This window comes from Bacillus sp. SIMBA_008, assembly GCF_046535495.1.
Taxonomy (GTDB): Bacteria; Bacillota; Bacilli; order Bacillales; family Bacillaceae; genus Bacillus; species Bacillus subtilis.
On record NZ_JAWRWL010000004.1, the window covers coordinates 287469 to 344735 of the forward strand.

A 57267-nucleotide genomic window follows, 5' to 3' on the forward strand; every position below is an offset into this window, starting at 1 on the left:
AGCTGCGCAGCGGCAAAGAATATGAAAACCTGTACCATTCTGCCGTCGCCAGAGCGGAAGCGGATTGGATTGTGGGGATCAACGCCACCCGTGCACTTACCACAAAATTCAATGCCCAGCTCTCATGCGGGCGTGTGCAGACTCCGACGCTTGCCATGATTGCAAAGCGCGAGGCAGACATTCAGGCGTTTACGCCCGTTTCGTATTACGGCATTCGTGCTGCAGTCGACGGCATGACGCTGACGTGGCAGGATAAGAAATCAAAGCAGACGAGAACGTTCAATCAAGATGTAACAAGCCGTTTGCTAAAAAACCTCGAAGGAAAGCAAGCGGTCGTAGCTGAGCTGAAAAAAACAGCGAAAAAAAGCTTTGCGCCTGCGCTTTATGATTTAACGGAGCTGCAGCGTGACGCCCACAAGCGCTTCGGTTTTTCTGCTAAAGAAACGCTTTCTGTCCTGCAGAAGCTATATGAGCAGCATAAGCTCGTCACATATCCGCGGACTGACTCTAGATTTTTATCCAGTGACATCGTCCCAACGTTAAAAGACCGTCTGGAAGGCATGGAAGTAAAACCGTATGCCCAATATGTCAGCCAAATTAAAAAACGCGGCATTAAATCTCATAAAGGATATGTCAATGACGCGAAGGTGTCAGACCACCACGCGATTATCCCGACCGAAGAGCCGCTCGTTCTCAGCAGCCTGAGTGATAAAGAACGAAAGCTGTATGACCTGATTGCGAAACGTTTCCTTGCTGTATTAATGCCTGCATTCGAATATGAGGAAACAAAGGTCATCGCAGAAATCGGCGGAGAAACCTTTACGGCGAAAGGCAAAACCGTGCAGTCGCAAGGGTGGAAAGCCGTTTATGATATGGCGGATGAGGATGATGAGCAGGAGGATGACAGAGACCAGACACTTCCTGCGCTTCAAAAAGGCGACACACTTGCCGTCCGCACGTTAACGGAAACAAGCGGCCAAACGAAGCCGCCTGCCCGCTTTAATGAAGGGACCTTGCTGTCAGCGATGGAAAACCCAAGCGCGTTTATGCAGGGAGAAGAAAAAGGCCTCGTCAAAACTCTTGGAGAAACAGGCGGCCTCGGCACGGTGGCAACGCGTGCCGACATTATTGAAAAACTGTTCAACAGCTTTTTAATCGAGAAAAAAGGCCAAGATATTTTTATCACATCTAAAGGAAAACAGCTCCTGCAGCTTGTTCCGGAGGATCTGAAATCACCGGCCTTAACAGCAGAATGGGAGCAAAAGCTGTCTGCGATCGCGGCCGGCAAATTGAAATCGGCTGTTTTTATTAAAGATATGAAGGCTTACGCTCACCAAACGGTAAAAGAAATCAAAAACAGCAGCCAAACCTTCCGACATGACAACATCACGGGAACGGCATGTCCGGAATGCGGCAAAATGATGCTGAAAGTAAACGGCAAACGCGGGACGATGCTCGTGTGCCAAGATCGTGAATGCGGAAGCAGAAAAACGATTGCCCGAAAAACAAACGCACGCTGCCCGAATTGCCATAAAAGAATGGAGCTTCGCGGCCAAGGCGAGGGCCAAACCTTTGCGTGTGTGTGCGGTCACCGTGAAAAGCTCTCTGTATTTGAAAAACGAAAAAACAAAGACAAAGCGCGTGCTACCAAACGGGACGTATCCTCTTATATGAAAAAACAAAATAAAGATGAGCCGATTAACAACGCGCTGGCAGAACAGCTGAAAAAACTCGGTTTGGATAAATAATAAAAAAACCTGTGCCTATCGCACAGGTTTTTTTAGTGGACTTAGGTCCTGTTTTCTTAATGTTCAAAAAGGGGAAAAAAAGCTAGCAATCTGCATTTTTTTCTTTTATAGTAAATGTACTTTGTAACATGGCAGTCATATTTTCGTCTATAACTATTTGTGAGCGTCTGATTTGCTTCAGGCGACAAAGGGGGATTTGCCTGTGAGGCATGTACTAATTGCTGTCATCTTATTCTTCTTATCTATCGGACTTTCTGCAGGGTGTGCTGAAGCTGGAAACAAGACCCAAAATCAGTCGGCGACAGAAGTGAATGCCAGCCCGCTCCAGCCGGCGGAATATTTCATCTATCACAATTTAATGAATGACAAAGGGCTGATCAAAACCGATTTTTCAGACCAGCCTTCTTACTTGTCGGAATCTCTCGGCCTGTGGATGGAGTTTCTGCTCAGCAAAAATGACGCACCGCATTTCCAGGATCAATATCAGCATCTGACTGATTCATTTCTGATGAGCAATCACTTGGTGACGTGGAAGATTCAAAATGGCCAAGCGAGCGGGACGAATGCGCTGATAGATGATATGAGAATTATGCTGTCTCTTGACCAAGCCGCCGCAAAATGGGGCCGCAGCGACTACGCGCAAACGGCTAGGGATATCGGCACGTCTTTGAAGACATACAATATGAACAATGGGTTATTTACAGACTATTACGACTCACAGGCCGCTTCAAAGGATGTGACGCTTTCATACGTCATGCCTGACGCCTTAGCTGTCTTAAAGAAGAATGGAATCATAGACGAAGACACAGAACAGCGGAATGCCAATGTTCTCTATTCAGCTCCTTTAAAAAATGGCTTTCTGCCGAAGACATACAGCTCGGAGACGAAGGAATACACATATGATAGTGAAATCAACCTGATTGATCAGCTTTACTCTGCTTGGCATTTGCCGGAAGGGGATGAAAAAGCATCTGTTTTAGCGGACTGGATCAAGCAGGAATTTCAGAAAAACGGAAAGCTGTACGGGCGGTATTCGGCAGATACGAAGGAGCCTGCCGTCCAATATGAGTCTCCATCCGTATATGCCTTAGCCGTATTGTTTTTGACAAAACAGCATGAAAACAGTTCTGTCATCAAAGCCATATATGACAGAATGAATGACTTTGAAATTCATGATCCGGTGAAATCGTATTATGGAGGCTATATGAGCGGCACTCAGACGCATTCATTTGACAATCTGCTGCCGCTGTTAGCCGAAAGGAAGCTTTTTAATGAAAATATCATTCAGTGAATCACAAAAATTATTTGCTTATTTTTCAGGGCTCATCGCGGCCCTGTCTTTGTTTATTTATTATGTGTCAGCCCAGCAATCAGAAGGTGCTCTGATCCTTTGCATCACATTTGGCGTCATCGCCGCAGGCATCTGGTTCGGCCCGATTTACGCGCTGGCAGTGACCTTAATCGTACTCTTTGTTCTCGGCACCTTAATGATGTTTTTCCAGACTGGACAGACATCGCTCTTTCCGGCTGAGGAAGGGCTGCGAATGCTTGTCGTGTGGGGAATCGCGCTTTTGCTGTTTTCTTTTATTTCTGGAAGAATCCACGATATTACAGCAGAGCTTCGGCGCTCAATAACACGGCTTCAATCCGAAATCAAAAGCTATGTTGCTGTTGACAGAGTGACTGGTTTTGATAACAAGCAAAGGATGAAGCTGGAACTTTCAGAAGAAATCAAGCGGGCGGAGCGCTACGGCAATTCTTTTGTGTTTTTGCTGCTCCATATGCATTATTTCAAAGAGTTTAAGTCTTTGTACGGTGAAAAAGAAACGGACCGCCTCTTCCAATATGTCGGTCAGCAAATCAGGACAAGCGTTCGGGAAACGGATAAGAAATTCCGTCCCTCTGACGAGCGTATCGGGATCGTGCTGACGCACACGCCTGCTGAACATATGCCGGCCGTTCTGACTAAGCTGAAGAAACAATTGGATACATATCAGCTGGAAAATGGAAAGTATGTGTCGCTTACGTTCCACGTTTGCTATTTGCCCTACCGCAACGATATCAAAACAGCTGATCAATTTTTAGAAGAACTGGAAAACGAGATGATGATGAATGAACTATAAAGGAATCACATTGCTATGCGTCATGATGCTTCTTTTTTTAGCTATTGCGTCTTTTCCCGTTTCTGCGCAAGCGAAAGATCAGGATGCCGGCATTCTCATCATCTACTCAACCTTGGACGGCAAAGAGTCGTCACAAGTCAAAATGCTCGATTTGCTTGCGGGCCACTTTACATCCCATGTGACAGTCAAAAAAGATTCAGACGTTGAAGCATCGGATTTCAAAGGGAAAGACCATGTGATTTATTTCGGCCAAACGAAAAGAAAGCTCAGCAAAAAATTGCTGTCTCTTATCAGCGGCGTAAAAAACCGGTTGTCGCCATTGGCTATAACGCAGGCCAGATCAACCAATTTTCTGGGCTTTCATTAGCCCGCAAAGAAAATGTGTTTCAGGTTCACAGCAGGTCGGAAAAGGCCAATGTGTCTCTGGAAAGCGGGCTTAACGTGCTGAGTGTATCAGGCCTGAAAGGAACGGCGCTTTACACCTTCAAAGCCGATGACGGCACAATACATTCTTTTATATGGAAAACAAAAAAAGGGAATGTGTACATTGGATTAACAAATTTGTTAAATGACAATTTGATCGTGGCAAAACAGCTCAGAGAAGCTTTCGGAGAGAAGGCGGGGACGACGTTATTGTATTTGCGTCTCGAGGATATCAGCCCGATGTCTGATGAAAAATTGCTGCTTCAAGCCGGTATATACCTGCATAAGCGGCATATTCCTTTTATCCTGGCGGTCATTCCGGTTTATTTGAATCCGGAAACAGGCGACAAAGTGTATTTGTCTGATCAACCGAAGATGGTCAAGGTGCTGAAGAAGCTGCAAAGCATGGGCGGCAGTATCATTGTTCACGGCTATACTCACGCTTATCGCTACAGTGAAACAGGAGAGGGCTTTGAATTTTGGGATGCAAAGGCGGATCAGCCGATTACATCCGGAAATGCCGAAGACCCCCCGTCCATTTTGGAGAAAGAACAGGACTTCCCGAACGAACAAGCCTATCACAGCTATCTCGAACCATTTCGGGAAAAGGAAGAAACGTATACAAAACAAAAACTGACGCGTGCCATTGAGGATTTGACATCATCGGGTCTTTACCCGCTGGCGTTTGAAGCGCCGCATTACACGATGTCCGAATATGGCTATCAAATCGCCTCGCAGTATTTTACAAGCATTTTCGGCCAGGTCCAGCTCAGCAGCACAACATGGAAAACATCCGGTGCACCTCCGTTTGTGACTGCTCCTTCGATGCTGCACGGAATGACGCTTTATCCGGAAACGATCGGCTTTGTCGACACATCAAAGCAAAACCCGATCGGTGAGATGGAGGAGCACATCTCCCAGATGATTGATTTTGAAGGCGGAGTAGCCGGAGGATTTTATCACCCGTACCTTGGGATGAAATATCTGCCGGAGCTGGTTGATCAGATGGAACGCATTCCAGACAGTGAATGGCTTGATTTAAAGAAAACGAAACAAACCGTCAAAACAGATAAAGTGGAAATTCATACAAGCGGTGACGGAACGATTCAGGTGAAAAACGGCGTAAGCGCCATTGACGAGTTTTTCGATCATCACCGGCAAACCCCTCTTGAAAAGGCGTTATGGATTCTCTCCGCTGTTGTGCTCTTATTTGTCATCATGTTTGTCAGTTATACGTTTTACTTGAGAGCCACATTGAAAAAACGAATTTTTAAGGAGAGAAGAAGCCTTGGGTAATACGCTGTTCTTTATCTCGCTAAGTTTAATATGGGTTATGCTTCTCTACCACATGTTCCTCATGCAGGGCGGGTTTCGCCACTATATGACCTTCGAACGGAATATCCCGAAGTGGAGAGAAAATATGAAGGAACTGCCGAAGGTCAGCGTCCTCATCCCGGCGCATAACGAAGAGGTTGTGATTCGGCAGACGCTGAAGGCCATGGTCAACCTTTATTATCCGAAGGACCGGCTGGAGATTATCGTCGTTAATGATAATTCATCAGACCGGACGGGTGATATCGTCAATGAATTTTCCGAGAAATACGATTTCATCAAAATGGTGATTACGAAGCCGCCAAATGCAGGAAAAGGAAAATCCTCTGCACTTAACTCGGGTTTTGCCGAATCGAACGGCGATGTGATCTGTGTGTATGACGCCGACAACACGCCTGAGAAAATGGCCGTGTATTACCTCGTGCTCGGCCTGATGAATGACGAAAAGGCAGGCGCCGTGGTAGGGAAATTCCGCGTCATCAATGCGGCAAAGACGCTGCTGACGAGGTTTATTAATATCGAAACGATCTGTTTTCAGTGGATGGCCCAGGGAGGCAGATGGAAGTGGTTCAAAATCGCCACGATCCCAGGCACCAACTTCGCGATCCGCAGAAGCATTATCGAAAAGCTCGGAGGCTGGGATGACAAAGCGCTCGCTGAGGATACTGAGCTGACCATCCGGGTATATAATCTCGGCTATCACATCCGCTTTTTCCCTGCCGCCATCACGTGGGAGCAGGAACCGGAAACATGGAAGGTATGGTGGCGCCAGCGCACCCGATGGGCGCGCGGCAATCAATATGTCGTGCTCAAATTTTTGGCGCAGTTTTTTAAGCTGAAACGAAAACGGATTATCTTTGATTTGTTTTATTTTTTCTTTACGTACTTCCTGTTTTTCTTTGGCGTGATCATGTCAAATGCGATTTTTGTAGTGAATTTGTTTTATGATTTGCATTTGTCTGTTGGATTTTTGGCAATGATTCTCTGGATTTTGGCGTTTTTCTTATTTATGACAGAGGTCATGATTACGTTGAGCATTGAAAAAACAGAAATGAACAAGCAAAACTTTTTTATCGTATTTCTCATGTACTTCACATACTCGCAGGCATGGATTGTGCTTGTTATCTACTCTTTATTCGTAGAAATCAAGCACCGTTTATTCAAGCAAGAGGTCAAATGGTACAAGACAGAACGATACAATCAACATAAAAGCGGGTGACCTTTTTGAAACAAATAATGATTTTTCTCACAAGCTTCATGCTGCTGGCGATGACTGGACAAACGGCTCTTGCCAAAGACGTACAGGTCAGTGGTTCGCTCCTCGGGAAAAGCAGCCAAGAACAAGCCAAACAGCAGGTGCTGACAAGCGAGTTGATTACACTGTATGGATCAAAAGACAGCGCAGAGCTGACGTATCAGATCCCGGCAGGCGCCTCTTCGGGCAATCAGCAATTGGTAATCGAATACGAGGCATCAAATCTTTTAATTTCTCCATCATCGTTAACGGCTGTCATTGATGATGAACCGGTCAAGACGTTAAAGCTTGATGGTGATTCCAAACGGAAAACAGTGAAGCTGAATCTGAATAAAAGCCAGTCTGCGCAAGGCTATCACAACGTATCGCTGAAATTCTACGGCGTAATGAAAGAGGGCGTGTGCGTCAGACAGGATACATCAGGCAACTGGATCAAAATTTATCCGGACAGCCGGCTGACACTTGCTGACAGCAGTGAAGCGAAGGGAACGTCGCTGGACCATTATCCGTATCCTTTCGCCCAATCTGGAAATACAGCTGAAGAAACAGCTATCGTCATTCCGGATAACCCAAGTTCAGCAGAAATAGAAGCTGCTGTTAAAACAGAAGGCTATTTGAAAACGGTGGACAGCAGTGTCAGTATTGCGTATGTCACGGAATCTGAACTGAAAAAAATCGATAAGCCGACGATTGTTATCGGCGTGGACAAGCATTGGAACGGCAAAGTGAAAAAACTGTTGAAACAAGCTGGGCTACAGGCAAAAGGAGAAAACCTTCTGCTTGCGGAGCGGGTGCTGAAAGCAGAGGGCAAGCAGCAGTCGGTTTTGTTTGCGCAAGCTGCGTCCGAGGACGCGCTCACTAAAAAAATCAGCGTGATAACAGATCAGACATATACAGGCCAGCTCAGCGGCGATACACTTTCAATCAGCAAGCTTCAGCAGACTGAAAAAAAAGAAAGCGATAAGCTGACCCTTGAGAATTTTGGAGCGGGCGATATCACAATTGGAGCTGACAAAACATCTTCAGCACATTATTTTTATCCGGCTTCGGCTGTTTTAGATGAAAACCAATCGGCGAAGCTGTCGCTTAAACTGAAAAAGTCTGAAACGATTCAAGCCTCAACGGCTGAAAACGAGTCAGCCTCTCAGGCTGCAGAACTGAAAGTGATGATCAACGGCCAGCCGCACTCGGTCCGGCTTGATGAATTAGGAAAAGAAGATAAAAACGGATTCTATCATGTCACAGTGAAAGTGGACCCTAAGCTGCTGCAAAAAAACCGCTACATTGATATTCAGTTTGTCACGATCGGTTTAAAGGAAAACAACCCTTGTAATACGACTGATGAAGAAAAGTGGGTTTTTATCGATAAAAACAGTACATTATCATACGCTATCAAAGGCATGTCTCCTTCAGCGGATTTTCAAGAGTGGCCGCTTCCTTACGCCGGAAACCAGGATCAAACAACGTTAATCGTGCTTCCTGACACCGTAAGCCAATCGAAGCTTGAGGAGCTTTCTCTCGTGACGGAATCCTTTGGCAGCGAAGCACAGCATTCATATACGGTAAAGAAATCATCTGACGTTACAGCAAATGATGCGAAAGGACGAAACCTCATTTTCATAGGAGGGATCAATCAATTTTCTCTTCTGAAGGAGAAATCATCAGATCTGCTTGTGCCGCAGGAAAAGAACGGCTCGTTTGATGTATCTGGTTTCGAGATGCTGAATGAGACGACAAAACAAGTGGTATTTACCCAAGCATCGGTTTGGGATTCACGCTATACAATGGCTGTCTTTGCACCGTCAAAAGGAGATGGCACGGCTGTCACAAAAGAGATCATCAGTTATCTGAACAGCAACGATGAGTCGGCAACCGTCCTTAATGAAACAAACAGCCAGCAGGTGTTTACAAACCACCAGCAGCTCAAATCGGAAACAAACAGTTCCGATGCAGAACAACCAACACAGGATCATAGCCAGAAATGGATGTATATTGGTGTGCTGGCACTCATTATGGTGGTTGCGGCAGTGTTCATTTGGATTGCCGTAAGACGCAGAAAAAGAAAGACAGATACAGAATAAAACAGAGGCGATTTTAGCCTCTGTTTTTTTATTTTTGGTAAGTAAATTCCATTTGTGGAACCTGTCATTTTATTTTTTTCTCTCAGCCAATAAGCCTCTTTACAACGTGCGGGAACGGGAGTATGATCTCTTTTAGAAAACAAATCGCTTAATCTGAAATCAGAGCGGGGGACCCAATAGAACGGCTTTTTGCCGTTGGGGTGAATCCTTTTTAGGTAGGGCTAACTCTCATATGCCCGAATCCGTCAGCTAACCTCGTAAGCGTTCGTGAGAGGAGATGAATGAAACCTGTGTTCGATGTTATGGCACAGGGGCATCCGTTTGCCTCTGTGTTTTTTGTTGTTCATTTTTGAATGCAAATCGCATACAGAGACATCATAGCAGAAAGGACTATCATCAACATGTGAGAGCAAGACACTGATGTTTTATTGTTTTAATTGAAAAATGAGAAATTAAAAGGGGAAGACATCGATGTATCATTCAATCAAACGTTTTTTGATTGGGAAACCACTAAAATCCCAAGCAGCTGGAGAGCAAAAACTGACGAAATTAAAAGCCTTGGCTATGCTTTCCTCAGATGCGCTGTCATCTGTTGCATATGGGACAGAACAAATTCTAATCATTTTGGCAACAATCAGTGCTGCCGCATTTTGGTACTCCATTCCGATTGCGGTTGGCGTTCTCATATTACTGCTCGCACTGATTCTTTCATACAGGCAAATTATTTACGCTTATCCGCAGGGCGGCGGGGCGTATGTCGTTTCTAAAGAAAATCTCGGTGAAAAACCGGGATTGATTGCGGGCGGTTCATTGCTTGTTGATTATATTTTAACAGTAGCGGTAAGTATTTCCGCCGGCACGGACGCCATCACGTCAGCCTTTCCTGCATTGCATGATTATCATGTGCCGATCGCTATTTTTCTCGTGTTAGTGATTATGATTTTGAACCTGCGCGGTCTTTCGGAATCGGCATCCATTCTTGCCTACCCGGTTTATCTGTTTGTGGTGGCGCTTTTGGTTCTCATTGCAGTCGGGTTGTTTAAACTCATGACAGGACAAATAGACCAGCCAGCCCATCATACACCGCTAGGCACACCTGTAGCCGGCATTACGCTGTTTTTGCTGCTTAAGGCTTTTTCCTCCGGATGCTCAGCGTTGACCGGGGTTGAGGCCATTTCTAATGCGATTCCTGCATTCAAAAACCCGCCTGCGCGAAACGCGGCAAGAACGCTTGCGATGATGGGGATTTTGCTGGCGATCTTGTTTTCCGGCATCACGGTGCTCGCGTACGGGTATGGTACGGCGCCGAAGCCTGATGAAACAGTGGTTTCACAAATTGCGTCCGAAACCTTCGGGCGGAATGTGTTCTATTATGTCATCCAAGGTGTCACATCGCTTATTTTGGTCCTTGCGGCAAATACGGGATTTTCAGCCTTCCCGCAGCTTGCCTTCAACCTGGCGAGAGACCAGTATATGCCGCGAATGTTTACTGTCAGGGGCGACCGCTTAGGCTTCTCAAATGGGATTATCTTTTTAGGCTTTGCGTCCATTGTTCTCATTATCTTATTCGGAGGACAGACGGAGCACTTAATCCCGTTATATGCTGTGGGCGTATTTATTCCATTTACGCTTTCACAAACCGGCATGTGCATGAAATGGATCAAGCAAAAACCAAAAGGCTGGATCGGAAAAATGCTGATCAACTCCTGCGGTGCTCTGATATCGTTTATGGTTCTATCCATTCTGTTTGTGACGAAGTTTAATGTCGTATGGCCTGTGTTAATCTTTATGCCTATCGTCGTTTTGCTGTTTTTTGCGATTAAAAATCACTATACAGCGGTTGGTGAACAGCTTCGCATCGTAGACAAAGAGCCGGAAGAAATCAAAGGCACCGTTGTGATTGTGCCTGTGGCCGGTGTCACCACCGTCGTGCAAAAATCGATTCACTATGCGAAATCACTGTCCGATCAAGTGATCGCCGTTCACGTGTCATTTGACAGAGAACAGGAAAAGAAATTCGAAAAACGCTGGGAAGAGCTTAATAACGGCGTGCGTCTCGTTACGCTTCACTCCTCGTACAGAAGCCTTGTCCATCCGTTTGATAAGTTTTTGGAAACAGTTGAGGCAAAAGCGAAGAAGGAGCAGTTTTCCGTTATGGTGCTGTTTCCGCAATTTATAACGAAAAAACGCTGGCACACCATCCTTCACAACCAATCGGCCTTTCTCCTCAGAGTCCGGCTGTTCTGGAAAAAGGACATAATGGTTGCCACACTGCCATATCATTTTAAAAAGTAAAGCTCTAGGACCAAGGGAATCACCTTGGTCCTTTTTTGCGGGAAAAGGAGGTATGGCGGTGTATACACAAGGTGCTTTTGTGATCGTATTGAACGAAAGTCAGCAAATTCTGCTGGTGAAACGAAAAGATGTCCCTCTATGGGATTTGCCGGGCGGCAGGGTTGATCCCGGGGAATCGGCTGAGGAAGCGGCAGTGCGGGAGGTATTGGAAGAAACGGGATACAATGCAGCGCTTTCTGCGAAAATAGGTGTTTACCAAAGGCCAAAGTTTCAAGATGAACAGCATCTGTTTTTCGGAAGCATAACAGGCGGACAAGCAGTGGCTGACGGCACAGAGACAGCGGGATTAAAGTGGGTTTCCCCGGGGCGTTTGCCGCTTTTTATGGTGCCGAATCGAAAAAGGCAGATCAATGATTTCAAGAACGGCGCTCAAGATGTAAATGTCACCGTTAAGGATAGAGGGTTGCTCGCGGCGATCGACCTGTTGAAAAGAAGACTTGGCAAGTGATTCAGGTCTCCGGGTTTTAAAGCCTTTCTCCTGTGGTATTGAAAAAAGGAAAAAGGAGGATACGTTATGGCACATAAAACTGCAGGACAAGTAATGACAGAGCTGCTTGAGCAATGGGGAGTTGATCATGTATACGGCATCCCCGGAGACAGTATAAATGAGTTTATTGAAGAATTAAGACACGAAAGAAATCAACTGAAGTTCATTCAAACCCGCCACGAAGAGGTAGCGGCACTGGCAGCCGCAGCTGAAGCAAAACTCACCGGCAAGATCGGAGTCTGTCTGTCAATCGCAGGGCCGGGAGCGGTGCACTTATTAAATGGTTTATATGATGCAAAAGCGGACGGCGCCCCTGTGCTGGCGATTGCAGGACAGGTTTCTTCTGGCGAAGTCGGACGGGACTATTTCCAGGAGATTAAGCTGGAGCAAATGTTTGAGGACGTGGCTGTGTTCAACAGAGAGGTACATAGCGCAGAATCACTTCCGGATCTCTTAAATCAGGCGATCAGGACCGCCTACAGCAAAAAAGGCGTTGCGGTATTGAGCGTGTCAGATGATTTGTTTGCGGAGAAAATCAAACGGGAGCCCTTGTATACTTCACCAGTGTATATTGAAGGGAACCTTGAACCGAAAAAAGAACAGCTCGTCACCTGCGCCCAATATATTAATAACGCTAAGAAGCCGATTATCCTGGCAGGGCAGGGAATGAAAAAGGCGAAACGGGAGCTCTTAGAATTTGCGGACAAAGCCGCCGCTCCGATCGTTGTTACACTCCCGGCAAAGGGTGTTGTTCCCGATAAGCACCCGCATTTTCTCGGCAACCTCGGTCAGATTGGAACAAAGCCGGCTTACGAGGCAATGGAGGAATGTGATTTATTAATCATGCTCGGAACGTCATTCCCGTATCGTGATTATTTGCCTGATGACACACCGGCGATACAGCTCGATTCAGACCCGGCAAAAATCGGAAAAAGGTATCCGGTGACAGCGGGCCTTGTCTGCGATTCGGCTCTCGGTCTGCGCGAATTGACAGAGTATATTGAACGCAAGGAAGACAGAAGATTCCTGAATGCCTGCACAGAACATATGCAGCATTGGTGGAACGAAATTGAAAAAGATGAGACAGAGGCAACAACACCGCTTAAACCTCAGCAGGTCGTGGCCCGTCTTCAGGAAGCGGCAGCCGATGATGCGGTGCTCTCTGTAGATGTCGGAACTGTGACAGTCTGGATGGCGCGTCATTTCAAAATGAACGCGAACCAGGATTTCATCGTCTCCAGCTGGCTTGCGACAATGGGCTGCGGCCTGCCGGGAGCGATTGCAGCAAGCTTGTCCGAACCGGAACGCCAGGCGATCGCCGTCTGCGGTGACGGGGGATTTTCTATGGTCATGCAGGACCTTCCGACCGCCGTCAAATATAAGCTCCCGATCACAGTCGTCATTTTAAACAACGAAAATCTCGGCATGATTGAGTACGAGCAGCAGGTCAAAGGCAATATCGACTATGTCACAAAACTTCAAAATGTCGACTATGCCGCATTTGCAGAAAGCTGCGGAGCAAAGGGCATCAAAGTGACCAAAGCGGAAGAGCTTGCGCCGGCTTTCCATGAGGCGCTGCACTCTGACCAACCGGTCGTAGTGGATGTCATGATTGGAAACGAACCGCCGCTGCCTGGCAAAATCACCTACGGGCAGGCGAAAGGTTTTAGCAAGTACATGCTGAAAAACTTCTTCGAAAACCAAAAATTTGAAATGCCGTCACTGAAGAAAAGTTTGAAACGGTTATTCTAAAAAAACAGAGGCCCCAAAAGGCCTCTGTTTTTTGTTGGAAACAAACGTATTTTCAGCTATAACATGTTTGAATTCATAAAATGATCGGTGTATGTATTAGGAACTGATTTCGCCATTCTCGAAACAGACAAAAGGACAAATGCATCTTGTTTCAAAGCAATGAGATGCATTTGTCCTTGTATGTTTATTCTTATCAAATCTTACAGAACTCTTCTCATAATAGGGTTATTTCTCTTTTTTCTTCAGCCCGAAGAAGAAAGGAAAAGCAGAACCGACCAAGAAGGTGCCGAATAAAAACATGCCGCCGATAAACACGTGGAAATTTGTGTGTCCGGCCGTAAACGCCGTGATTAGGGAAATAATACTGAGCACGATCATGGCAATGCCGGGCGCGACTCTCATTTTTCCCTTGGATCTATGGGCAGCAACAGAACATAAAATGCCGATAACAATAGGAACAATCCACAAATAAAACAGAATAAATACTGACATCATCAAAACTCCGATTTTTCTTCTATCATAACAAATTTCTGTCAAAAAGGGTATCAATGAGCTTTTGCGAAAAAATAAAAACCGGCTTTAGAAGCCGGTTTTTTTATCGAAACGTATCTACAATTAAAAACACATTCAAAGCAACGATCAATACAGCAATCAGCCAAGACACCACTGTGATCCATTTGGCGTTGATCAGAGATCCCATGATCCGTTTATTGCTTGTAAACATAATAAGCGGAATGAGGGCAAAGGCGATCCCGAAGGACAGCACGACCTGGCTCAGTACGAGAGCGGTCGTCGGATTAACACCTGACGCGATGATCAAGATCGGCGGAATGATCGTGATAAAACGCCGTACATACAGCGGAATGCGGTAGTTGATAAATCCTTGCATAATCACGTCGCCTGAAAGTGTGCCGACAGACGAACTGGATAGACCGGCAACGAGCAGCCCGATCCCGAATAAAGCCGCAGACATAGGGCTGACAAGATGTCCGAATTGCTGAAATGCGACGTCGAGATCCTCAACAAACAGGCCGTTTTTGAAGAATAATGCGGCAGCCACAATCAGCATACTTGCATTAATAGCCCCTGCAATCAGCATCGCTATTAAAATATCAATAAATTCAAACCTAAAGATTTTCTTCCGTTCTGCATCAGTTTTGCCAACCACCCGCCGCTGTGTAAGGGCAGAGTGTAAATAAATGGCGTGCGGCATAACAGTTGCGCCAAGAATACCCGCTGCAAGAAGCACACTGTCGGTGCCATGAAACGCCGGGACAAAAAGGCCCTTCATCACTGACACGGCATCAGGCTTTGCGAAAAAGGTCTGCAGCGCAAAGGCGATCACGACCACAAACAGCATACCGGCAATACCGGCTTCAAGTGAGCGATAACCGCGGCGCTGAAGCTCCAATATCGCGAAAGAACCGATCGCCGCAATAATAGACGCTTCAAGCATCGGAATGCCGAACAGCAAATACAGTCCCAGAGCCGCTCCGATAAATTCCGCCAGATCAGTTGCGATAATGACCAGCTCGCCCTGAATCCATAATCCGATCGAGACAGGCTTCGGGAATTCTTCACGGGCAACCTCAGGCAGGTTTTTGCCTGTCGCAATACCGAGTTTGGCGGATAGGGATTGAATTAAAAGGGCCATGATATTGGAAAATAAGATCACCCATAAGAGCATATATCCGTATTTAGAACCCGCCGAAATATTCGTTGCGAAGTTGCCGGGATCAATATAGGCAATGGCTGCTATAAATGCAGGGCCGAGAAAAGGGAGCAGCCCTCTGAATCCTCTGATTTTCCCGTCAAGCGCATCTTGGACGGCTTTGGAACGGGGAGATTGTGCTGTGATGTCCTTGTTCATCATGTCTCACCTGAATTCTGTTTGTTTTTGCCGTACAACAAAGAGTTTCCTTAAGGCAAATTATTTTATCTACATCATATGACCATCCCGGTTTCTTGTCAACCGAAAATGTTCAAAATACACTTCTGAATTTTTCCCTGTTATGTAACATGATATGTAGGGATTCGGGATAAGGTCCCATATAAAAAGACATCGTTTCAGTTCGAAACGATGCCTTCTGTATCTAATGAGTCTAGGCTTCCTTCCGCAGCCCGCGGAATATAAGGCCCAGCAAGAATACGAAGATGGCTGCCCCGATGATGGCAGGGAAAATAGCAAAGCCGGCGAGGCTCGGTCCCCATGTGCCAAGAAGTCCGTGCCCGATCCAAGCGCCGATCAGCCCGGCAATCATAGAGCCGAAAATTCCTCCCGGCAGCCGGTTTCCTACAATGGCGCTCCCAATTAATCCGATAACAATAGCAACAACTAATGAAACCAAAAAGCTAAGCATCATGATCACCTCTCATAAATGATTTACCAATCAATAACCGCTCCTGATCATTTCGAAACACTTGAAAGCATATTCCTTTATGATCCTGTTTTAATCTTTCTCTGCACACTGCCGTCAGCTAAATGAACAATGACCTCAGTGCCTTTATGCGCCGCGATTTCCTTTGCCCGTTCAATCGCTTCTTTCTTTGTATCCTTGATTTCAGACACACGTTTGGCGCCCTCGGCTTTGACTGCCCAGCCTTTTTTATGCTTAATAACATGCTCTGCTTTATTCATGAGCTCGGGGCCGCTGCCGCTGCTTGGATCAGCATCGCGTTCTGTCTCATCATCATGCGTCAGGAAATCATCAATTTCATCTGTAGAGGCGTTTTCCGCCCATTCCTTCGCTTTGCTTGTCGCAATTGGAATCGCGCGCCCTTCCTCATAGCCTTCATCAATCATCGCATTCGCAATGTCTATCGCCTTTTTTCTCACCGGCTTCTCAAGATTTTTTAATGAAGCAGGATAATCCTTCATCGACCAAGGCATGTCCATCACTCCTTTTCCTTTTATAAAAATGGTACCCGCAGGTGAAAAATAAAAACGCATCCGAAAAAATGAAGGTATACTATATAGTAGAAAAAACGGAAGGGAAGTGCGGATTGGGTGCCAACAGAACGAAAAGAAGACTTACATCAGCAATTAAAAGAGATAGAGAAATGGGAAAAAGATCAGCAAAAAGTCTGGTTTTGGGAAAAGCTCAGCCGTCTCCCGTTTCAACTCCTGGACAAGCTGACACCGGAATTCATCCAGAAAAAGATCGGCAAGCTCTTGGATGAGGTCGGCAGCTTTGTTCAAACAGGCGGACAGTACCTGACATCTGAAAAACAGATTATCAGGATATTTCAAAAGAAACTGCCGGAGGAGATCTTTGAATCGCTGGAGGACATCCGGAAAGCGCCTCTTCCTGTCATGGATGAAATTGCGGAAGGAATGGGCAAAAACAGAACCAACGCAGCAACCGTTCAAGGCGCGACAACCGGTGTGGGCGGCGTGTTTACGCTGGCGGCAGACATTCCGGCAGTGCTTGGCTTATCACTAAAAACATTACAGGATATCGCAGTCGCATACGGCTATGACCCAAAGGAGAAAAAAGAACGCGTCTTCATTGTGAAATGCCTGCAGCTGACGTCGGCTGATGTTGTCGGCAAAAGATCGATTTTGCAGGAATTAAAACACTACGATCAAGACCGTACATATAAGAATGTCGCTTCTCAAATCCAAGGCTGGCGAGAAGTCGTTTTGGGCTATCGAGACACGTTTGGCTGGAAAAAACTTTTCCAGATGGTGCCGGTTGCCGGAATGGTTTTTGGCGCCGCTGCCAATCGCTCAACATTAAACGACATTACCGAGACAGGCATGATGCTGTACAAAAAGAGGCGCATTCTTGAACGACTGAAAGAAACAGAACGAGAGATGGAATAGTAGAAAGCAGACGGACACCGCGATCCGCCTGCTTTTTTTAGTGGAAACATACCCAATGTGTTTTGTTTGTTTAAAAGAATTGTGAGCGGGAATACAACAACCAACACCAATTAAAGGAGGAATTCAAAATGGCAGACGATAACAAAATGAGCAGAGAAGAAGCAGGTAGAAAAGGCGGAGAAACAACAAGCAAGAACCATGACAAAGAATTCTATCAAGAGATTGGGAAAAAAGGCGGAGAAGCCACAAGCAAAAATCATGACAAAGAATTCTATCAAGAAATCGGTGAAAAAGGCGGAGAAGCCACAAGCGAAAATCATGACAAAGAGTTCTATCAAGAAATCGGTGAAAAAGGCGGAGAAGCCACTAGCGAAAACCATGACAAAGAATTCTATCAAGAAATCGGCCGAAAAGGCGGAGAGGCAACAAGCAAAAATCATGATAAAGAATTCTACCAAGAAATTGGCTCAAAAGGCGGAAACGCCCGCAACAACGACTAATCAAAAGCATAAAGGCAGACAACCTGTAAATAAAAAAGCGATCCGGCACATCAGCTGGATCGCTTTTTTTTGGAATCTTCTCAATTTATGCCGCTATTGAGATACAATAAGTGAAAAAGGGGTTTTCGCTAATGTCCAAGATGCAAAACTTGCTCGCCATCGCAAATGAAGTCAAAGAAAAGCACGCCAATTTTTCAATCTCAGAGGTCAACGACCACTGCGTGCGCCTTGCGGTGTTTACGGGAGAATATGACTGGCACCATCACCCTGACTCAGACGGATTGTTTATTGTTCTTGAAGGGGAGCTGCTGATCGATTTTAAGGACAAAGAAACCGCGGTGCTCAAAGCAAATGACAGCCTGCTGATCCCTAAAGGCACGGTTCACCGCACACGCTCTTACGTCAGAACGGTAAATCTCTGTGTGGAGCATAAACAAGCCGAAACCGTCATCATAGAGGAGCAGCCATGCTAATCAAAAAGATGATATGTGAAGTAGATGCTGCAAACGCTGAAGCATTTGCAAAAGCGCAGTCACAGTGGGAAGCGTTATCGCATATAAGCGGCTTTATCAAACAGGCCGGCGGCTGGCGAAAAACGATAGACGAGCCGCTCACCGCAGAAATCATCAGTGTATGGGAAAACAGAGAAGCCTATGATCATTTTATGGAGAACGAACATGACAGCATATACGAGGAAAACGATCAGAAGGCTGTAATTCTTTCGATAGAGGTGACGGTGTACGAAGAGGATAAACCGTTCGTTCACGATCTGTTACATAACCCCGATATCCGGTACGAACCAAACTGGACGGTTCTGAAGGCATAATCAAAGCCCAAAACATCATGTTTTGGGCTTGTCTCTTTACTCGCGTCCCGGAAGTGTATTATGAACAAAAGGCGGTGCTGGTTTTAACTCCGGTTTTTCTCCAAACGTTTTTGCTTCTTTCACATATTCAAAGGCTTCTCCGTCCGGCGCTTTTTCATTCAGCCAGTTTTGCTCGGCGCTTACTTCGCCTTCAGAGAAATTGATAAGCTGATGTGAGAACTCTTGTTTTTCGAGCGCTTTCGGGAATGTACCCGGCACAACCGGACCTTCCTGTGCTTCTAATTCTTTAATGGCGGCGAGCCATTGGTTCTGGTGCATCGTGTCACGCGCCAGCAGGAAGCTGAGCATATCTTTGACGCCTTTGTCATCCGTCATTTCAAACAGGCGTGCGACCTGCAGACGGCCCTGAGATTCCGCATTCAGGTTGGCGCGGAAGTCTGCCAGCAGGTTTCCGCTTGCTACGATATAACCGCCGCTCCAAGGTACGCCTGTACTGCTTTCCGGCATGGCGCCAAGTCCTGATACAATCGCATGGTGAGGGTTCATGCCGCCTAGGATGGAGCCGATGACCGGATCTTCAGCAGCTTTTTCCTGCTGATCAAGAGGGGCATCCTCAAGAAGTCTGGCAATCATCGTTGCGATCATTTCAACATGCCCGAGCTCCTCAGTTGCCGTATCCATCAGCAAGTCCTTGTATTTTTCATTTCCTCTTGTGTTCCAGCCTTGAAATAAGTACTGCATGGCAACTGAAATTTCTCCGAATTGCCCGCCTAAAATTTCTTGCATTTTTTTAGCGAATAATGGATCTGGACGATCTGGTTTAGCAGGATGCTGCAGCATTTTTGTGTGCTTAAACATGTACCCATCTCCTTTTTCGTTTATCTCTTTTTATATTTCCGATCGATAGAAAGATAAACGAAAAACAGCGTATCGAGATGGGAACTATGAATCTTTTCGCAGCTCCAACAGTTCCCGGATCAGCTCCCGGCCAAAGATGGGCTCATACTGCCGGTAAACAGGGTCAAGACGCTTCATCCATTCTTGTTTCTCTTTATCTGACAGCTCATAAATATGTATAGCAGAATTCTTTTTGATTTCTTCCAGCTGCTCCTTGTTCATTTGTTCGGCATACGTTTCATTCCACTCCGTTGTCTCCTTCATCGCTTCAGTCAAAATGCGTCTTGTTTCTGGTGTTTGCGCCTTCCAGAAGTGTTCATCAGTCATGACAGCGTAGCCGAGATAACCGTGGCTGCTTATTGTCAAATAGTCCTGAACATTATAAAATTTTTTAGAATAGATGTTTGAAATTGTATTTTCTTCGCCATCGACTACATTGTTTTCTAACAGCTGAAAGGTAGAATTGAAGGATTCCTGATGAGGTGTTGCGCCAAGCAGCTTGAACTGATCCTCAATCACATCGCTTTGCATAATGCGCAGATCCTGCCCTTTTAAGTCATCCGGTGTTTTGACCGGCCCTTGATTTGTTGTGATTTGCTTAAAGCCGTTCGTCCAATAGGCCAATCCTTTCAATTGGTTTTTCTTTAGAGAATCAAACAGCTGTGTGCCGATGCTTCCGTTCAGCCCTTTTTTGACGGCGTTGTAATCTGTAAATGCATACGGCAGATCCAGCACTCCCCATTCAGGCGAGAGCATGCCGAGCTTCGATGTGGAGGGGGCGATAAATTGAACATCGCCGTTTTGCAATGCTTCAATTTCTTCAATGTCCGAGTACAGGCTTCCATTCGGAAATACTTCTATTTTTATTTTTCCGCCTGATTTTTCGTTCACCAGATCAGCGAATTTATTGGCGGCCAGCCCTTTTGGCGTATTTTCAGCAACCACGTGGCTGAATTTAAACACGATTTGATCCTGCAGGCCTTCCTGGTCGTCATCATAAACAATCTTTTTATTGCCGGTATGATCATGGAATCCGATAAATAAAGCGGTTGCAATTCCAGCGATCATCAGTGCGAGACATGCAAGCAAACTCTTCATGAAAAGCCCTCCCCTATGTTAAGGATAATGGGGGCTATGACATTCGTAAAGACCTGAAAGGAGAAGCTGATGAACAAAAAGAAGCTCTCAATCCGTTGGAAAATCACGATCTTATCCTATATACTCGTCATTTTCTCCTTTTTGATCGGCGGCATTGTGCTCATCGGCAACATTCAGCATACAGAGGAGCGGGAGCTGAAAAAGCGGCTGATGAATACGGCCCGGACGGTGTCAGAGATGACAGAAGTGAAAGAAGCCTTGGCGCGAAAAAAACAAACAGAAGCGGTTCGCCATGCGGTTGAAGAAATCAGGATGATTAATGAAGCAGACTATATTGTCGTCATGGATATGAATCACATCCGATATACGCATCCTGTCAGCACAAGCATTGGCAAGAAATCAGAAGGTGCAGACGAGGAGGCAGCTTTTGCGGAGCACATTTATTTCTCTGAAGCAAAGGGCGAGATCGGCACGGCGGTTCGCGCTTTTTATCCGGTAAAGGATCAAGACCTGAACCAAATAGGCGTGGTGCTTGTCGGAAAAACGCTGCCGGGGATCGCTGACATCCTGCTTCATTTAAAGCGTGATATCGCCTTCATCGTTGTGCTGACACTCGGCTTTGGCCTTGCTGGTTCCTTTTTGCTGGCCCGCCATATCAAAAAACAAATGTTTCAGCTTGAACCCCATGAGATTGTCCGAATGTATGAAGAACGGACAGCGACGTTTCACTCGATGAATGAAGGGGTGATCGCTATTGACAATCGTCTCGTCATTACGATCTTCAATGAAAAAGCGAAACAGATCTTTGAAGTGCAGGGGGATCTAATCGGCAAGGTGATTTGGGAGGTTCTCAAGGATTCGCGCCTGCCCGAAATCGTGGAGCGGAACAAAGCGGTTTATAATGAAGAAATTCGTGTCAGCGGTAAGGTGATCATGAGCAGCAGAATTCCGATCGTCATGAAGAAAAAAGTGATCGGCGCCGTTGCGATTTTTCAGGACAGAACGGAAGCGGCCAAGATGGCAGAGGAATTGACTGGTGTCAGAAACTTTGTGGAGGCGCTCCGTGTCCAAAACCATGAGCATATGAATAAGCTGCACACGATCGCCGGTCTCATCCAGCTGGGGAAATCTGAAAAAGCCTTGCAGCTTGCATTCCAGGCGTCAACTGAGCAGGAAAATGTGACTGAATTTCTGCACCGCTCGATTCAAAATGACGCTGCGGCAGGCCTTCTATTAAGTAAAATCAGAAGGGGAAGAGAGCTCGGCATTGCTGTTCATATAGATGAAAACAGCAGTCTTCAGCAATTTCCCGAGCATGTTGATCAGCATGATATTGTCGTGCTTTTGGGGAATCTGATTGAAAATGCCTTCGGCTCATTTGAAACCGTTCAATCTGAAGACAAACGAATTGACATTAGTATCGAACAAACAGATGATATCCTTGCTATTTTAATAGAAGATAACGGCTGCGGAATTGAACCGACACATATGCCTCGCCTTTATGACAAAGGTTTTACGGTCAATAAAACTGGCGGCACAGGCTATGGCCTGTATCTAGTGAAACAAATCATAGACAAAGGATCGGGCACGATAGAAGTTGATTCACATGCGGGGCAGGGGACATCTTTTTCTATCGTTTTTCCAATGAAGGGGGAGGAAGCACAGCATGGCTCGTAAAGAATGGAAGGTTCTGCTCATTGAAGACGATCCGATGGTTCAAGAGGTCAATAAGGATTTCATTACAACTGTTAAAGGCGTTACTGTCTGTGCAACGGCAGGAAACGGAGAGGAAGGCATGAAGCTGATTAAAGAAGAACAGCCAGATCTCGTCATTCTCGATGTGTACATGCCGAAAAAAGACGGCATCAAGACCTTGCAGGAGATCAGAAAGCAAAAGCTTGAAGTGGATGTCATTGTCGTCTCCGCTGCAAAAGACAAGGAAACGATCTCACTCATGCTGCAAAACGGGGCGGTTGACTATATCTTAAAGCCGTTTAAGCTTGAGCGAATGAGACAGGCACTCGAAAAGTACAAGCAATATAAACAAAAAATCGAAGCGAATGATACGCTGTCCCAGGAACAGCTCGATGCGATCCTGAATATTCCGCAGCAGGCCGTACAGGATCTGCCGAAAGGGTTGAATCACTTCACGATGAATGAAGTCACTGCTTTTTTGAAACAGCAAACCGCATCCCTTTCTGCTGAAGAGGTTGCCAAGGCGCTCGGCATCGCCAGAGTGACAGCCAGACGATATCTTGATTACTTAGAAAAAACCGGGATCATCAAATTGGACGTTCAATACGGCGGAGTCGGCCGGCCGGTCAACCGCTACGTGTTAAAAGGATAAACCTGAGACCAAAAAGACCAAAATGTCCGTTATGATCATAAACTTCCCCAGACTGTATGAAAACGCTATCATTCTAGTAAGAAAGACACAAAAGGCGAATAGGACAGGGGGATGAAGGATATGAAACTGTTTAAAAATTTAACAGTTCAGGTCATAACCGCGGTCATCATCGGGGTCATTGTCGGGCTGGTCTGGCCGGATGTCGGCAAAGAAATGAAACCGCTTGGTGATACATTTATCAACGCTGTTAAAATGGTGATCGCACCAATCATTTTCTTCACAATCGTTCTCGGGATTGCAAAAATGGGCGATATGAAGAAGGTTGGAAAAGTAGGGGGAAAAGCGTTTATCTATTTCGAGGTTGTCACCACCCTCGCACTCATTATCGGTTTATTTGTCGTCAATATTATGAAGCCGGGTGCGGGTCTTGATTACAGCAAGCTTGAAAAAGGAGATGTATCACAATACACGCAAAATGGCGGTCAGGGAATCGACTGGATTGAATTTGTTACACACATTGTTCCATCCAACATGGTTGATGCCTTCGCAAAAGGGGACATTTTGCAGGTCTTATTCTTTTCTATTCTTTTCGGAGTGGGTCTTGCGGCATTAGGCGAAAAAGGAAAAAGCGTCATTGATTTCTTCGACAAGGTTTCTCACGTTTTTTTCAAAATTATCGGCTACATTATGCGTGCCGCGCCAATCGGGGCATTCGGGGCGATGGCGTATACAATCGGACACTTCGGGCTCGATTCCATCAAACCGCTGGCAAGCTTAATGATGTCTGTTTATATTACGATGTTCCTGTTCGTATTTGTTGCTTTAAATATCATCTGCAAGCTTTACGGATTCAGCCTGTGGAATTACCTTCGCTTCATTAAGGATGAGCTTTTGATCGTGCTTGGCACAAGCTCTTCCGAATCGGTGCTTCCGCGTATGATGGATAAAATGGAGCGCTACGGCTGTTCCAAATCCGTTGTCGGGCTTGTTATTCCGACGGGCTATTCGTTTAACCTCGACGGCACATCCATTTATTTATCAATGGCGACTGTCTTTCTGGCACAGGTGTTTGGAGTAGACCTCAGCATCGGCCAGCAAATTACGATTATCCTCGTTCTGATGCTGACATCGAAGGGAGCGGCAGGTGTGACGGGAAGCGGATTTATCGTCCTTGCCTCAACGCTGTCAGCGCTGCAGGTCATTCCGCTGGAGGGTCTTGCACTCCTGCTCGGGGTCGACCGTTTCATGAGTGAAGGAAGAGCCATTGTGAACCTGATCGGAAACGGAATCGCCACGATCATTGTTGCCAAAAGCGAAAATGAATTTGATGAAGCAAAAAGCGTAGAGGCTGTGGAAGGCATGAAAAAAATGAAAACAGCAGTCTGAAAAAAGAACGGCCCATCCATGGGGCCGTTTTTTTAATTGTTTAAGAATTATTAAGGTAAGGACAGAGACCTCAGCATTTTTTTGTTATATAATTTACAAATGGATACTATATTGAATGAAGGACGTTTGTCCTAACAGGAGTGTATAAATGGCCGCTTTAGTTAAATTTTTTCAGCACCCGGGAGTAAGGCGTTTCTCCATCTTTGTCGTGTTAACTGGTGTGTTATATCTATTTAAGAGCATGATCAACTTAATATTGCTTACCTTCATTTTCACATTTCTAATGGATCGTTTGGAACTTGTCGTGCGGCAGTTTGTAAGCCAGTTCTTCCGCGTGAGCCAGCGGGTTGTCATTACGTTTCTTTACATGTTGCTGGCTGTGCTGCTTACAGTCGGGGGCTTTGTGTTTTATCCGGTCGTCGCGGCACAGATCCAGCAGCTGGTAAAGCAGATTAAACATATTGCGTATCATCCTGACAGCATCCCTTTCTTTGATGAGATCACCAGTGTCTTCGGAGATATTAACATCAGTTCATATGTCAAAGAGGGTTTCAATGTAGTGTATACGTATCTGGCCGATATCAGCACATTCGGCTTGCAGGTCGTGATGGCGCTCATTCTTAGCATGTTTTTCTTATTTGAGAAAAAACGGCTTTCTGAATTCATGGCGAAATTTAAAACGAGCAAACTGAGGGTCTTTTATGAGGAGATTGCTTTTTTCGGAAGCAAATTTGCAAGAACGTTCGGCAAGGTGCTCGAGGCTCAATTTATCATTGCGCTCGTCAACTGTATTCTGACGTTTATCGCGCTTTGGATTATGCATTTTCCGCAGCTGTTTGGGCTTTCGATTATGGTGTTCTTCCTTGGATTGATCCCTGTAGCAGGCGTCGTCATTTCCCTGATTCCGCTCAGCATTATCGCCTACAGCACTGGCGGCGGGATGTATGTGCTCTACATTGTCCTTGTCATATTCGCCATTCATGCGATCGAAACATATTTCTTAAATCCGAAGCTGATGTCGGCGAAAACAGAGCTGCCAATCTTTTTCACCTTCACAGTACTCATTTTCTCTGAACACTTCTTCGGCATTTGGGGTTTAATTATCGGGATTCCGATCTTTGTGTTTCTCCTTGATATTCTGGATGTCACCAACAAGGAAGATAGGTCTAAAGGACCCCGAGAGAATAGCGATAAAATGTAGTTTAAAATCGAATAATGAGTGTGCCTCGATCTGCCGGCCTGCCTGTTCAAGGCATGGAATTAAGACTCGGAATCGGAGCTTGGCATTGCTTCGCACAGTGGTGAACACAACAGGTGACAATGCCTGTCATCATTACAGAAACTGAAAAGAACAAACAGTCGGAGTAAACGCTCATCATCGGTTTAACCAAACATTTGGAAGCAACAAATGCTATAATACAAACAGTGCCTAATGTTAGGCACTGTTTATTTTTTGTCGAAAAAGGAGGAAGGCTTTATGGCTGAGCCGATTTTACATATTGAAGGCCTCGATAAAAAGATTGGGTCTAAACAGATTTTAAAACAGATCAGCATGGACGTCATGGAGGGTGAAATCATCGGCCTGCTCGGTCCGAATGGTTCCGGAAAAACAACACTCATCCGTATCATCGTCGGGCTGCTGAAACAAAACAGCGGAAGCGTGACAATCAGCGGATTCCAGCATGATACAGAGTTTGAAAAAGCGATGGAAGCGGTTGGAGCGATTGTTGAGAACCCTGAGTTCTATCCGTACCTGACAGGCTGGGAAAACCTCAAGCACTTTGCGAATATGCACAAAAAAATAGCGGATGAACGGCTTGATGAAGTGGTGGAACGTGTCGGGCTGACGTCAGCGATTCATGATAAGGTGAAAACCTATTCTCTTGGGATGCGCCAGCGTCTGGGTATCGCCCAGGCAATTCTTCACCGGCCGAAGCTTCTCATTCTAGATGAACCGACAAACGGCCTCGATCCTGCGGGGATGAAGGATTTTCGCGATCATGTTAAGGAACTCGCAGAAATGGAAGGAACAGCTGTCCTGTTCGCCACTCATTTATTGCGCGAGGTTGAAGACTTGTGCGACCGTGTCATCATCATTCAAAAAGGTGAGATCAAAGCGGAAGTCAGCTTACAAGGAACTGATCAAACCACAGAAAAAGCGATTATAGAAGTGCAGCCGCAAGAAAAAGCGCTCAATTGGCTTACAGGCAATCAATATCAAGCTGAGAGCCAAGACGGGACGATTGTAGTTGAGGTGGCAAAAGAAAACATACCGGAGCTGAACCGATCACTTGTCGGACAAGATTTGAATGTATTTTCCATTACGCCTTACACGCAGTCACTGGAAGACGAATTTATAAAAGCGACAACAGCTCATCAAGAGGAGGGAGAAGAGCTTGTCTAAATTAATTTGGAATGAACATATGAAACTTTTTAATCGGAAGGTTACTTTGGTTTCCCTTATCCTGATGGCTGTCTTTCAATTCTTCATGGCATTGATCATTAAACGGATTGTCATCAGTGCCGGAACAGATGAAAACTTCATCGGCTATTTATCGTATACACCGAGCCTGAACATTTTGCTGCAGGCTTTAACGATCGTAATTGCAGCAACAATTGTTTCGATGGAATTTGATAAAAAGACGATCAAATTTTTGCTCATTCGTCCGGTTAAACGCCAAAAGGTCTTTTGGTCAAAATTAATCACAGTCGTGATGGTCAGCTTCTATTTGTATTTGGCATACTACATTCTGGCATTATTATTCGGTCTCTTGTTTTTTGGCACATCGGTGACTGCGGAATCAAAGACATTGCTGGTCAACACCTTGGCGCTGATCGGGTCAAACTGGCTTGAAGCTGTAATGATGGGATTATTCGGGCTGCTTTGTTCTTCGCTGTTCCGCAATAGCGCGGTAGCAGTTGTTGTTTCTTTTGTCGTTTTATACGGAGCGAGTACACTTGTTCAGCTCATGAAGTTGTTTGAAAACAAGTGGGGCAGCTTTTTGCTTTTTGCGAACACTGACTTTACGCAATACAGAAGCGGAGAGACAGCGTTGTTTTCAGGCATGACGCCATTGTTTTCAATTGGAATTCTCATCATACATGCCATATTCTTCATCGTTGTTGGCTGGTGGTGCTTCTGTAAACGGGATGTTCGGGTCTAAAGGCAAGGAATGACATTTTTGTGAAAAAGCTCACGTAAATCAATATCATTTGATATTTTGGTTTATACTAAAGGTACTGACGGAGGTGTCTCGATTGAGGAACTTTATTACCGCTTTACCGATCGTATTGCTGCTTGGATTCTCATTTGTGTCATTCATGTTTCAGTTTGAACATCTTGTTTATTTCAGGCTCGCGCTTGGGTTGTTTTCTCTCGTGGGACTGTACATGATATATAAAATGAAGACGGGCATCCGCTATTTTATCATCTATCTGTATGCCAGCTGGATTGTGTTGGCCGCAGTGACCGCTTTTGAAGAGCCGATTTTCTCAAGCTTTTTCTTTGGCGGCCTGGTGATGACGATGGGTTACCTGACATATATGCTGATTTATCTCGGCATGAAACAAGACCGGGATGCAAATCCTGTGTAATCGCGCTGTTCCCTTGGGGAACGGCGTGTTTTTCTATACTGGGCAAAAGGTTAACAGTTGCGGAAAAATGGCAGGAAATCTATAATACATATTAAATTTATCGGAATTAAAACTGGGGGGCTGCCGGATGTCATTATTTATACAAAACGATCAACAGCGGCAATGGATGGAGAAAATCGGACGGATTGCGGATGAATTTCAGCAAACAGCTGCTGAAGATGACGAACAGGGACGTTTTCCTGCAGAGAAAATACAAAAACTGCGTGATGCTGGGTATACAGCATTAACATTGCCGGCATCTCATGGCGGAGGGGGCATTTCTGTTTACGATATGCTCTTGTTTCAAGAACGGCTTGCACGGGGAGATGCTCCGACGGCTCTTAGCATCGGCTGGCATTTGAGCGTGATCGGGGAGCTTGGAGAAGGCAACAGCTGGGATGAAGACGTATTTGCATTTGTTGCCAAGGAAGTCCAAAACGGAGCCGTCATTAACAGGGCGGCGACTGAAGCGAAAACCGGAAGCCCGACAAGAGGAGGGCGTCCCGGTACACACGCCGTCAAAAAGGATGGCAAATGGGCAGTGAACGGGAGAAAAACCTTTACGACGATGTCACAAGCTCTGGATTATTTTTTAGTAACCGCATGGATTGAGGACAAACAAACAACAGGCGTGTTTCTCATTCATAAAGATGATCCCGGCTTGTCGATTGAAGAAACGTGGGATATGATGGCGATGCGGGCGACTGGGAGCCATGACCTTGTACTGAACGAAGTAATGCTTGATGAGAATAAGCTGGTGGAACTGCTTCAAGGGCCTCGTGGAGCTAAGCCGAATGGCTGGCTGCTTCACATTCCTGCGATTTATCTTGGTGTGGCTCAAGCTGCTCGTGACTATGCAGTGCAATTTGCATCTGAGTATTCTCCAAACAGCTTGAATGGACCGATCAAGAATGTCCCGGCCGTACAGCAAAGAACAGGCGAAATGGAGCTTGAACTGCTCAATGCCAGACACTTTCTTTTCCATATCGCTCAATTGTATGACGATCCGGTGCGGCGTCCACACTTGACCAGCGAGCTCGGTGCGGCGAAACATATCGTCACAAACGCTGCGCTGTCTGTTGTTGATAAAGCGATGAGAATTGTCGGGGCCAAAAGCCTGGAACGAACCAACCCGCTTCAGCGCTATTACCGTGATGTGCGCGCCGGTCTTCACAACCCGCCGATGGATGACGCCGTGATACACAAGCTGGCAGCTGAAGCGTTTGAGTCATAAAAAAAAGAGCCTTACCGGCTCTTTTTATGTATTGTTTTGCTCTTGCAGATTTTTTTGATGCTTGCGGTCGATCCTGTCATAAATAACGTTCATCAGCTTTGGATTGCCCATAATCGCCTCTTTGTTTTCCTGGATCAGCTGTTGGTAAGTTTTCACTTTACGCTTCGGCATGCTCCGGCGCCCTCCTGACATGTTTGTATTCACTTTCTAACTCCGTCAGCGACAATTCATACAGATGACGCTTTGACTTTTTGTATATACCATTCTGTATTAACAGATGAATGAGCTGTTTTTTTCTGATTTCTGCAGACTGAGGTGTCATTGTGTCACCAACCTCCAATCAAACGATATTGATAATCATTATCAATTAACTTCAGTATACAATGTCCGCAATAGCCTGTAAAGATGAAAAGAGTCCTACTCTTGGCCAATTTACAAACATTCAACAAATCGACAAAAAGTTTCCCGGGCAATAATTTGCTGTCGAAATATTCCGCTTCATTGAACGCACCCTGCTATTTTTCATGTTTTGAACCATACTATGTAATAGAATGGAGGCTGGTATTCAATGGAGCGGACAGAAAATCTGAAAAAGGGAGAAAAAGGGGCGCTCCTCAATATTTTTGCATATGTCATCCTTGCTGTTGTAAAGCTAGTTATCGGGATTCTATATCATTCTGAAGCGCTGAGAGCAGACGGGTTAAATAATGGAACAGATATTGTTGCGTCAGTAGCAGTGCTGATAGGATTGCGGATTTCTCAAAGACCGGCTGACAGCGATCATCCATACGGCCATTATCGGGCTGAAACAATTTCGTCTCTTGTTGCGTCTTTTATTATGATGGCAGTCGGCATTGAAGTGTTAATCGGCGGAGGAAAAGCGATTGCGGGCGGCACAACGGAAACGCCAAATCTTATCGCGGCATGGACGGCGTTAGGCAGTGCTGTGTTTATGTATGGCATCTATTTATATAACAAAAGGCTGGCAGCGTCCATTAAAAGCTCTGCCCTGATGGCAGCGGCAAAGGACAGCAGGTCAGACGCTTTTGTAAGTGCCGGCGCGTTTATCGGTGTTTTTTCGTCCCAGCTGAAGCTGCCGTGGGTTGATCCGGTAACGGCTTTTATCATCGGCATCATCATTTGCAAAACTGCGTGGGATATCTTTAAAGACGCTTCACATTCCTTAACAGACGGCTTCCATTTAAAAGATCTTGAGCCTTACAAACAGACCGTCGGCAGGATCGAAAATGTGCATCGCCTAAAGGATGTGAAAGCGAGGTATTTAGGCAGTACAGTTCATATCGAGATGGTGATTACGGTTGATCCGAAGCTTACAGTAGAAGAAGGCCATGGAGTGGCGGATGAAGTAGAAGACAAAATAAAACATGAACACGATGTCACTCATGTTCATGTTCATGTAGAGCCTGACGACATAAAATAAGGCTGTTTAACGAATTAGCTTATATGTTCAGATAAAAATTCAGTCACTTCTTCAGGCGTTTTGGCATTGGCGCTGTGAAGGTGAGCTGTTTTTTCACCGTTCTTGAAAATAAGCAGGCTGGGAATGCCCATTACTTGGTATTTTTCAGCCAGGTCAGGAAGCTCGTCCTTATTCAGCTCATACCAGTCGTTTTGGTTGTATTCTTCCAAAATATCGCCGATGAACATATTCATGCGTGTGCAGTCTGGGCACCAATCAGCATAAAACTTTACAATGATTTCTTTATCAGATTGAATCAGTTCATTAAATTGTTCGTTTGTTGTGATTTTTTTCATATGTCACATCTCCTTTTCAATGCCATTTTAATATAAAATAAAAAGGAATTACATACAAATGCATTCAACATCAGCATGCCCAAAAATAATTAGATCATTTTCCGGTGAAAATGATAAGATAGTAAAGATGAATTGTAGTGGGGGGAGTATCCATTGAAAACAAGTCTAGGATTAGTGTACGGAGGAAAGTCGGCAGAACATAATGTTTCCCTGCAGACAGCTCTGGCTGTAATCAAAGCGCTAAATACTGAGAAGTTTGATATACATCCGATTTATATAACAGAAAAAGGCGAATGGGTTAGAGGCGCCCGTTTAACTGAACCTGTTTCAAACGTGAAAATGCTTCAATTTGAGCAAGGAGGCAGTGCTTTTTCTCCAGCTGCCCTGAACCAGGAGATGTTTCCGCAGGAAGCGTCACAGCAAAATGAAGCCATCGACGTCGTATTCCCGCTCCTCCACGGACCGAACGGAGAAGACGGTACGATCCAGGGAATGCTCGAGCTGTTGAACATTCCTTATGTCGGCAACGGAGTGCTTGCTTCCTCAGCTGGCATGGATAAAGTTGTCATGAAACATTTATTTGCGCAGGTTGGCCTTGCTCAGGCTAAATACGCAGCTTTCCTTAAGAAAGACTGGACTCGTTCTCCGAAAGAAAGCTGTGAGGAGGTTGAACAGGAATTAGGCTACCCTTGCTTCGTAAAACCGGCGAACCTCGGCTCAAGTGTCGGAATCAGCAAATGCCGAAACCGTGAAGAACTGCAAAAAGCGTTTGAGCTTGCTTTCCAATATGACCGCAAAGTCGTCGTTGAAGAAGGAATTAACGGCCGCGAGATCGAAATCGGCGTTCTTGGAAATGATGATCCTAAATGCTCTGTTGTGGGAGAAATCGCACCGAAGACAGATTTCTACGATTACAAAGCGAAATATGAGGATGGAGATACTGATCTGATGATTCCGGCGATTGTGACTGATGAGGAATACGCAACAATCAGTGATATGGCGATCAAAGCGTTTAAAGCGATCGACGGTTCAGGACTCGTCAGAGCGGACTTTTTCCTGACAGCTGACGGCGAAGTTCTGATCAATGAAGTCAACACAATGCCTGGCTTTACACCTTTCAGCATGTTCCCGTTGCTCTGGAAAGAAGCCGGAGTGGAATATGCTGACCTGATTGAACAGCTTGTGGAGCTTGCAAAAGAACGCCACGCTGAAAAACAATTGATTAAGCATACATTCTAATGAAGAAGGACACTGCCGGTAAAAGGGCAGTGTTTTTTCCCGTATATACAAAAGAAAGAGAGGGACCTTACTTGATTAAGCGAACAGTAAAAAACATTGCCGAAATGGTTAAAGGCACACTAGCAAATCCGCAATATGAACAAACAGTCATTCATGGAGTGGCAACCGATACAAGAAAACTGGAACAACATCAGCTCTTTATTCCGCTGAAAGGGGAACGTTTTGACGGCCACTCTTTTGTGGAGCAGGCCTTTGAAGCTGGTGTAGCGGCTGTTCTTTGGGATCGGTCAGTACCAAATCCGCCCGAGAATCACGCCGTCATTTTAGTGGACGATACCCTTACTGCACTTCAGCAGCTTGCAAAAGCTTATTTGCAGGAGCTTGGCACGCGTGTCATCGGAGTAACCGGAAGCAATGGCAAAACGACAACAAAAGATATGATTCACGCCGTATTGGGGACCCAGTACCGTGTCCACAAAACTGGAGGAAACTTCAATAATCATATCGGTTTGCCGCTGACGGTTTTAGCGATGCCTGAAAATACGGAGATCGCCGTATTGGAGATGGGAATGAGCGCCAAAGGAGAAATTGACCTCTTGAGCCGACTGGCAAACCCGGATGCGGCAGTGATTACGAATATCGGCGAATCGCATATGCAAGACCTCGGCTCTAGAGAGGGCATCGCGGAGGCGAAGCTTGAAATCATAAACGGGCTTAAAGAAGACGGAGTGCTGATTTATATCGGGGACGAACCGCTTCTTCAAAATGCATACAGCTGCCAGACGAAAACGTACGGTACGGGAACGCATAATGATTATCAGCTTCAGGATGTCAGCCAGAGTGAGGAAGGAACCCATTTTACAATCAAAGGGATAGAAAACACGTTTTTTATTCCAATACTCGGCAAGCACAATGTGATGAACGCCATGGCTGCAATTGCTGCAGGGGCTTATTTTGGCATCGCGCCTGAGGATGCGGCAAAAGGACTGAGCGGCCTAAAGGTAACCGGGATGAGGCTTGAACTCATCAAAACAGACAGCGGCCTTTCGATAATCAATGACGCTTATAATGCGAGCCCGACTTCCATGAAAGCTGCAATTCAATTGACAGAAAGCCTTGAAGGCTACGGCAAAAAAATGCTCGTGCTCGGTGATATGCTTGAACTCGGCGATCTTGAAGAAACGTTCCATAAAGAGTGCGGCGCTGTGATCAGCCCTGATAAAATTGACCGCGTCTTTACGTACGGAAAACTGGGAGCTTTTATCGCGGAAGGCGCCCTGAAACACTTTGAGAAAGACCGCGTCAGCCATTACACTGAGAAAAAAGATCTCCTTCAAGCTGTGAAGGAAAACGCATCAAAAGGCGATTTGATTTTATTCAAAGCGTCCAGAGGTATGAAGCTTGAAGAAATCGTTAAAGATTTAATAGAGAGCCCGCTTTCATAAGAAAATATTTTGCGAAAAAACGCATATTGCATCATAAAATAACCTGATATGCAAACACTAATGTATGCCGGCCGAAAATTATGTATATCTGGCCGGCTGCGGCTATGATACAATATATATAGGTTATTTCGCGATACGAACATATTCGTCCGGACTTTTCATCGTGACCCGAAGTTCTCCGCTGGATTCTTGGGAGCGGATGGAGCAGCAGCCGGCATATTCGAGATGCCGATCTGCTTCTCATCTTATTGAAAAACAAATAGTGTAATGGTAAGATAAAACTTAAAGTAATTCGGGCTTTGTATACGGATGGATCCTGTCCTTCTTGTCTAAAGGGCAGTTTTATAAGTGGTAAATCACGACATTACTGAAACAGCAATTAGAAGGAGTTTGAATAATTTGACTATAACGTTTCAAGATTTTAATTTAAGTTCTGATCTCATGAAAGCAATTAATCGTATGGGATTTGAAGAAGCAACACCGATTCAGGCACAAACGATACCGCTCGGACTTTCAAATAAAGACGTCATTGGACAAGCGCAAACAGGTACAGGTAAAACAGCTGCGTTTGGTATACCCCTTGTTGAAAAAATTAACCCCGAGTCTCCTAATATTCAAGCAATCGTAATCGCGCCAACCCGTGAATTAGCCATTCAAGTATCTGAAGAATTGTATAAAATCGGACAAGATAAACGTGCGAAGGTTCTTCCTATTTACGGCGGACAGGATATTGGACGGCAAATCCGGGCGTTAAAGAAGAATCCGAATATTATTGTCGGAACACCTGGACGTCTTCTTGACCACATCAACCGCCGCACCATTCGTTTAAACAATGTAAATACCGTTGTAATGGATGAAGCGGATGAAATGCTGAACATGGGATTCATTGACGATATTGAATCTATCCTTTCAAACGTGCCAAGCGAGCATCAGACACTTCTGTTCTCTGCCACAATGCCTGCGCCGATCAAACGCATTGCAGAGCGCTTCATGACTGAGCCGGAACACGTAAAAGTAAAAGCGAAAGAAATGACGGTTTCTAACATTCAGCAGTTCTATTTGGAAGTGCAAGAACGTAAAAAATTCGATACACTGACTCGCCTTCTTGATATTCAGTCTCCTGAGCTTGCGATCGTATTCGGACGTACAAAACGCCGTGTCGATGAGCTGGCTGAAGCTCTGAACCTTCGCGGATATGCAGCTGAAGGTATTCACGGTGACTTAACGCAGGCGAAACGTATGGTTGCGCTTCGTAAATTTAAAGAAGGCGCAATCGAAGTTCTAGTCGCAACTGATGTTGCCGCTCGCGGACTTGATATCTCAGGTGTTACACACGTATACAACTTCGACGTGCCTCAAGATCCTGAAAGCTACGTTCACCGTATCGGAAGAACGGGCCGTGCAGGAAAAACAGGTATGGCGATGACGTTCATTACACCGCGTGAGAAAAGCATGCTTCGCGCAATTGAACAAACAACAAAACGCAAAATGGACCGCATGAAGGAGCCTACACTTGATGAAGCGTTAGAAGGTCAGCAACAGGTTACTGTTGAACGTCTTCGCACAACAATCAGTGAAAACAACCTGAACTTCTACATGACAGCGGCAGCTGAGCTGCTTGAAGATCATGATGCAGTAACAGTGGTTGCGGCGGCTATCAAAATGGCTACAAAAGAGCCAGACGACACACCGGTTCGCTTAACAGACGAAGCGCCGATGGTCAGCAAACGCTACAAGAACCAGCGCTCTTCTAAACGCAGAGACGGTCAAGGCGGCGGCTACCGCGGCGGAAAAGGGAAAAGCAACAACCGTTCTTCCTATGACAAAAAGCGTTCAAACGATCGCCGTTCTTCAGGTGACAGACGCCAGAAAAAATCTTACTAATTTGATCGATTCAGAGCCCAAAACATGATGTTTTGGGCTTTTTTATGTTCGTGATTTGTTATTCAGCAAACTTTCAGCTGACGGAAGCCATTTTTCTCTGTATGCTTAAGAATGAAACCTTTCTGTAAAAGAGACGTATAAATAACGACGAAAAAAAGGGAGGTAGGTATTTTTGAGAGAGCAGCCAAAAAACCAAATCAGTCCAGACGGATTAAAGGTTTGGCGACTTCAAGAGATCATCATATCCGCTGTTTGCTTGCTTATTGTCATTGCAGTTGCAGTGTTAAGCTATTATTTTCATTGGCCGTACTGGATCAGCGGCGTGCTCGGCGCTGTTTGGCTGCTGGGATCGATTGTGACGGTCTTTATCATTCCGAAGGTCCGTCATAAGGTGTGGCGATATGAAGTCCATGAACATGAAATAGATATTCAGTCAGGTATTTTTGTGGTGACACGTGTGATTGTTCCGATGGTCAGAGTTCAGCACGTCGATACGTCACAAGGGCCATTATTAAAAAAATACAACCTGGCAACGGTGAAAATTTCCACAGCCGCGACCGTTCATTCGATCCCCGCTTTAGAGATGGAGGAAGCGGATCGGCTAAGAGACTCCATTTCCCGTCTGGCGAGGGTGACTGACGATGATGTCTGAACCGAAACGCCTGCACCCGGTGGCAGTCATTTTGAATTTATGCCATACCATTATTCAAACGATAAAAAATATCATTCTGCCATTCTTTTTTGTGTATATTGTCAATTCAAACCATACTGTCCGTTTTTACGGAGCCATTGCGCTCGGTGTGCTGTTCATCTGGCTTGTAGCGGCAAGCATTATCAAATGGAGAAGGTTTACCTATCGAATTGAAGATGATGAATTTAGAATTGAAGAAGGCTTATTTGTTACGAAAAAACGATACATATCGATTGATCGGATTCAAACAATGAATACGAGCGCGGGCCTTGTCCAGCAAATCTTTAAGCTTGTGAAGCTGCAAATTGAAACAGCAGGCGGAGGCAAGGAGGCAGAAGCCGTTCTTTCTGCTATTTCTGTTGAAGAAGCGGAACGCATCAAAGAAGCTGTCTTTAAGAAAAAAGCGCAAAGACGAGAAAATGAACTTGATGAAGAACGGCTTGAAGCTGAAGAGGAGTTGGATCCGTCCGTTGAGGTGCAAGAGCACTATCGCATGAACGCGAAAGAATTGCTCATGGCCGCTTCTACCTCCGGCGGAATCGGAGTCATTATCTCCGCTGTATTTGCACTTATTTCCCAGCTTGATGAAGTGCTGCCGATGGATTGGTTATTCGATAAATTTTCCTTCCTTCAGCACGCCAGCATCGGTATTTATGCGGTACTCATTTTTATCGGTTTATTTATCGCCTGGATTTTCAGCATCGCGGGCATGATGTTTAGATACGCGAACTTTCAAATCATAAAAAAAGAGCAGGAACTGGTGATTTCAAGGGGAATTATTGAAAAACATCAAGTCACGATTCCGCTGCGAAAAATACAAGCCATTAAAATCAAAGAAAATATCATTCGCCAGCTTTTCGGCTTTGTAACGGTGTCCATCGTCAGCGCAGGAGGCGGCGACCGGGAAAAAGAAGAAGGCGCTTTGACCATTCTCTTTCCAATGATTCATAAAAAAAAGCTTCCGCACATGCTCCGAACATTTACGCCGGAATACACGCTGGAAGAAAACTGCCGCCGCCTGCCGCGGCGCGCGTTGAAACGCTATTTGTTCCGTTCTGTCATTTTTTCACTCTTTTTGATCATCCCGTTATGTATCTTCTTTCAGCCATGGGGCTATCTGTCAGTGATCCTGCTGCCGATAGAATTGCTCTTCGGCTATCTCGCGTATAAAGAGGCTGCATGGACGATCAACGGGGACCGTCTTCAGCTGACGTCTAGATTTATAGGCAGAACAACCGCCATTGTACTGAAAAAACGAATGCAGGTCTGCAAGTTCAGCCAATCCTATTTCCAAAAGAAAGGCCGCTTGTATACCATTTCTACTTCGGTGAAATCATCGAGCCATATGGAAGAGTTAACGGTGAGGGACGTAGGTGAAGAGGATGCAGCCTTCATTTTAAAGTGGTACTCATATGAAAAAGCGGACGGTTAATACCGCCGCTCCAGCGTGTCGGCAAACCCTCGCATTCGTTGTCAGGACTGCGCTTCGGTGCTCAATGCGAAGTGGATCAACGGCTAAATTCTCAGGCGTCCTGCCTAAACGCCGTCGTCATCACATCCTGTGAAAGTCCGCTCCTATGCTCGTCCTTCCTAGACTTCATGGGTTTTCAATCACGCTGAAAAGATGACAAAATCCTAAAATGAAAACCATTTTAGGATTTTGTCAACAATCTGAAGCGGCGGTTAATACCGCCGCTCTTTTTTTTGCACGCATAAAAACGAAAGAAGAAACCCGCCGCATAGTCCAAACAAATGGGCCATCATGTTAATATTGGAGTTGATAAACGACATGAGAACGGCAAATGCGAGCAGTGTGATGATCATTTTGGAATGCTCCTGCCCAATTAACTCATTGCGAAAAAGAACCATAAACAGGTATACGCCAAATAGCCCGAAAATGGCGCCTGAAGCCCCGACATGCACGTAATCAAGCGGCTCTGTAACATAAGTGCCGATATTGCCGATGATGCCGGAGCCGGCGTATACAAGAAGGAAACGCGCTTTTCCCAGCATGCGTTCCAAAGCCGGGGCAAATAAAAAGATGGACATGGAATTAAACAGCAGATGTGTGAAACCGGCGTGCAGCAAAATCGGTGTGATAAGCCGCCACCATTCACCGTTTGCGACACCTAGATTATAGCCTGTGACGGTATCCCTCCATAACACGACTGAATGGGCAGGAAGTGAAAAAAACAGCCAGAGAACAGCTTGCAAAGCCAATATAAAGGTGACAACGGGGTAAAGCCTGATAAATGTTTGAAAATTTTCAGTCCGTATAAACATTCCGAGCCCCTTTTCTTCATTTTGGTATATCTATAGTAACACGTTTATGAGACAAACCATTTAAATAGTACGTACGCAAAGGAGGTTATCATACATGATTTACGGCATTGGGCTGGACATTACCGAGCTTAAACGGATCGCCTCTATGGCTGGGCGCCAGAAAAGGTTTGCCGAGCGGATTTTGACGCGAAGCGAGCTTGACCAATACTATGAGCTTTCAGAGAAAAGAAAAAACGAATTTCTCGCGGGCAGATTCGCGGCAAAAGAAGCGTTCTCGAAAGCATTTGGCACCGGCATTGGGAGGCAGCTCAGCTTTCAGGACATTGAAATTAGGAAAGACCAAAATGGCAAGCCCTATATCATTTGTACGAAACTGAGCCAGGCCGCCGTTCACGTATCGATCACTCATACAAAAGAATACGCTGCCGCGCAGGTTGTGATTGAAAGGTTGTCAAGCTAGTCTGCATATTAGGGAAACCCCACTCATATATTTGATAGTGCATTAAGGGAGACAAGTTGTTTGAGGCTTTTATGGTACGCATCTGTTCTGCCTAAACGTGTACCGAGCGTACCGTTAAAGTCAAACAAGCGATTTCTTCCTTTTACATCAATTGAGAAAAAGGGGTTGAAAAAGGTGAGAAAAAGCTTTGTTTTGCTTTTAACGGGACTGCTTGCTGTTCTTATTCTTTCTGCCTGCGGGCAAAAAACACAGCAAGATATTGTGGCCGGGTTAGATGAAAAGGCGAAAGAATACACCTCGTACAAAGCAAAAGCGAAAATGACCATCGAGACAGGGAGTGAGCCTCAAGTATACAATGTGGAAATCTGGCACAAAAAGCCGTCTCTGTACAGGGTTTATTTAGAAAATCCGAAAAAGGACCAAAACCAAGTCATTTTACGAAATGAAAACGGAGTATTCGTTCTCACGCCGTCTTTAAATAAGAGCTTCAGATTTCAAAGCGATTGGCCGAACAACAGCAGCCAGGTTTATCTGTTTGAATCGCTCGTAAAGGATGTTCAAAACGATTCGGATGCAGTTTTCACAGCGAAAGAAAAGAAATACGTATTTGAAACAAAAACAAACTATCAGCATAACAAAATGCTGCCCACGCAAGAAATCACATTTAACAAAAAAGATATGAGCCCGTCATCTGTCAAAGTGATGGATACTGACCGGAAAGTGATGGTCAAAGTAGAATTCAGCAGCTTTGAATTTAATAAACAATTTGATAAAGAATCATTTGATGAAAAGAAAAATATGACCCTTTCTCAAATGGATGTCGCCACAAGCGCAAAGCCTTCCGATACATTTGCGGTCAAAACGCCGCTGGAACTGCCGCTTGGCGTCAAGCTGCTTGAAGAAAAAGATATATCTACTGAAGACGGGAAGCGCATCATCATGACGTACGGAGGAGAAAAATCATTTACGTTAATTCAGGAAAAAGCCCAGATTGCCAAGGCTTCCTCCTCCGTTACGCTGAACGGCGAACCGGTAAATCTCGGCTACACCATCGGCGCCCTGTCGGATGCATCATTATCATGGACATATGACGGCGTAGATTACCTTCTCTCTTCTAAAGATCTTTCTAAAGAGGAAATGGTGACAGTAGCGAAAAGCATGCAGGGACAATCATCGAAATAACCGCCAAAGGCCAAACATGATTTGGCCTTTTTTTCGTTAGACATCGTTTCCCTTTAGCCTTTAATTTTAGTATGATATGTAAATGATATTGAATAAAAGCTAGGAAGTGTCGTAATGAGCACAAAACCTTTTTACAGAGATACGTGGGCGGAAATTGACTTGTCCGCGATAAAGGAAAATGTCAGCAATATGAAAAAACATATCGGTGAACATGTCCACTTGATGGCAGTTGTGAAAGCAAACGCCTACGGGCATGGTGATGCAGAAACAGCAAAGGCTGCTCTTGACGCAGGTGCTTCATGCTTGGCCGTGGCCATTTTGGATGAAGCGATTTCACTGCGCAAAAAGGGATTGAAGGCGCCTATATTGGTGCTTGGCGCGGTTCCCCCGGAGTATGTGGCAATCGCTGCTGAGTATGACGTGACCTTAACAGGTTATTCTGTTGAATGGCTTCAGGAGGCAGCCCGCCACACGAAAAAAGGTTCTCTTCATTTTCATCTGAAGGTCGATACGGGGATGAACAGACTTGGTGTAAAAACAGAGGAAGAAGTTCAGAACGTGATGGCAATTCTTGACCGCAACCCTCGTTTAAAGTGCAAAGGGGTATTTACCCATTTTGCGACAGCGGATGAAAAAGAAAGAGGCTATTTCTTAATGCAGTTTGAGCGCTTTAAAGAGCTGATTGCTCCGCTGCCGTTAAAGAATCTAATGGTCCACTGCGCGAACAGCGCCGCTGGACTCCGGCTGAAAAAAGGCTTTTTTAATGCAGTCAGATTCGGCATCGGCATGTATGGCCTTCGCCCGTCTGCTGACATGTCGGACGAGATACCGTTTCAGCTGCGTCCGGCATTTACCCTGCATTCGACACTGTCACATGTCAAACTGATCAGAAAAGGCGAGAGCGTCAGCTACGGAGCCGAGTACACAGCGGAAAAAGACACATGGATCGGGACGGTGCCTGTAGGCTATGCGGACGGCTGGCTCCGAAAATTGAAAGGGACCGACATCCTTGTGAAGGGAAAACGCCTGAAAATTGCCGGCCGAATTTGCATGGACCAATTTATGGTGGAGCTGGATCAGGAATATCCGCCGGGCACAAAAGTCACATTAATAGGCCGGCAGGGGGATGAATATATTTCCATGGATGAGATTGCAGGAAGGCTCGAAACCATTAACTATGAGGTGGCCTGTACAATAAGTTCCCGTGTTCCCCGTATGTTTTTGGAAAATGGGAGTATAATGGAAGTAAGAAATCCTTTATTGCAGGTAAATATAAGCAATTAACTTACCTAAATGGAGAATTCATAAAACAGCTTTGCTTGAAGAGTGAATAATGGTATCATTATCACTGGATGGATAAAAGAGTCGTATCCGTAAGTTTGGTGGAGGTGTATGTTTTTTGTCTGAATCCAGCGCAAGAACCGAAATGAAAATCAGCTTGCCCGAAAACCTAGTAGCTGAATTGGATGGTGTAGCGATGCGGGAGAAACGAAGCAGAAACGAACTGATATCACAAGCAGTGAGAGCGTATGTCAGCGAACGAACAACTCGTCACAACCGTGATTTGATGAGACGCGGCTATATGGAAATGGCGAAAATCAACCTGAATATTTCTTCTGAGGCTCACTTTGCGGAGTGCGAGGCTGAAACGACAGTTGAGCGCTTAGTCAGCGGAGGATAATCATTTGATTGTGAAACGCGGCGATGTTTATTTTGCTGATTTATCTCCTGTTGTTGGCTCAGAGCAAGGCGGGGTGCGCCCGGTTTTAGTGATCCAAAATGACATCGGAAATCGCTTCAGCCCAACTGCTATTGTTGCAGCCATAACAGCACAAATACAGAAAGCGAAATTACCAACCCACGTCGAAATCGATGCAAAACGCTACGGTTTTGAAAGAGATTCCGTTATTTTGCTGGAGCAAATTCGGACGATTGACAAGCAAAGGTTAACGGATAAGATTACTCATCTGGATGATGAAATGATGGATAAGGTTGATGAAGCCTTACAAATCAGTTTGGCACTCATTGATTTTTAGACATATTTGCAGGTTGCTCAAATAGAGCAACTTTTTTTGTTTTCAAAAAACATAAACGATATAATAGTGAAATAACGAAAAAATATGTTGTTTTTTATTGGGAGGTAAGCGAATTTGATGTCGAACCAGACTGTATACCAGTTCATTGCCGAAAATCAAAATGAACTGCTCCAACTGTGGACTGACACACTAAAAGAATTAAGCGAGCAAGAATCCTATCAGCTGACTGACCAAGTGTATGAAAATATATCTAAAGAATATATCGACATTCTGCTGCTGTCTGTTAAGGACGAAAATGCTGCTGAAAGCCAAATCAGCGAACTGGCGCTTCGAGCGGTCCAAATCGGACTGTCTATGAAGTTTTTGGCTACTGCGCTTGCTGAATTCTGGAAGCGTCTCTACACGAAAATGAATGATAAGAGATTGCCAGATCAAGAGAGCACGGAATTAATCTGGCAGATTGACCGCTTTTTCAGCCCGATTAACACAGAAATTTTTAATCAATACTCAATCTCATGGGAAAAAACAGTATCCCTGCAAAAAATCGCGCTGCAAGAGCTGTCTGCGCCGCTTATCCCGGTGTTTGAAAATATCACTGTGATGCCTCTTGTCGGAACAATTGATACCGAACGCGCGAAACGAATTATGGAAAACCTTCTTAATGGCGTCGTCAAACACCGTTCCCAAGTCGTGCTGATTGACATTACAGGTGTCCCTGTCGTCGATACGATGGTTGCCCATCATATTATTCAGGCATCAGAAGCTGTAAGGCTTGTCGGAGCAAAATGCCTGCTGGCCGGAATCCGTCCGGAAATTGCTCAAACAATCGTCAACCTAGGGATTGATTTATCCCAAGTTATAACTAAGAATACCCTGCAAAAAGGAATTCAAACAGCATTGGAAATGACGGATCGAAAAATCGTTTCATTGGGGGAATAACATTTTGAGACATCCGAAAATCCCGATCTTGAAACTGTATAATTGCTTATTAGTGTCCATTCAGTGGGAACTTGATGACCAATCAGCATTAACCTTTCAAGAAGACTTATTAAATAAAATATACGAAACAGGTGCTAACGGAGTCGTCATTGACCTGACATCTGTGGATATGATTGATTCATTTATCGCGAAAGTGCTGGGCGACGTCATTACAATGTCTAAGTTAATGGGGGCTAAAGTCGTCTTGACCGGCATTCAGCCTGCTGTGGCAGTGACGCTGATTGAACTTGGAATCGCACTTGAGGAAATCGAAACTGCGCTCGACTTAGAGCAGGGGCTTGAGACATTGAAGCGGGAATTGGGGGAATAGCGAATGAACGACCAATCCTGTGTAAGAATCATGACAGAATGGGATATTGTGGCCGCCAGACAGCTGGGACGAAACGTTGCGAAAGAACTGGGTTTCGGCACGGTAGACCAGGCTAGAATTACAACGGCTATTTCAGAATTAGCCAGGAATATTTATTTATATGCCGGCAAAGGGCAGATTGGAATTGAACAGGTCGCAGACAGAGGAAAAAAAGGCCTGAAAATCATAGCGGAAGACCAAGGGCCGGGAATTCCTGATATCCGAAAAGTCATGGAAGACGGGTTTTCAACGTCTGGAGGACTTGGTGCGGGACTTCCCGGGGTCAAAAGGCTGATGGATGAATTCAGCTTAAATTCCGTAGCGGGGGAAGGAACAGAGATACAAGCCATCAAATGGCTTCGGTAGGAGGTAAGAACGTGGATTTTAGGGAGGTTATTGAGCAGCGGTATCATCAGCTGCTTAGTCGATATATAGCCGAATTAACAGAAACATCTTTATATCAAGCCCAAAAATTCAGCCGAAAAACAATCGAGCACCAAATTCCTCCGGAAGAAATCATCAGCATTCACAGAAAAGTGCTGAAGGAGCTGTATCCAAGTCTCCCGGAAGATGTGTTTCATTCGCTGGATTTTTTAATAGAAGTCATGATTGGCTATGGAATGGCTTATCAGGAGCATCAAACCCTTAGAGGGATACAGCAGGAAATCAAATCAGAAATTGAAATCGCGGCAAATGTCCAACAGACGCTTCTCGGAACTAAAGTTCCTCAGGAGGAAGCGCTGGATATCGGCGCCATCAGTGTTCCCGCTAAACAGATGAGCGGTGATTACTACCACTTTGTCAAAGACAAGGAATCCATCAATATCGCAATCGCGGACGTGATCGGAAAAGGCATTCCAGCGGCTTTATGCATGTCCATGATTAAATACGCAATGGACTCTTTGCCGGAAACGGGCATACACCCTTCTCAAGTGCTGAAAAATTTGAATCGTGTTGTTGAACAAAACGTTGATGCCAGTATGTTTATTACGATGTTTTATGCGAATTACAATATGGACAAGCATCAATTTACATATGCTTCAGCGGGACATGAACCGGGATTCTATTATTCTCAAAAAGACAACACGTTTTACGATTTAGAGGCCAAAGGACTCGTTCTCGGCATCTCGCAGGACTATGACTACAAACAATTCGATCAGCATCTGGAAAAGGGCGATATGATTGTTTTATTTTCTGACGGCGTCACAGAATGCAGAACGGAAAACGGTTTCTTGGAGCGTCCTGATCTGCAGAAGCTCATTGAGGAACATATGTGTTCCTCTGCGCAGGAAATGGTCAAAAACATTTATGACAGCCTCCTCAAATTGCAGGATTTTCAGCTTCACGATGATTTTACGTTAATTGTTTTGCGGAGAAAGGTTTAACGTCTGTCAGACGAGGGTATAAAGCAACTAGTGATTTGAAGGAAAATTTGAGGTGATACGAATGAATATAAATGTTGATGTGAAGCAAAACGAGAATGATATACAAGTAAACATTGCAGGAGAAATTGATGTATACTCAGCCCCGGTGCTTAGAGAGAAGCTCGTTCCTCTGGCAGAACAAGGAGCTGACTTAAGAATTTGCCTGAAAGATGTCAGCTACATGGACAGTACCGGATTGGGCGTTTTTGTAGGGACCTTTAAAATGGTGAAAAAACAAGGTGGTTCGCTGAAACTTGAAAATCTTTCTGAACGGCTGATCCGACTGTTTGACATTACAGGCTTGAAGGACATCATTGATATTTCTGCAAAGTCAGAAGGTGGAGTGCAATGAAGAATAATGCTGATTACATCGAAATGAAAGTGCCGGCCCAACCTGAATATGTGGGAATTATAAGACTGACGCTGTCAGGGGTCGCAAGCAGAATGGGCTATACGTACGATGAAATTGAAGACTTGAAAATCGCAGTCAGTGAGGCGTGCACAAATGCGGTTCAGCACGCTTACAAAGAAGATAAAAATGGGGAAGTGTCAATACGATTCGGTGTGTTTGAAGACCGTTTAGAGGTTATTGTGGCGGATGAAGGAGACAGCTTTGACTTTGATCAAAAGCAGCAGGATCTAGGGCCGTACACACCTTCGCACACAGTTGATCAATTATCAGAAGGAGGGCTCGGTCTATATTTAATGGAAACGCTCATGGATGAAGTCAGAGTGCAAAACCACTCCGGCGTCACCGTAGCGATGACAAAGTATTTAAATGGGGAGCGAGTTGATCATGACACAACCATCAAAAACTACGAAACTAACTAAAGATGAAGTCGATCGGCTCATAAGCGATTACCAAACAAAGCAAGATGAACAAGCGCAGGAAACGCTTGTGCGGGTGTACACAAATCTGGTTGACATGCTTGCGAAAAAATACTCAAAAGGCAAAAGCTTCCACGAGGATCTCCGCCAGGTCGGCATGATCGGGCTGCTAGGCGCGATTAAGCGATACGATCCTGTTGTCGGCAAATCGTTTGAAGCTTTTGCAATCCCGACAATCATCGGTGAAATTAAACGTTTCCTCAGAGATAAAACATGGAGCGTTCATGTGCCGAGACGAATTAAAGAACTGGGTCCAAGAATCAAAATGGCGGTTGATCAGCTGACCACTGAAACACAAAGATCGCCGAAAGTCGAAGAGATTGCCGAATTCCTCGATGTTTCTGAAGAAGAGGTTCTTGAAACGATGGAAATGGGCAAAAGCTATCAAGCCTTATCCGTTGACCACAGCATTGAAGCGGATTCGGACGGAAGCACTGTCACGATTCTTGATATCGTCGGATCACAGGAGGACGGATATGAGCGGGTCAACCAGCAATTGATGCTGCAAAGCGTGCTTCATGTCCTTTCAGACCGTGAGAAACAAATCATAGACCTTACGTATATTCAAAACAAAAGCCAAAAAGAAACTGGGGACATTCTCGGTATATCTCAAATGCACGTCTCGCGCTTGCAACGCAAAGCTGTGAAGAAGCTCAGAGAGGCCTTGATTGAAGATCCCTCGATGGAGTTAATGTAATGATCCAGGTTGAAGAAAACGAGCATATTCAAACTCTAGTATATCAACTGAATAAAGAAGGGAAATCGATTTGCGGTGACAGTTTTTTTATGAAAGCTGATGATAAGGAGTTAATTTGCGCGGTTGCTGACGGACTGGGAAGTGGATCACTTGCTAATGAATCCTCTGCAGCCATCAAAGACTTAGTGGAAAACTATGCGAGTGAAGACGTAGAAAGCATTATCGAACGCTGTAATCAGGCGATGAAAAACAAAAGAGGCGCTACAGCATCTATCCTGAAAATCAATTTTGAGCAAAGGCAGTTTACGTACTGCTCTGTCGGAAATGTACGGTTTATTCTGCATTCCCCGTCTGGTGAAAGCTTTTATCCTCTGCCGATTTCGGGCTATTTATCAGGCAAGCCGCAAAAATACAAAACGCACACCGCCACCTATGAAAAGGGTTCAAAGTTCATTATACATACAGATGGACTCAACGTACCTGATATCCGCTCCCATTTGAAAAAAGGCCAATCGGTAGAAGAAATATCGAATTCGCTGAAAATGTATACGACATCGAGAAAAGATGACCTGACCTATATTCTCGGACAGCTGTCCTAGAGAATAAGAACAAGAAGAAGCCGGAATGCCGGCTTCTTTTTTTTGCGGTTGACTATTAATAAGTGCGCTTATTATAATTAATAAGTGAACTTATCATTCTGGGAGCTTATGGGATGTGGAATTATGAATACACAGCGATAGCTGAAGTGGATGTGGGAAAACCTGGAACTGTTATCAGGAAACAGAAACAATGGATCAATGGGAGACGGGTATTGCATCAGATTCTTTGAAAGGACAATTTCAAAATGGAACGGAAGGAACATTGCTTCTGCAAGGAAAAACAATTCTCTTATGGCTTGAGCATGTGGAGAAACATCGGGCGTTTTCTGTCATGGTCAACATGCCCGCATAGCAATGTAATAATGGAGTTTTTTCACGTGCTTCAAAAGCAAAAAGAAGATTTGTGTATCACATATGGAATTGTATTAGAAGGCGCTGAAGCAAAAAAGTGGGGAGAAATCATTGGGACTGAACTGTCTAAAGACATGCCGACGGCTGTCAGCAGGCTTGTCCATCTTTACGGAGGAGTGATAAAATGAACACAAATTACTGGATCGGCGTTGTGTCAGAGCAGCATGTATTAAAAGGCGCTGCCGGCGGTTTTGCACAGCTGTGCCATGGAAAAAAAGCCCCGCTCGCCAAAATGAAAGAGGGAGATTGGCTGATTTATTATTCTCCGAGAGACGCATATCCAGACGGCAAACTGCTGCGAAGCTTTACTGCGATCGGCAAAGTAAAAAGCGGAAACATCTATCCGTATCAAATGGCTCCGAATTTTATTCCATACCGATTAGATATAGACTATTATCCATGCCATAAAATCGGTTTTTACGACGTTAAATCAAAGCTTGAATTTGTTCAGGAAACCAAGCATCTTGGCTTTTTATTTCGCAGAGGACACTTTGAAATAAGCAAAAAAGATTTTTTGACAATAGCACAAGCGATGGGAGTTAACATAAGTGGAATGGCACTCTAAATTTAGCGGTCCGAACACAAGCCCTGGCTTTTTATTATGGCAGGCCACGCAAAGCTGGCAGCGGAAAGTAGGAAAAGCATTGGCTGAGTTTGACCTGACCCACGTTCAATTTGTTCTGCTGACCTCGTGCAAGTATATGATTGCTCACGGAGAAACCGTCACGCAAAAAAAACTTGCAAGCTTCAGCCAGACCAATATCATGATGGTTTCGGAGGTTGTGCGGACGCTTGAGAAAAAAGGATTTATCGAAAGAAGCAAAAATCCCCAGGATAAAAGAGAGGTCCTCCTGTCTCTTACAGAAATAGGAGGAGAAAAAGTAACAGCGGCTTTGCCAATTGTTGAGAAGATTGATCAAGCCTTCTTTGCAGCTGCGATGAAAAAAGAGAATTTTCTGAGCGGCTTACAGGAACTATTGAAACATGAGTAAAGATACGGGCAGCGCCAGCTGTCTTTTTTTATGTGTTTTTTTCGGTTTTTGATACACTAGAGAAAGAACGACAAAATTGGAGGCTTTGGTTACATGGAAACGTCAGCCCTTTTAAAACAGCAAATTGCGAAAGAAATAGGTTTATCACAAAAACATGTTGAAAGTGTCATCCGCCTGCTTGAGGACGGCAATACAGTCCCGTTTATTGCCCGGTATCGAAAAGAGCAGACGGGTTCAATGGATGAGGTTCAGATTCAGACGATTTCTGAACGCTGGCAATACATACAAAACCTGAATCAGCGAAAAGAAGAAGTCATCAGGCTGATTGCAGAGCAGGATAAACTGACAGATAATCTAAAACGTAAAATCGAGCAATCGGTGAAGCTTCAGGAAGTGGAAGACCTTTACCGCCCTTATAAACAAAAACGTAAAACAAAGGCGACAGTCGCCAAAAGCAAAGGCCTTGAGCCGCTTGCCGACTATATCCTGACACTTCCCCAAGATGATCATCTGGCAGCAACTGCAGACCAATACATCAGCGAAGAAAAAGAAGTGTTCACACGAGAAGAAGCGATTGAAGGCGCCAAGCACATTATTGCGGAACAAATCTCAGACGAGCCGACCTTCAGAAAGTGGATTCGCCAGGAAACCTTCAAAAGAGGAACCATTAAGTCTGCAGCCGGAAAGTCGGCAGACACCGATGAGAAAAATGTGTATGAAATGTATTACGAGTATGAAGAGCCAATTGCAAAAGTTGTTCCGCATAGGGTGCTGGCAATGAACCGCGGCGAAAAAGAAGACATTTTAAAGGTAGCGATCGAACCGCCTGCGGATCACATTAAGGCGTATTTAGAAAAACAAATCATCAAAAATCGCTCAACATCCGTAAGAGAGATTTTGCAGGAGACAATTGAAGACAGCTATAAAAGGCTGATCCAGCCGGCAATCGAGCGTGAAATCAGGAAAGAGCTCTCAGAAAAAGCTGATGAACAGGCGATTCATATTTTCTCAGAGAACTTGAGAAAGCTTCTTTTGCAGCCGCCAATGAAAGGCAAAACCGTTCTCGGTGTTGACCCAGCCTTTCGAACCGGCTGTAAGCTCGCTGTGTCAGATGAGACCGGAAAAGTCTTGAAAATTGATGTGATCTATCCGCATGCGCCAGTCAACAAAACAAAAGAAGCCCATGAAAAAGTGAAAAAGATTCTTGAGCAGTATCAAGTCGAGATGGTGGCGATCGGAAACGGCACAGCATCCAGAGAAACAGAACAATTCATCGTCAATGTACTCAAAGACATGCCGCGCAAAATTTATTATGTGATCGTCAATGAAGCGGGAGCAAGCGTCTATTCGGCTTCAGAGCTTGCCAGAGAAGAATTCCCTGACCTTAAGGTTGAAGAGCGCAGTGCCGTATCTATTGCTCGGAGACTTCAAGACCCGCTCGCGGAGCTCGTTAAGATCGATCCGAAGTCTGTTGGTGTCGGACAGTATCAGCATGACGTCAGCCAAAAACGCTTAAATGAATCTCTGCGGTTTGTCGTCGAAACGGTCGTAAACCAGGTTGGAGTAAACGTCAACACAGCCTCCGCCGCACTGCTTCAATATGTAGCTGGATTATCGAAGTCTGTAGCAGGCAACGTTGTCAAAAAACGCGAGGAAATCGGAAAGTTTTCAAATCGAAAAGAACTGAAGGACATCCCAAGGCTCGGTGCGAAAACCTATGAACAATGTATCGGTTTCTTAAGAGTGCAGGAAGGGACAGAGCCTTTGGATAGAACAGGCATTCACCCGGAAAGCTATAAAGAAACAAAAGCGCTTTTGAAAAAACTCGGACTTTCAACAGAACATATCGGCACGGCGGAATTGAAGGACAAAATCAATCAGCTGGCGCTTTCTGAAACGGCAAAAGAGCTGGGAATCGGCGAAATCACTCTGAAAGACATTTGTGAACAGCTGACAAGGCCGGAACGCGATCCGCGCGATGAGGTGCCTAAGCCTTTGCTGAAAACAGACGTCCTTCAGCTGGAAGATTTGAAAGAGGGAATGGAACTGCAGGGCACCGTGCGCAATGTAGTGGACTTCGGAGCGTTTGTTGATATCGGAGTCAAACAAGACGGGCTTGTGCATATCTCAAAATTGAGCAATCAATTCGTCAAGCATCCTCTTGATGTCGTATCTGTCGGCGATATTGTGACAGTTTGGGTTGACGGCGTAGATGTACAAAAAGGCAGAGTATCGCTGTCTATGGTAAAATAAAAGCACTGCTTACGAGCAGTGTTTTTTCCTATAGAAATACCAGCATTGATTCAGCAGTTTAATTTGGTAATTATCTTTTTCAAGGAACGCTTTTTGCATCTGCTTTTTAAGCCAATTTGGCATAGGCTCATTCCTCCTCAGCTTTTATCATAAGAGGGACGGTGATTACCATATTGTATGCGAACGGTGAATTGTCCCGTTCAATGTTTTTTAAGTGAGGTGCACTATGGATAATATAGAGCTTCAAAAGCTGACAGAGGATATTTCTAAAACGTATTTTAAAAAGCCGTTCCGCCATCAGGCGCTTTTTAATGACAGGCTTAAAACCACTGGCGGCAGGTACCTGTTAACCTCCCATAACATTGAATTGAACAGAAAATATCTGATTGAACACGGCAGGGAGGAGCTGATCGGCATCATCAAGCACGAGCTCTGCCATTATCATCTCCACCTTGAAGGAAAAGGGTACAAGCACAGAGACAGAGATTTTAGAATGCTATTGCAGCAGGTCAACGCGCCGAGGTTCTGTACACCCCTTAAGAAAAAAGCGGAAAACAAAAAAACTTATATGTATATCTGTACGGCCTGCGGCCAACAGTATATAAAGAAGCGCGCCATGAACCCTGACAGATACAGATGCGGAAAATGCCGCGGAAAAATAAAAAGAATTTTTTTGTGAAAAAGGTTGACGAATATGGTAAGCCTATGTTACATTATAAAAGTCGTCACGAGAGATAAATAAAAACATTTACCTCTTGACACTGCAAATCAAGGCTGATATAATAAGTCTTGTCTCATTATTCCACAGTAGCTCAGTGGTAGAGCTATCGGCTGTTAACCGATCGGTCGCAGGTTCGAATCCTGCCTGTGGAGCCATATTGGAGAAGTACTCAAGTGGCTGAAGAGGCGCCCCTGCTAAGGGTGTAGGTCGCGTAAGCGGCGCGAGGGTTCAAATCCCTCCTTCTCCGCCATAAGATTTCGATATAAGTTCTCAACCATCGGCCCGTTGGTCAAGCGGTTAAGACACCGCCCTTTCACGGCGGTAACACGGGTTCGAATCCCGTACGGGTCATTCCATTTCGTTGGGCTATAGCCAAGCGGTAAGGCAACGGACTTTGACTCCGTCATGCGTTGGTTCGAATCCAGCTAGCCCAGCCATTTTTATTTTTGAAATCTAATAGTAAGAGCCATTAGCTCAGTTGGTAGAGCATCTGACTTTTAATCAGAGGGTCGAAGGTTCGAGTCCTTCATGGCTCACCATTTGTCTTTTTGCGGGTGTGGCGGAATTGGCAGACGCGCTAGACTTAGGATCTAGTGTCTTACGACGTGGGGGTTCGAGTCCCTTCACCCGCACTTTATTTACAAAGTGCACGCAAATCGGTTTTACTAGGTTAAGAGCCTACTAAACCAGCACAAACACAATTTAATGATCACGCGGTCGTGGCGGAATGGCAGACGCGCTAGGTTGAGGGCCTAGTGGGTGAATAACCCGTGGAGGTTCAAGTCCTCTCGGCCGCATCTCAATAATACCAAGGGTTTAACCACCTTTGGTATTATTTTTTTGTGTGGAAAATACGGCTATGGGAGAAGACTTGCTCACCAAAACTCACCAGTTACTTAAAGTAAGTCATCCAAACGGTCGGCGGTTCCTTCTGTTTATTAGGAAAAAGATATCCGTTCATTGTAAAAGAAACGAACCATGTCCTATTCGTTCAAAAAAACTAAAGGGTGATACATATTATACATGATTAATATGTATCACCCTTTTCTTTCTTGTTCAACAATCGCGCTTGAGGAGAACATAAGCTAATACAACTGACTCGATTTCTAAAGTTGCTCCATTCTTTTTTTAAACAACTCATCCACAACCTGTTTTAAAATCTCGTACGACTGAATTTCCTTGCTCAATTCGTAAATATTAGATAACACAATTAATTCATCTGCGTGATACATTTGTTGGAAATCAATTAGTTCGCGACGAATTGTTTCTCGATCACCCATGATTGTATACCCCAGTCGACTGTGGAGAATTTCTAATTCAAACTGTGATAACGATTCTAGGAAGTTTTCAGTGGGTGGAATAAGCTTACTTAAATTATTTGTATAAATATCAATATACACCTGCAAATGACTTGCAGAAATAAAAGATGCCTCGTCTATAGATTCTGCTGCAATCACATTAATGCAAGCGATCACATAAGGTTCTTGTAAATAAGAAGACGGTTGGAAATTTTCTCGATAAATAGAGAGCGCTTCTTCCATCGAATGGGGTGAAAATTGAGCGCCAAATGCATAGGGTAAACCAAGCTTTGCAGCAATTTCCGCTGAATCCGTTGAGGATCCTAACACAAAAACAGGCACATGCGTTCCAATACCCGGATAAGCGCGAACCTCACCCTGTACACTCTTATCCCCGACAAAACGCAAAATATCATTTACTTCTCTTTCAAAGAAAAACACTCCATTATGGTTGGAACGACGAATCACATCGGCCGTTTTTTGATCCGTTCCGGGTGCGCGTCCTAATGCCAAATCTACACGATTTGGATATAATGTTTCAAGTGTTCCAAATTGCTCCGCTACGATTAATGGGGAATGATTTGGCAACATAATACCCCCTGAACCTACGCGAATGTCTTTTGTATTTGCTAATATATGTTGTACAATTGATACGGTTGCTGCACTTGCATAAGCGTCGTGATTATGATGCTCTGCAAACCAAATCCGTTTATAGCCCATATTATCTACAGCTTTAGCTAATGACACTGCAGAATCAATCCCTTGTTTCATTGTTTCTCCTTGTCTTAATGGAGCAACTGATAAAACAGATATATCAAATTTTTTCATAATTTCACCTCTAAAATAATGAACTTATACAAGATCAATGGAAAAAACATTTTGAAAAATTGTTTAATTGTTTCATATTAAATGGTGTCCATTCCTCTTTGATTTGCATGCAAATAAATATATACTTTCTCAAACGATCAATACATAGGCAAAATAAAGTTATTTCACAATTTCACTTTACTTTTAAAGTTTTAAGCAAACATAAAAAAATGTTCAGTGAACAAAATATGTAAAATACATCTTATTTTTCAGAAAGGATACAAGAAAATGATTGATGAAATAGATAAAAAAATACTTGATGAGCTGTCTAAAAATAGTCGCCTTACAATGAAAAAATTAGGGGAAAAAGTACATCTCACTGCACCAGCAACCGCATCAAGAGTAGTAAAGTTAATAGACAATGGCATAATAAAAGGATGTAGTATCGAAGTGAATCAAGTGAAATTAGGCTTCTCTATACATGCTTTTCTTAATATTTATATCGAAAAAATCCATCATCAACCCTATTTAGCTTTTATAGAAACACAAGATAACTATGTAATAAACAATTATAAAGTTAGTGGAGACGGTTGCTATTTGCTTGAATGTAAATTTCCTTCAAACGAGGTATTAGATCAATTTTTAAATGACTTAAATAAACATGCAAACTATAAAGTGTCGATTGTTATTGGTAAATAGTTAACTTTATAAAACGGAGATGTGCGGTCATATAACATGATATATATGCTCTAAAAAAGCCCTAGGTTGGATATGGAATTTACCAAGCTGGGGCCTTTTTATACATTATAATAACAAGCGCATTATTCATCAGACATTAATGAAGTATTATAATGCTTTTTTACTTCCTTAATAGACAAATAAAGCTGATAGTTTCCATACTTCAATAAATCATTCAGAAGGTGATTTAAAACTTCTTGTGAATGAACCGTTACCTTCAGAAGATAACATGCATCTCCCGAAACACGATGAGCTTCGCTAATTTCATTACGAGTAGCAATAAATTTCAATAAATCATCATGCGTATATGCATTCATGAAAAAGAAGACAAAGGCTGTAAAAGAAAACCCCATCTTCAATTCATCAACCACAATCGAATATGCTTTAATGATACCGTTATCCTCCATTTTTTTGATGCGATTGCCTACCGCTTGTCCTGTCATATGAATTTTTTCACCGATTTCTTTCCATTGTATCCGAGCATTTTTATTTAATAATTGGAGAATTTGAAAATCAATTGAATCAATTTGCATAGTAACTCCTTTCACAGTGAAAAAGTTTTACAAAATAGTATTTCATGAGACCATCGAAAATTCAATGGAAATTATATATCCTTATACAGTATAAAAATTTTAAGAGGTGAAAAAATGACAACAGCTTTATTAGTGATTGATATTCAAAATGATTACTTTCCAAATGGGAAGATGGCTTTAACAAACCCAGAGAAAGCAGCACAAAATGCGGCTAAACTACTTTCACACTTTAGAAACACAGGCGCACCTGTCTTTCATGTACAGCATATCACAGAAGGTAACATCGCTCATTTTTTCCATCCAAATACAGAAGGTGTCGAAATTCATGAGTCAGTACGTCCATTAGAGAAAGAGACAGTCATTGTAAAACATATGCCGAATAGCTTTTTCAATACAGATTTAAATGGAAAGCTACAAGAAGAAGGGGTTAAAGAATTAGTTGTTTGCGGTATGATGTCCCATATGTGTATTGATGCAACAGTTCGTTCTGCAGTTGAACATGGTTATGTATGCCAAGTGGTAGAAGATGCTTGCGCAACAACAACATTGCAAATTGAAGATAAAATCGTTCCTGCTGAGCATGTCCATTACGCATTTATGGCCGCATTAAATGGTGTCTATGCAACAGTAAAAACCACAGAGGCATTTTTAAAATAAAAGAATTTCCTGCGCGAACATAACGTCTTTCTTTTCACAAGAAAGATGATTCAACAACTTAAAAAAGGATGTTCAGAAAAATACTTCTGGACATCCTTTATTCATTATCTTTTATTGTTTTTCAGTATCATTATTCCCATCTGATAAAAGATCAAGATGTCCTGTTTTTGATCCATAGTAAGACCATATACAGGGATTGTTTTTGCCATAAATATAGATATTGATGAAGGTTTACATAAAGCACCTAATTGCTTGATTTACTTTAATGTTAGATCCCTCAATAACTCCATTCTCTTCTAATTTCTCTACTCTAGCTGTAGCTGCTGGGCATGTTAAATGTACTCTCTCCCAGATCTTTCATTGAATTCGGCTATTATACATAATTTCTCTATAATTTTTTATCTGTTTGATCTATTTGAACGTTAATTCCTTTCGAAAATAAAGTCAAAGAGTTAAAACACTTTTTTTTATCTATGTATTCGAACACTGCTGATATTATACACTTAACTCTGTCGATCTAAGACAAATAAAAAAAGAAAGTGAGTTGTAAATATGAATATTACACAAATTCGAAATGCAACAATTGTTGTAAAATACGCAAATAAAAAATTTTTGATAGATCCTATGTTAGCAGAGAAAGGTACGTACGCTACTTTCCCTGAAACGATCAGACAAGATTTATTTAATCCTTTGGTGAGTTTGCCAACATCAATTGATAACATTCTGGATGGCGTAGATGCGGTAATTGTTACTCATCTACACCTAGATCACTTTGATGATGTGGCAAAAAACGTATTGCCAAAAAACATCAAAATGTTTGTTCAAAATGAAGCAGATGCAAAAGAAGTAAAAGCAAGTGGTTTCAAAAATGTAGAAGTGCTACATCAAGACACTGTTTTTGAAGGGATCCAATTAGTAAAAACAAAAGGTGAACATGGCAGAGGGGAAGAGTTATTAAACTTAATGGGTGATGTTTGTGGATTAGTATTCAAGCACCCAAGTGAAAAAGTTTTATATGTAGCTGGGGATACAGTTTGGTATGATGCTATCGAAGACGAGATTCATACACATCAACCAGAAATCATTGTGGTTAATGGTGGAGACAATCAAAGATTAGATTTAGGTTCACTCATCATGGGAAAAGAAGACATCTATGAAGTTCACAAGGCTGCTCCTCATGCTAAGATTATATCTGTTCATATGGAAGCTGTTAACCATTGGACACTATCTAGAGAAGAATTAAAAAACTTTAGTAAAGAAAAAGGATTCTCAAGTAATATTTTAGTGCCAGAAGATGGCGAGTCTTACACATTTTAATATGAACACCGACAAATAAATAGAAGAAGCTCATAATTATAAAAACTAATCATGAGCTTCTTCTAATAATGAATATTTTAAATTTTAAATATATCGAAAATCCTAAATATACGGAATAACAAAAATGGAATGTTCCAATGATGACAAAAAAACTTGAAAAGCAACAAAGATGTGTCGTTAGGAGGTAGAATTCATGGTAATGACAAAAAAAGATACAAATATATCAACACAGCAGCCTCTTTGGTTACAAGGTTATATTGATTCACCAGAAAAACAAAACCAACT

Annotated in this window: 64 protein-coding genes, 7 tRNA genes, 1 pseudogene and 1 riboswitch (2 of these 73 running past the window's edge); of the genes and pseudogenes, 58 read left to right on the forward strand and 14 right to left on the reverse strand. The window is 44.1% G+C overall.

Going from position 1 to position 57267, the window contains the following annotated elements:
• The 9 genes and pseudogenes from SB658_RS15490 to SB658_RS15530 all read left to right on the forward strand — a co-directional run.
• Positions 1–1748, forward strand: the 3' portion of a protein-coding gene (locus tag SB658_RS15490; protein WP_003234388.1) for a DNA topoisomerase III. The gene continues 436 nt to the left of window position 1, outside the view; the window shows 1748 of its 2184 coding nt (coding positions 437–2184); the start codon falls outside the window, past its left edge; it ends in the stop codon at positions 1746–1748.
• 202 nt (positions 1749–1950) lie between these two features.
• The gene (locus tag SB658_RS15495) at positions 1951–3039 is read left to right on the forward strand and encodes a hypothetical protein (protein ID WP_015715260.1); all 1089 of its coding nucleotides are present in this window, start codon (positions 1951–1953) and stop codon (positions 3037–3039) included.
• On the forward strand, positions 3020–3871 hold the full coding sequence (gene epsK / locus SB658_RS15500; protein ID WP_003234384.1) for a cyclic-di-GMP receptor EpsK: 852 nt from the start codon (positions 3020–3022) through the stop codon (positions 3869–3871). The genes SB658_RS15495 and epsK overlap by 20 nt, the downstream gene beginning before the upstream one ends.
• A gap of 10 nt (positions 3872–3881) precedes the next feature.
• Positions 3882–5590 (forward strand): annotated as a pseudogene (locus SB658_RS15505) (DUF2334 domain-containing protein).
• Positions 5583–6845 carry a glycosyltransferase family 2 protein gene (locus SB658_RS15510; protein WP_003246697.1) on the forward strand — a complete coding sequence of 421 codons (1263 nt, stop codon included), beginning with the start codon at positions 5583–5585 and terminating at the stop codon, positions 6843–6845. The pseudogene SB658_RS15505 and the gene SB658_RS15510 overlap by 8 nt, the downstream one beginning before the upstream one ends.
• Before the next feature lie 5 nt (positions 6846–6850).
• Positions 6851–8962 (forward strand): cellulose biosynthesis cyclic di-GMP-binding regulatory protein BcsB, encoded by a 2112-nt coding sequence (locus tag SB658_RS15515; RefSeq protein WP_015715261.1) that lies wholly within the window; start codon positions 6851–6853, stop codon positions 8960–8962.
• Positions 8963–9097: 135 nt separating this feature from the next.
• A riboswitch (cyclic di-AMP (ydaO/yuaA leader) is annotated at positions 9098–9241 on the forward strand.
• Positions 9242–9433: 192 nt separating this feature from the next.
• Complete coding sequence (gene kimA / locus SB658_RS15520) at positions 9434–11257, forward strand: potassium transporter KimA (protein ID WP_003234374.1); 1824 nt, start codon at positions 9434–9436, stop codon at positions 11255–11257.
• Between the two features lie 58 nt (positions 11258–11315).
• Positions 11316–11765 carry an NUDIX hydrolase gene (locus tag SB658_RS15525; RefSeq protein ID WP_015715262.1) on the forward strand — a complete coding sequence of 150 codons (450 nt, stop codon included), beginning with the start codon at positions 11316–11318 and terminating at the stop codon, positions 11763–11765.
• A 66-nt stretch (positions 11766–11831) separates the two neighbouring features.
• On the forward strand, positions 11832–13556 hold the full coding sequence (locus tag SB658_RS15530) for a pyruvate oxidase (RefSeq protein ID WP_003234370.1): 1725 nt from the start codon (positions 11832–11834) through the stop codon (positions 13554–13556).
• 56 nt (positions 13557–13612) lie between these two features.
• Here the strand turns inward: SB658_RS15530 and SB658_RS15535 are convergent, their stop codons facing one another.
• From SB658_RS15535 to SB658_RS15555, 5 genes are all read right to left on the reverse strand, one after another.
• Positions 13613–13753 carry a hypothetical protein gene (locus tag SB658_RS15535; protein ID WP_128992274.1) on the reverse strand — a complete coding sequence of 47 codons (141 nt, stop codon included), beginning with the start codon at positions 13751–13753 and terminating at the stop codon, positions 13613–13615.
• A gap of 28 nt (positions 13754–13781) precedes the next feature.
• Entirely contained in the window at positions 13782–14048 is a 267-nt protein-coding gene (locus SB658_RS15540; RefSeq protein WP_021481716.1) for a hypothetical protein, read from the reverse strand.
• A 103-nt stretch (positions 14049–14151) separates the two neighbouring features.
• Complete coding sequence (locus SB658_RS15545) at positions 14152–15429, reverse strand: Nramp family divalent metal transporter (protein ID WP_003234364.1); 1278 nt, start codon at positions 15427–15429, stop codon at positions 14152–14154.
• Positions 15430–15658: 229 nt separating this feature from the next.
• Positions 15659–15916 carry a GlsB/YeaQ/YmgE family stress response membrane protein gene (locus SB658_RS15550; protein WP_003246519.1) on the reverse strand — a complete coding sequence of 86 codons (258 nt, stop codon included), beginning with the start codon at positions 15914–15916 and terminating at the stop codon, positions 15659–15661.
• Between the two features lie 77 nt (positions 15917–15993).
• Positions 15994–16446 carry a DUF2188 domain-containing protein gene (locus tag SB658_RS15555; protein WP_003246574.1) on the reverse strand — a complete coding sequence of 151 codons (453 nt, stop codon included), beginning with the start codon at positions 16444–16446 and terminating at the stop codon, positions 15994–15996.
• 117 nt (positions 16447–16563) lie between these two features.
• Between SB658_RS15555 and SB658_RS15560 the strand changes: the two genes are divergently transcribed.
• The 4 genes from SB658_RS15560 (at position 16564) to SB658_RS15575 (ending at position 18708) form a co-directional block, all read left to right on the forward strand.
• Positions 16564–17382 (forward strand): EcsC family protein, encoded by an 819-nt coding sequence (locus SB658_RS15560; protein ID WP_003234359.1) that lies wholly within the window; start codon positions 16564–16566, stop codon positions 17380–17382.
• A 128-nt stretch (positions 17383–17510) separates the two neighbouring features.
• Complete coding sequence (gsiB, locus tag SB658_RS15565) at positions 17511–17882, forward strand: glucose starvation-inducible protein GsiB (RefSeq protein WP_003234357.1); 372 nt, start codon at positions 17511–17513, stop codon at positions 17880–17882.
• Positions 17883–18013: 131 nt separating this feature from the next.
• Positions 18014–18355 (forward strand): cupin domain-containing protein, encoded by a 342-nt coding sequence (locus tag SB658_RS15570; protein ID WP_032677487.1) that lies wholly within the window; start codon positions 18014–18016, stop codon positions 18353–18355.
• Positions 18349–18708, forward strand: coding sequence for a YdbC family protein (locus tag SB658_RS15575; protein ID WP_003246730.1), 360 nt, complete (start codon positions 18349–18351; stop codon positions 18706–18708). Before SB658_RS15570 ends, SB658_RS15575 begins: the two co-directional genes overlap by 7 nt.
• A 36-nt stretch (positions 18709–18744) precedes the next feature.
• Here SB658_RS15575 and SB658_RS15580 read toward each other — a convergent pair whose 3' ends face one another.
• Complete coding sequence (locus tag SB658_RS15580) at positions 18745–19566, reverse strand: manganese catalase (RefSeq protein ID WP_003234352.1); 822 nt, start codon at positions 19564–19566, stop codon at positions 18745–18747.
• Positions 19567–19650: 84 nt separating this feature from the next.
• Positions 19651–20703 (reverse strand): C4-dicarboxylate TRAP transporter substrate-binding protein DctB, encoded by a 1053-nt coding sequence (gene dctB / locus SB658_RS15585; protein WP_003234350.1) that lies wholly within the window; start codon positions 20701–20703, stop codon positions 19651–19653.
• A gap of 69 nt (positions 20704–20772) precedes the next feature.
• On the opposite strand from dctB, the gene dctS reads away from it, so the two are divergent.
• The 8 genes from dctS (at position 20773) to SB658_RS15625 (ending at position 29303) form a co-directional block, all read left to right on the forward strand.
• The gene (gene dctS / locus SB658_RS15590; RefSeq protein WP_003234348.1) at positions 20773–22380 is read left to right on the forward strand and encodes a two-component system sensor histidine kinase DctS; all 1608 of its coding nucleotides are present in this window, start codon (positions 20773–20775) and stop codon (positions 22378–22380) included.
• Entirely contained in the window at positions 22370–23050 is a 681-nt protein-coding gene (dctR, locus tag SB658_RS15595) for a two-component system response regulator DctR (protein ID WP_003234347.1), read from the forward strand. Before dctS ends, dctR begins: the two co-directional genes overlap by 11 nt.
• A gap of 120 nt (positions 23051–23170) precedes the next feature.
• Complete coding sequence (gene dctP, locus SB658_RS15600) at positions 23171–24436, forward strand: C4-dicarboxylate transporter DctP (protein WP_014475862.1); 1266 nt, start codon at positions 23171–23173, stop codon at positions 24434–24436.
• Between the two features lie 148 nt (positions 24437–24584).
• Positions 24585–25637, forward strand: a complete 1053-nt coding sequence (locus SB658_RS15605; protein ID WP_015252777.1) for an AI-2E family transporter — start codon at positions 24585–24587, stop codon at positions 25635–25637.
• 276 nt (positions 25638–25913) lie between these two features.
• Positions 25914–26840: an ABC transporter ATP-binding protein gene (locus tag SB658_RS15610; protein WP_029726544.1), complete on the forward strand. Its 927-nt coding sequence runs from the start codon at positions 25914–25916 to the stop codon at positions 26838–26840.
• Entirely contained in the window at positions 26833–27600 is a 768-nt protein-coding gene (locus tag SB658_RS15615) for an ABC transporter permease (protein WP_003246631.1), read from the forward strand. Before SB658_RS15610 ends, SB658_RS15615 begins: the two co-directional genes overlap by 8 nt.
• Before the next feature lie 94 nt (positions 27601–27694).
• Positions 27695–28030 carry a hypothetical protein gene (locus SB658_RS15620; protein WP_003225151.1) on the forward strand — a complete coding sequence of 112 codons (336 nt, stop codon included), beginning with the start codon at positions 27695–27697 and terminating at the stop codon, positions 28028–28030.
• Between the two features lie 127 nt (positions 28031–28157).
• Complete coding sequence (locus SB658_RS15625) at positions 28158–29303, forward strand: acyl-CoA dehydrogenase family protein (RefSeq protein ID WP_003234334.1); 1146 nt, start codon at positions 28158–28160, stop codon at positions 29301–29303.
• 24 nt (positions 29304–29327) lie between these two features.
• Here the strand turns inward: SB658_RS15625 and fbpB are convergent, their stop codons facing one another.
• Entirely contained in the window at positions 29328–29507 is a 180-nt protein-coding gene (gene fbpB, locus SB658_RS15630; protein WP_010886410.1) for a Fur-regulated basic protein FbpB, read from the reverse strand.
• A complete protein-coding gene (locus SB658_RS15635; RefSeq protein WP_003225157.1) occupies positions 29461–29625 on the reverse strand; it encodes a Fur-regulated basic protein FbpA in 165 nt (54 codons plus the stop codon). The genes fbpB and SB658_RS15635 overlap by 47 nt, the downstream gene beginning before the upstream one ends.
• 246 nt (positions 29626–29871) lie before the next feature.
• On the opposite strand from SB658_RS15635, the gene SB658_RS15640 reads away from it, so the two are divergent.
• A complete protein-coding gene (locus SB658_RS15640) occupies positions 29872–30744 on the forward strand; it encodes a cation diffusion facilitator family transporter (protein ID WP_003234329.1) in 873 nt (290 codons plus the stop codon).
• A 14-nt stretch (positions 30745–30758) separates the two neighbouring features.
• On the opposite strand, the gene SB658_RS15645 is transcribed toward SB658_RS15640, so the two are convergent.
• Positions 30759–31079: a thioredoxin family protein gene (locus tag SB658_RS15645; RefSeq protein WP_003234326.1), complete on the reverse strand. Its 321-nt coding sequence runs from the start codon at positions 31077–31079 to the stop codon at positions 30759–30761.
• Positions 31080–31232: 153 nt separating this feature from the next.
• On the opposite strand from SB658_RS15645, the gene SB658_RS15650 reads away from it, so the two are divergent.
• From SB658_RS15650 to SB658_RS15670, 5 genes are all read left to right on the forward strand, one after another.
• Positions 31233–32318: a D-alanine--D-alanine ligase gene (locus SB658_RS15650; RefSeq protein WP_003246721.1), complete on the forward strand. Its 1086-nt coding sequence runs from the start codon at positions 31233–31235 to the stop codon at positions 32316–32318.
• 71 nt (positions 32319–32389) lie between these two features.
• Positions 32390–33763 (forward strand): UDP-N-acetylmuramoyl-tripeptide--D-alanyl-D-alanine ligase, encoded by a 1374-nt coding sequence (locus tag SB658_RS15655; RefSeq protein WP_003246696.1) that lies wholly within the window; start codon positions 32390–32392, stop codon positions 33761–33763.
• Between the two features lie 399 nt (positions 33764–34162).
• Positions 34163–35647 (forward strand): degradosome RNA helicase CshA, encoded by a 1485-nt coding sequence (gene cshA, locus SB658_RS15660; RefSeq protein WP_003246685.1) that lies wholly within the window; start codon positions 34163–34165, stop codon positions 35645–35647.
• Positions 35648–35819: 172 nt separating this feature from the next.
• A complete protein-coding gene (locus tag SB658_RS15665) occupies positions 35820–36299 on the forward strand; it encodes a PH domain-containing protein (protein ID WP_003234318.1) in 480 nt (159 codons plus the stop codon).
• Positions 36289–37770: a PH domain-containing protein gene (locus tag SB658_RS15670; RefSeq protein ID WP_009966602.1), complete on the forward strand. Its 1482-nt coding sequence runs from the start codon at positions 36289–36291 to the stop codon at positions 37768–37770. The genes SB658_RS15665 and SB658_RS15670 overlap by 11 nt, the downstream gene beginning before the upstream one ends.
• A 251-nt stretch (positions 37771–38021) precedes the next feature.
• On the opposite strand, the gene SB658_RS15675 is transcribed toward SB658_RS15670, so the two are convergent.
• Positions 38022–38621 (reverse strand): rhomboid family intramembrane serine protease, encoded by a 600-nt coding sequence (locus SB658_RS15675; RefSeq protein ID WP_003246687.1) that lies wholly within the window; start codon positions 38619–38621, stop codon positions 38022–38024.
• A 94-nt stretch (positions 38622–38715) separates the two neighbouring features.
• Here SB658_RS15675 and acpS point away from each other — a divergent pair, with 94 nt between their 5' ends.
• The 19 genes from acpS to SB658_RS15770 all read left to right on the forward strand — a co-directional run bounded on the left by acpS (position 38716) and on the right by SB658_RS15770 (position 50911).
• On the forward strand, positions 38716–39081 hold the full coding sequence (gene acpS / locus SB658_RS15680) for a holo-ACP synthase (protein ID WP_003234281.1): 366 nt from the start codon (positions 38716–38718) through the stop codon (positions 39079–39081).
• Positions 39082–39246: 165 nt separating this feature from the next.
• Positions 39247–40263 (forward strand): LolA family protein, encoded by a 1017-nt coding sequence (locus SB658_RS15685; protein WP_003234282.1) that lies wholly within the window; start codon positions 39247–39249, stop codon positions 40261–40263.
• Between the two features lie 114 nt (positions 40264–40377).
• Entirely contained in the window at positions 40378–41547 is a 1170-nt protein-coding gene (gene alr, locus SB658_RS15690) for an alanine racemase (protein WP_003234284.1), read from the forward strand.
• Between the two features lie 115 nt (positions 41548–41662).
• The gene (endB, locus tag SB658_RS15695) at positions 41663–41944 is read left to right on the forward strand and encodes a type II toxin-antitoxin system antitoxin EndoAI (RefSeq protein ID WP_003225183.1); all 282 of its coding nucleotides are present in this window, start codon (positions 41663–41665) and stop codon (positions 41942–41944) included.
• A gap of 4 nt (positions 41945–41948) precedes the next feature.
• Positions 41949–42299, forward strand: a complete 351-nt coding sequence (gene ndoA, locus SB658_RS15700; RefSeq protein WP_003156187.1) for a type II toxin-antitoxin system endoribonuclease NdoA — start codon at positions 41949–41951, stop codon at positions 42297–42299.
• A gap of 114 nt (positions 42300–42413) precedes the next feature.
• Positions 42414–43238, forward strand: a complete 825-nt coding sequence (gene rsbRA / locus SB658_RS15705; RefSeq protein WP_009966610.1) for an RsbT co-antagonist protein RsbRA — start codon at positions 42414–42416, stop codon at positions 43236–43238.
• Positions 43239–43242: 4 nt separating this feature from the next.
• Positions 43243–43608 (forward strand): RsbT antagonist protein RsbS, encoded by a 366-nt coding sequence (rsbS, locus tag SB658_RS15710; protein WP_015715277.1) that lies wholly within the window; start codon positions 43243–43245, stop codon positions 43606–43608.
• A 3-nt stretch (positions 43609–43611) separates the two neighbouring features.
• A complete protein-coding gene (gene rsbT / locus SB658_RS15715) occupies positions 43612–44013 on the forward strand; it encodes a serine/threonine-protein kinase RsbT (RefSeq protein ID WP_003246640.1) in 402 nt (133 codons plus the stop codon).
• A gap of 11 nt (positions 44014–44024) precedes the next feature.
• Positions 44025–45032 carry a phosphoserine phosphatase RsbU gene (gene rsbU / locus SB658_RS15720; RefSeq protein WP_003234295.1) on the forward strand — a complete coding sequence of 336 codons (1008 nt, stop codon included), beginning with the start codon at positions 44025–44027 and terminating at the stop codon, positions 45030–45032.
• 61 nt (positions 45033–45093) lie between these two features.
• Complete coding sequence (gene rsbV / locus SB658_RS15725) at positions 45094–45423, forward strand: anti-sigma factor antagonist RsbV (RefSeq protein ID WP_003234298.1); 330 nt, start codon at positions 45094–45096, stop codon at positions 45421–45423.
• Positions 45420–45902 carry an anti-sigma B factor RsbW gene (gene rsbW, locus SB658_RS15730; RefSeq protein ID WP_003234299.1) on the forward strand — a complete coding sequence of 161 codons (483 nt, stop codon included), beginning with the start codon at positions 45420–45422 and terminating at the stop codon, positions 45900–45902. Before rsbV ends, rsbW begins: the two co-directional genes overlap by 4 nt.
• The gene (sigB, locus tag SB658_RS15735) at positions 45868–46656 is read left to right on the forward strand and encodes an RNA polymerase sigma factor SigB (RefSeq protein ID WP_003246715.1); all 789 of its coding nucleotides are present in this window, start codon (positions 45868–45870) and stop codon (positions 46654–46656) included. Before rsbW ends, sigB begins: the two co-directional genes overlap by 35 nt.
• Positions 46656–47255 carry a phosphoserine phosphatase RsbX gene (gene rsbX / locus SB658_RS15740; RefSeq protein ID WP_003246608.1) on the forward strand — a complete coding sequence of 200 codons (600 nt, stop codon included), beginning with the start codon at positions 46656–46658 and terminating at the stop codon, positions 47253–47255. The genes sigB and rsbX overlap by 1 nt, the downstream gene beginning before the upstream one ends.
• Positions 47256–47368: 113 nt before the next feature.
• On the forward strand, positions 47369–47485 hold the full coding sequence (locus tag SB658_RS15745) for a hypothetical protein (RefSeq protein WP_128422098.1): 117 nt from the start codon (positions 47369–47371) through the stop codon (positions 47483–47485).
• Positions 47446–47607 carry a hypothetical protein gene (locus SB658_RS15750; protein ID WP_003246653.1) on the forward strand — a complete coding sequence of 54 codons (162 nt, stop codon included), beginning with the start codon at positions 47446–47448 and terminating at the stop codon, positions 47605–47607. Before SB658_RS15745 ends, SB658_RS15750 begins: the two co-directional genes overlap by 40 nt.
• Positions 47558–47794, forward strand: a complete 237-nt coding sequence (locus tag SB658_RS15755) for a hypothetical protein (protein ID WP_147797771.1) — start codon at positions 47558–47560, stop codon at positions 47792–47794. Before SB658_RS15750 ends, SB658_RS15755 begins: the two co-directional genes overlap by 50 nt.
• Positions 47791–48231 (forward strand): EVE domain-containing protein, encoded by a 441-nt coding sequence (locus SB658_RS15760; protein ID WP_144500886.1) that lies wholly within the window; start codon positions 47791–47793, stop codon positions 48229–48231. Before SB658_RS15755 ends, SB658_RS15760 begins: the two co-directional genes overlap by 4 nt.
• A complete protein-coding gene (locus SB658_RS15765; RefSeq protein ID WP_003246643.1) occupies positions 48215–48658 on the forward strand; it encodes a MarR family winged helix-turn-helix transcriptional regulator in 444 nt (147 codons plus the stop codon). Before SB658_RS15760 ends, SB658_RS15765 begins: the two co-directional genes overlap by 17 nt.
• Before the next feature lie 93 nt (positions 48659–48751).
• Entirely contained in the window at positions 48752–50911 is a 2160-nt protein-coding gene (locus tag SB658_RS15770; protein ID WP_041850726.1) for a Tex family protein, read from the forward strand.
• Between the two features lie 9 nt (positions 50912–50920).
• Here SB658_RS15770 and cmpA read toward each other — a convergent pair whose 3' ends face one another.
• Positions 50921–51034: a cortex morphogenetic protein CmpA gene (gene cmpA, locus SB658_RS15775; RefSeq protein ID WP_003225207.1), complete on the reverse strand. Its 114-nt coding sequence runs from the start codon at positions 51032–51034 to the stop codon at positions 50921–50923.
• A 103-nt stretch (positions 51035–51137) separates the two neighbouring features.
• Between cmpA and SB658_RS15780 the strand changes: the two genes are divergently transcribed.
• The 8 genes from SB658_RS15780 (at position 51138) to SB658_RS15815 (ending at position 52429) form a co-directional block, all read left to right on the forward strand.
• On the forward strand, positions 51138–51590 hold the full coding sequence (locus tag SB658_RS15780) for a SprT family protein (protein WP_069703788.1): 453 nt from the start codon (positions 51138–51140) through the stop codon (positions 51588–51590).
• A 122-nt stretch (positions 51591–51712) separates the two neighbouring features.
• Positions 51713–51787: transfer RNA gene (locus tag SB658_RS15785), tRNA-Asn, on the forward strand.
• 4 nt (positions 51788–51791) lie between these two features.
• Positions 51792–51882 (forward strand) — tRNA-Ser (locus tag SB658_RS15790).
• 29 nt (positions 51883–51911) lie between these two features.
• A tRNA-Glu gene (locus SB658_RS15795) sits at positions 51912–51983 on the forward strand.
• Positions 51984–51994: 11 nt separating this feature from the next.
• Positions 51995–52069 (forward strand) — tRNA-Gln (locus SB658_RS15800).
• A gap of 26 nt (positions 52070–52095) precedes the next feature.
• Positions 52096–52171, forward strand: a tRNA-Lys gene (locus tag SB658_RS15805).
• Between the two features lie 11 nt (positions 52172–52182).
• A tRNA-Leu gene (locus SB658_RS15810) sits at positions 52183–52264 on the forward strand.
• An 81-nt stretch (positions 52265–52345) separates the two neighbouring features.
• A tRNA-Leu gene (locus tag SB658_RS15815) sits at positions 52346–52429 on the forward strand.
• Between the two features lie 309 nt (positions 52430–52738).
• Here the strand turns inward: SB658_RS15815 and SB658_RS15820 are convergent.
• On the reverse strand, positions 52739–53758 hold the full coding sequence (locus tag SB658_RS15820; RefSeq protein WP_003234259.1) for an LLM class flavin-dependent oxidoreductase: 1020 nt from the start codon (positions 53756–53758) through the stop codon (positions 52739–52741).
• Positions 53759–54025: 267 nt separating this feature from the next.
• On the opposite strand from SB658_RS15820, the gene lrpA reads away from it, so the two are divergent.
• Positions 54026–54436, forward strand: a complete 411-nt coding sequence (gene lrpA, locus SB658_RS15825) for a transcriptional regulator LrpA (protein ID WP_003246601.1) — start codon at positions 54026–54028, stop codon at positions 54434–54436.
• Positions 54437–54558: 122 nt separating this feature from the next.
• Here lrpA and lrpB read toward each other — a convergent pair whose 3' ends face one another.
• Positions 54559–55008, reverse strand: coding sequence for a transcriptional regulator LrpB (gene lrpB / locus SB658_RS15830; RefSeq protein WP_003234258.1), 450 nt, complete (start codon positions 55006–55008; stop codon positions 54559–54561).
• A 114-nt stretch (positions 55009–55122) separates the two neighbouring features.
• Here lrpB and SB658_RS15835 point away from each other — a divergent pair, with 114 nt between their 5' ends.
• The 3 genes from SB658_RS15835 to SB658_RS15845 form a co-directional block, all read left to right on the forward strand.
• Positions 55123–55665, forward strand: a complete 543-nt coding sequence (locus SB658_RS15835) for a cysteine hydrolase family protein (RefSeq protein ID WP_003234256.1) — start codon at positions 55123–55125, stop codon at positions 55663–55665.
• 552 nt (positions 55666–56217) lie between these two features.
• On the forward strand, positions 56218–56982 hold the full coding sequence (locus tag SB658_RS15840; protein ID WP_003234254.1) for an MBL fold metallo-hydrolase: 765 nt from the start codon (positions 56218–56220) through the stop codon (positions 56980–56982).
• Positions 56983–57175: 193 nt separating this feature from the next.
• Positions 57176–57267: the 5' end (the start) of an MFS transporter gene (locus tag SB658_RS15845; protein WP_003234253.1), read on the forward strand. The gene runs 1219 nt beyond the window's last position; 92 of the gene's 1311 nt are visible here — the first part of the coding sequence; it begins with the start codon at positions 57176–57178; its stop codon lies beyond the right edge, outside the window.

Bases quoted from the DNA above. Each gene is read 5' to 3' on its own strand.
- epsK (WP_003234384.1), top strand. From the start codon at position 3,020: ATGAAAATATCATTCAGTGAATCACAAAAATTATTTGCTTATTTTTCA.
- kimA (WP_003234374.1), top strand. From the start codon at position 9,434: ATGTATCATTCAATCAAACGTTTTTTGATTGGGAAACCACTAAAATCC.
- SB658_RS15530 (WP_003234370.1), top strand. From the start codon at position 11,832: ATGGCACATAAAACTGCAGGACAAGTAATGACAGAGCTGCTTGAGCAA.
- SB658_RS15540 (WP_021481716.1), bottom strand. From the start codon at position 14,048: ATGTCAGTATTTATTCTGTTTTATTTGTGGATTGTTCCTATTGTTATC.
- SB658_RS15545 (WP_003234364.1), bottom strand. From the start codon at position 15,429: ATGATGAACAAGGACATCACAGCACAATCTCCCCGTTCCAAAGCCGTC.
- SB658_RS15550 (WP_003246519.1), bottom strand. From the start codon at position 15,916: ATGCTTAGCTTTTTGGTTTCATTAGTTGTTGCTATTGTTATCGGATTA.
- SB658_RS15555 (WP_003246574.1), bottom strand. From the start codon at position 16,446: ATGCCTTGGTCGATGAAGGATTATCCTGCTTCATTAAAAAATCTTGAG.
- gsiB (WP_003234357.1), top strand. From the start codon at position 17,511: ATGGCAGACGATAACAAAATGAGCAGAGAAGAAGCAGGTAGAAAAGGC.
- SB658_RS15570 (WP_032677487.1), top strand. From the start codon at position 18,014: ATGTCCAAGATGCAAAACTTGCTCGCCATCGCAAATGAAGTCAAAGAA.
- SB658_RS15575 (WP_003246730.1), top strand. From the start codon at position 18,349: ATGCTAATCAAAAAGATGATATGTGAAGTAGATGCTGCAAACGCTGAA.
- SB658_RS15580 (WP_003234352.1), bottom strand. From the start codon at position 19,566: ATGTTTAAGCACACAAAAATGCTGCAGCATCCTGCTAAACCAGATCGT.
- dctB (WP_003234350.1), bottom strand. From the start codon at position 20,703: ATGAAGAGTTTGCTTGCATGTCTCGCACTGATGATCGCTGGAATTGCA.
- dctS (WP_003234348.1), top strand. From the start codon at position 20,773: ATGAACAAAAAGAAGCTCTCAATCCGTTGGAAAATCACGATCTTATCC.
- dctR (WP_003234347.1), top strand. From the start codon at position 22,370: ATGGCTCGTAAAGAATGGAAGGTTCTGCTCATTGAAGACGATCCGATG.
- dctP (WP_014475862.1), top strand. From the start codon at position 23,171: ATGAAACTGTTTAAAAATTTAACAGTTCAGGTCATAACCGCGGTCATC.
- SB658_RS15605 (WP_015252777.1), top strand. From the start codon at position 24,585: ATGGCCGCTTTAGTTAAATTTTTTCAGCACCCGGGAGTAAGGCGTTTC.
- SB658_RS15610 (WP_029726544.1), top strand. From the start codon at position 25,914: ATGGCTGAGCCGATTTTACATATTGAAGGCCTCGATAAAAAGATTGGG.
- SB658_RS15625 (WP_003234334.1), top strand. From the start codon at position 28,158: ATGTCATTATTTATACAAAACGATCAACAGCGGCAATGGATGGAGAAA.
- SB658_RS15635 (WP_003225157.1), bottom strand. From the start codon at position 29,625: ATGACACCTCAGTCTGCAGAAATCAGAAAAAAACAGCTCATTCATCTG.
- SB658_RS15640 (WP_003234329.1), top strand. From the start codon at position 29,872: ATGGAGCGGACAGAAAATCTGAAAAAGGGAGAAAAAGGGGCGCTCCTC.
- SB658_RS15645 (WP_003234326.1), bottom strand. From the start codon at position 31,079: ATGAAAAAAATCACAACAAACGAACAATTTAATGAACTGATTCAATCT.
- SB658_RS15670 (WP_009966602.1), top strand. From the start codon at position 36,289: ATGATGTCTGAACCGAAACGCCTGCACCCGGTGGCAGTCATTTTGAAT.
- SB658_RS15675 (WP_003246687.1), bottom strand. From the start codon at position 38,621: ATGTTTATACGGACTGAAAATTTTCAAACATTTATCAGGCTTTACCCC.
- acpS (WP_003234281.1), top strand. From the start codon at position 38,716: ATGATTTACGGCATTGGGCTGGACATTACCGAGCTTAAACGGATCGCC.
- alr (WP_003234284.1), top strand. From the start codon at position 40,378: ATGAGCACAAAACCTTTTTACAGAGATACGTGGGCGGAAATTGACTTG.
- rsbT (WP_003246640.1), top strand. From the start codon at position 43,612: ATGAACGACCAATCCTGTGTAAGAATCATGACAGAATGGGATATTGTG.
- rsbV (WP_003234298.1), top strand. From the start codon at position 45,094: ATGAATATAAATGTTGATGTGAAGCAAAACGAGAATGATATACAAGTA.
- rsbW (WP_003234299.1), top strand. From the start codon at position 45,420: ATGAAGAATAATGCTGATTACATCGAAATGAAAGTGCCGGCCCAACCT.
- sigB (WP_003246715.1), top strand. From the start codon at position 45,868: ATGACACAACCATCAAAAACTACGAAACTAACTAAAGATGAAGTCGAT.
- rsbX (WP_003246608.1), top strand. From the start codon at position 46,656: ATGATCCAGGTTGAAGAAAACGAGCATATTCAAACTCTAGTATATCAA.
- SB658_RS15745 (WP_128422098.1), top strand. From the start codon at position 47,369: ATGTGGAATTATGAATACACAGCGATAGCTGAAGTGGATGTGGGAAAA.
- SB658_RS15750 (WP_003246653.1), top strand. From the start codon at position 47,446: ATGGATCAATGGGAGACGGGTATTGCATCAGATTCTTTGAAAGGACAA.
- SB658_RS15755 (WP_147797771.1), top strand. From the start codon at position 47,558: ATGTGGAGAAACATCGGGCGTTTTCTGTCATGGTCAACATGCCCGCAT.
- SB658_RS15760 (WP_144500886.1), top strand. From the start codon at position 47,791: ATGAACACAAATTACTGGATCGGCGTTGTGTCAGAGCAGCATGTATTA.
- SB658_RS15770 (WP_041850726.1), top strand. From the start codon at position 48,752: ATGGAAACGTCAGCCCTTTTAAAACAGCAAATTGCGAAAGAAATAGGT.
- cmpA (WP_003225207.1), bottom strand. From the start codon at position 51,034: ATGCCAAATTGGCTTAAAAAGCAGATGCAAAAAGCGTTCCTTGAAAAA.
- SB658_RS15780 (WP_069703788.1), top strand. From the start codon at position 51,138: ATGGATAATATAGAGCTTCAAAAGCTGACAGAGGATATTTCTAAAACG.
- SB658_RS15820 (WP_003234259.1), bottom strand. From the start codon at position 53,758: ATGAAAAAATTTGATATATCTGTTTTATCAGTTGCTCCATTAAGACAA.
- lrpA (WP_003246601.1), top strand. From the start codon at position 54,026: ATGATTGATGAAATAGATAAAAAAATACTTGATGAGCTGTCTAAAAAT.
- lrpB (WP_003234258.1), bottom strand. From the start codon at position 55,008: ATGCAAATTGATTCAATTGATTTTCAAATTCTCCAATTATTAAATAAA.
- SB658_RS15835 (WP_003234256.1), top strand. From the start codon at position 55,123: ATGACAACAGCTTTATTAGTGATTGATATTCAAAATGATTACTTTCCA.
- SB658_RS15840 (WP_003234254.1), top strand. From the start codon at position 56,218: ATGAATATTACACAAATTCGAAATGCAACAATTGTTGTAAAATACGCA.